The sequence below is a fragment of the Pseudomonas sp. USTB-Z genome (assembly GCF_019691255.1).
In the GTDB taxonomy this organism is placed as follows: domain Bacteria; phylum Pseudomonadota; class Gammaproteobacteria; order Pseudomonadales; family Pseudomonadaceae; genus Aquipseudomonas; species Aquipseudomonas alloputida.
On sequence record NZ_JAECZP010000001.1, the window covers coordinates 1 to 55,447 of the forward strand.

At 63.5% G+C, this 55,447-nt stretch carries 55 protein-coding genes (1 of these 55 cut by a window edge); 25 read left to right on the top strand and 30 right to left on the bottom strand.

Features of this window, described 5'->3' with window-relative positions; translation table 11 throughout:
• The first annotated feature begins 310 nt into the window (after positions 1 to 310).
• Together I8746_RS00005 and I8746_RS00010 are read left to right on the top strand one after the other, a co-directional pair.
• Complete coding sequence (locus tag I8746_RS00005) at positions 311 to 1,225, top strand: histone deacetylase (protein ID WP_041168532.1); 915 nt, start codon at positions 311 to 313, stop codon at positions 1,223 to 1,225.
• A gap of 148 nt (positions 1,226 to 1,373) precedes the next feature.
• Complete coding sequence (locus I8746_RS00010; RefSeq protein WP_012053785.1) at positions 1,374 to 2,612, top strand: TIGR03862 family flavoprotein; 1,239 nt, start codon at positions 1,374 to 1,376, stop codon at positions 2,610 to 2,612.
• Between the two features lie 432 nt (positions 2,613 to 3,044).
• Here I8746_RS00010 and I8746_RS00015 read toward each other — a convergent pair whose 3' ends face one another.
• The 5 genes from I8746_RS00015 to I8746_RS00035 all read right to left on the bottom strand — a co-directional run bounded on the left by I8746_RS00015 (position 3,045) and on the right by I8746_RS00035 (position 7,515).
• Positions 3,045 to 4,376 carry a DEAD/DEAH box helicase gene (locus tag I8746_RS00015; protein ID WP_221099781.1) on the bottom strand — a complete coding sequence of 444 codons (1,332 nt, stop codon included), beginning with the start codon at positions 4,374 to 4,376 and terminating at the stop codon, positions 3,045 to 3,047.
• Between the two features lie 55 nt (positions 4,377 to 4,431).
• The gene (yedA, locus tag I8746_RS00020) at positions 4,432 to 5,352 is read right to left on the bottom strand and encodes a drug/metabolite exporter YedA (RefSeq protein WP_012053787.1); all 921 of its coding nucleotides are present in this window, start codon (positions 5,350 to 5,352) and stop codon (positions 4,432 to 4,434) included.
• A gap of 118 nt (positions 5,353 to 5,470) precedes the next feature.
• A complete protein-coding gene (locus I8746_RS00025) occupies positions 5,471 to 6,106 on the bottom strand; it encodes a PolC-type DNA polymerase III (RefSeq protein WP_012053788.1) in 636 nt (211 codons plus the stop codon).
• A 9-nt stretch (positions 6,107 to 6,115) separates the two neighbouring features.
• Positions 6,116 to 6,595, bottom strand: a complete 480-nt coding sequence (locus I8746_RS00030) for an NYN domain-containing protein (protein WP_010955394.1) — start codon at positions 6,593 to 6,595, stop codon at positions 6,116 to 6,118.
• A 161-nt stretch (positions 6,596 to 6,756) separates the two neighbouring features.
• The gene (locus I8746_RS00035) at positions 6,757 to 7,515 is read right to left on the bottom strand and encodes a DUF2076 domain-containing protein (RefSeq protein ID WP_221099782.1); all 759 of its coding nucleotides are present in this window, start codon (positions 7,513 to 7,515) and stop codon (positions 6,757 to 6,759) included.
• 167 nt (positions 7,516 to 7,682) lie between these two features.
• On the opposite strand from I8746_RS00035, the gene I8746_RS00040 reads away from it, so the two are divergent.
• Positions 7,683 to 8,339, top strand: coding sequence for a YciC family protein (locus I8746_RS00040; RefSeq protein ID WP_221099784.1), 657 nt, complete (start codon positions 7,683 to 7,685; stop codon positions 8,337 to 8,339).
• 86 nt (positions 8,340 to 8,425) lie between these two features.
• On the top strand, positions 8,426 to 8,944 hold the full coding sequence (locus I8746_RS00045) for a hypothetical protein (RefSeq protein WP_179053268.1): 519 nt from the start codon (positions 8,426 to 8,428) through the stop codon (positions 8,942 to 8,944).
• A gap of 69 nt (positions 8,945 to 9,013) precedes the next feature.
• Here I8746_RS00045 and hrpB read toward each other — a convergent pair whose 3' ends face one another.
• Positions 9,014 to 11,542 carry an ATP-dependent helicase HrpB gene (gene hrpB, locus I8746_RS00050; RefSeq protein ID WP_221099786.1) on the bottom strand — a complete coding sequence of 843 codons (2,529 nt, stop codon included), beginning with the start codon at positions 11,540 to 11,542 and terminating at the stop codon, positions 9,014 to 9,016.
• Positions 11,543 to 11,658: 116 nt separating this feature from the next.
• Here hrpB and I8746_RS00055 point away from each other — a divergent pair, with 116 nt between their 5' ends.
• Positions 11,659 to 12,078 carry a hypothetical protein gene (locus I8746_RS00055; RefSeq protein ID WP_003249801.1) on the top strand — a complete coding sequence of 140 codons (420 nt, stop codon included), beginning with the start codon at positions 11,659 to 11,661 and terminating at the stop codon, positions 12,076 to 12,078.
• Positions 12,079 to 12,100: 22 nt separating this feature from the next.
• Positions 12,101 to 12,973 carry a cation diffusion facilitator family transporter gene (locus tag I8746_RS00060; RefSeq protein WP_012053792.1) on the top strand — a complete coding sequence of 291 codons (873 nt, stop codon included), beginning with the start codon at positions 12,101 to 12,103 and terminating at the stop codon, positions 12,971 to 12,973.
• 277 nt (positions 12,974 to 13,250) lie between these two features.
• Here I8746_RS00060 and I8746_RS00065 read toward each other — a convergent pair whose 3' ends face one another.
• Positions 13,251 to 14,087: a DUF6515 family protein gene (locus I8746_RS00065; protein ID WP_041168533.1), complete on the bottom strand. Its 837-nt coding sequence runs from the start codon at positions 14,085 to 14,087 to the stop codon at positions 13,251 to 13,253.
• 395 nt (positions 14,088 to 14,482) lie between these two features.
• Between I8746_RS00065 and I8746_RS00070 the strand changes: the two genes are divergently transcribed.
• Both I8746_RS00070 and I8746_RS00075 read left to right on the top strand, forming a co-directional pair.
• On the top strand, positions 14,483 to 14,959 hold the full coding sequence (locus I8746_RS00070) for an Lrp/AsnC family transcriptional regulator (protein ID WP_003249795.1): 477 nt from the start codon (positions 14,483 to 14,485) through the stop codon (positions 14,957 to 14,959).
• Between the two features lie 53 nt (positions 14,960 to 15,012).
• Complete coding sequence (locus I8746_RS00075; RefSeq protein ID WP_003249787.1) at positions 15,013 to 15,216, top strand: DUF2788 domain-containing protein; 204 nt, start codon at positions 15,013 to 15,015, stop codon at positions 15,214 to 15,216.
• Positions 15,217 to 15,329: 113 nt separating this feature from the next.
• On the opposite strand, the gene I8746_RS00080 is transcribed toward I8746_RS00075, so the two are convergent.
• From I8746_RS00080 to I8746_RS00095, 4 genes are all read right to left on the bottom strand, one after another.
• Positions 15,330 to 15,962: a pseudouridine synthase gene (locus I8746_RS00080; RefSeq protein ID WP_012053794.1), complete on the bottom strand. Its 633-nt coding sequence runs from the start codon at positions 15,960 to 15,962 to the stop codon at positions 15,330 to 15,332.
• A gap of 6 nt (positions 15,963 to 15,968) precedes the next feature.
• Positions 15,969 to 17,432, bottom strand: coding sequence for an AMP nucleosidase (amn, locus tag I8746_RS00085; protein ID WP_003249782.1), 1,464 nt, complete (start codon positions 17,430 to 17,432; stop codon positions 15,969 to 15,971).
• A gap of 105 nt (positions 17,433 to 17,537) precedes the next feature.
• A complete protein-coding gene (locus tag I8746_RS00090) occupies positions 17,538 to 19,190 on the bottom strand; it encodes an acyl-CoA dehydrogenase family protein (RefSeq protein ID WP_088513256.1) in 1,653 nt (550 codons plus the stop codon).
• A gap of 343 nt (positions 19,191 to 19,533) precedes the next feature.
• On the bottom strand, positions 19,534 to 21,522 hold the full coding sequence (locus I8746_RS00095; RefSeq protein WP_221099787.1) for a hybrid sensor histidine kinase/response regulator: 1,989 nt from the start codon (positions 21,520 to 21,522) through the stop codon (positions 19,534 to 19,536).
• Between the two features lie 265 nt (positions 21,523 to 21,787).
• Here I8746_RS00095 and I8746_RS00100 point away from each other — a divergent pair, with 265 nt between their 5' ends.
• The 4 genes from I8746_RS00100 (at position 21,788) to I8746_RS00115 (ending at position 25,312) form a co-directional block, all read left to right on the top strand.
• Positions 21,788 to 22,585, top strand: coding sequence for a hydroxymethylpyrimidine/phosphomethylpyrimidine kinase (locus tag I8746_RS00100; RefSeq protein ID WP_010955404.1), 798 nt, complete (start codon positions 21,788 to 21,790; stop codon positions 22,583 to 22,585).
• A 13-nt stretch (positions 22,586 to 22,598) separates the two neighbouring features.
• Complete coding sequence (gene thiE / locus I8746_RS00105; protein ID WP_004576913.1) at positions 22,599 to 23,222, top strand: thiamine phosphate synthase; 624 nt, start codon at positions 22,599 to 22,601, stop codon at positions 23,220 to 23,222.
• A 16-nt stretch (positions 23,223 to 23,238) separates the two neighbouring features.
• Complete coding sequence (hemL, locus tag I8746_RS00110; protein WP_012053798.1) at positions 23,239 to 24,522, top strand: glutamate-1-semialdehyde 2,1-aminomutase; 1,284 nt, start codon at positions 23,239 to 23,241, stop codon at positions 24,520 to 24,522.
• A gap of 244 nt (positions 24,523 to 24,766) precedes the next feature.
• Complete coding sequence (locus tag I8746_RS00115; protein WP_012053799.1) at positions 24,767 to 25,312, top strand: tetratricopeptide repeat protein; 546 nt, start codon at positions 24,767 to 24,769, stop codon at positions 25,310 to 25,312.
• A gap of 3 nt (positions 25,313 to 25,315) precedes the next feature.
• On the opposite strand, the gene I8746_RS00120 is transcribed toward I8746_RS00115, so the two are convergent.
• The gene (locus I8746_RS00120) at positions 25,316 to 25,642 is read right to left on the bottom strand and encodes a DUF1820 family protein (RefSeq protein ID WP_003249769.1); all 327 of its coding nucleotides are present in this window, start codon (positions 25,640 to 25,642) and stop codon (positions 25,316 to 25,318) included.
• Between the two features lie 232 nt (positions 25,643 to 25,874).
• On the opposite strand from I8746_RS00120, the gene I8746_RS00125 reads away from it, so the two are divergent.
• The 4 genes from I8746_RS00125 to lnt are packed head-to-tail and all read left to right on the top strand — an operon-like array spanning position 25,875 to position 29,730.
• Entirely contained in the window at positions 25,875 to 26,873 is a 999-nt protein-coding gene (locus I8746_RS00125) for a PhoH family protein (protein ID WP_004576915.1), read from the top strand.
• A complete protein-coding gene (ybeY, locus tag I8746_RS00130; protein ID WP_003249763.1) occupies positions 26,866 to 27,339 on the top strand; it encodes an rRNA maturation RNase YbeY in 474 nt (157 codons plus the stop codon). The genes I8746_RS00125 and ybeY overlap by 8 nt, the downstream gene beginning before the upstream one ends.
• A gap of 25 nt (positions 27,340 to 27,364) precedes the next feature.
• Entirely contained in the window at positions 27,365 to 28,204 is an 840-nt protein-coding gene (locus I8746_RS00135) for an HlyC/CorC family transporter (RefSeq protein WP_003249762.1), read from the top strand.
• An 8-nt stretch (positions 28,205 to 28,212) separates the two neighbouring features.
• A complete protein-coding gene (gene lnt, locus I8746_RS00140; protein ID WP_012053800.1) occupies positions 28,213 to 29,730 on the top strand; it encodes an apolipoprotein N-acyltransferase in 1,518 nt (505 codons plus the stop codon).
• A 146-nt stretch (positions 29,731 to 29,876) separates the two neighbouring features.
• On the opposite strand, the gene I8746_RS00145 is transcribed toward lnt, so the two are convergent.
• Positions 29,877 to 30,638 carry a YdcF family protein gene (locus I8746_RS00145; protein WP_012053801.1) on the bottom strand — a complete coding sequence of 254 codons (762 nt, stop codon included), beginning with the start codon at positions 30,636 to 30,638 and terminating at the stop codon, positions 29,877 to 29,879.
• Positions 30,639 to 30,772: 134 nt separating this feature from the next.
• Positions 30,773 to 31,087, bottom strand: a complete 315-nt coding sequence (locus I8746_RS00150; protein ID WP_012053802.1) for a hypothetical protein — start codon at positions 31,085 to 31,087, stop codon at positions 30,773 to 30,775.
• Between the two features lie 227 nt (positions 31,088 to 31,314).
• On the opposite strand from I8746_RS00150, the gene leuS reads away from it, so the two are divergent.
• The 5 genes from leuS (at position 31,315) to I8746_RS00175 (ending at position 37,692) form a co-directional block, all read left to right on the top strand.
• Positions 31,315 to 33,921, top strand: a complete 2,607-nt coding sequence (gene leuS / locus I8746_RS00155; RefSeq protein WP_221099790.1) for a leucine--tRNA ligase — start codon at positions 31,315 to 31,317, stop codon at positions 33,919 to 33,921.
• 61 nt (positions 33,922 to 33,982) lie between these two features.
• Positions 33,983 to 34,588 carry an LPS assembly lipoprotein LptE gene (gene lptE, locus I8746_RS00160; protein WP_012053804.1) on the top strand — a complete coding sequence of 202 codons (606 nt, stop codon included), beginning with the start codon at positions 33,983 to 33,985 and terminating at the stop codon, positions 34,586 to 34,588.
• 39 nt (positions 34,589 to 34,627) lie between these two features.
• The gene (holA, locus tag I8746_RS00165; protein WP_003249749.1) at positions 34,628 to 35,665 is read left to right on the top strand and encodes a DNA polymerase III subunit delta; all 1,038 of its coding nucleotides are present in this window, start codon (positions 34,628 to 34,630) and stop codon (positions 35,663 to 35,665) included.
• Between the two features lie 485 nt (positions 35,666 to 36,150).
• Positions 36,151 to 36,315 carry an alternative ribosome rescue factor ArfA gene (gene arfA / locus I8746_RS00170; protein WP_003249747.1) on the top strand — a complete coding sequence of 55 codons (165 nt, stop codon included), beginning with the start codon at positions 36,151 to 36,153 and terminating at the stop codon, positions 36,313 to 36,315.
• A gap of 60 nt (positions 36,316 to 36,375) precedes the next feature.
• On the top strand, positions 36,376 to 37,692 hold the full coding sequence (locus I8746_RS00175) for a lytic murein transglycosylase (RefSeq protein ID WP_221099792.1): 1,317 nt from the start codon (positions 36,376 to 36,378) through the stop codon (positions 37,690 to 37,692).
• Between the two features lie 33 nt (positions 37,693 to 37,725).
• Here the strand turns inward: I8746_RS00175 and I8746_RS00180 are convergent, their stop codons facing one another.
• The 13 genes from I8746_RS00180 to I8746_RS00240 all read right to left on the bottom strand — a co-directional run bounded on the left by I8746_RS00180 (position 37,726) and on the right by I8746_RS00240 (position 50,109).
• Positions 37,726 to 38,664 carry an LD-carboxypeptidase gene (locus I8746_RS00180; protein ID WP_088513259.1) on the bottom strand — a complete coding sequence of 313 codons (939 nt, stop codon included), beginning with the start codon at positions 38,662 to 38,664 and terminating at the stop codon, positions 37,726 to 37,728.
• Between the two features lie 98 nt (positions 38,665 to 38,762).
• Positions 38,763 to 39,779: a lipoyl synthase gene (gene lipA, locus I8746_RS00185; RefSeq protein WP_003249742.1), complete on the bottom strand. Its 1,017-nt coding sequence runs from the start codon at positions 39,777 to 39,779 to the stop codon at positions 38,763 to 38,765.
• A 2-nt stretch (positions 39,780 to 39,781) separates the two neighbouring features.
• Entirely contained in the window at positions 39,782 to 40,429 is a 648-nt protein-coding gene (gene lipB / locus I8746_RS00190) for a lipoyl(octanoyl) transferase LipB (protein ID WP_003249738.1), read from the bottom strand.
• Positions 40,429 to 40,704: a DUF493 domain-containing protein gene (locus tag I8746_RS00195; RefSeq protein ID WP_003249736.1), complete on the bottom strand. Its 276-nt coding sequence runs from the start codon at positions 40,702 to 40,704 to the stop codon at positions 40,429 to 40,431. The genes lipB and I8746_RS00195 overlap by 1 nt, the downstream gene beginning before the upstream one ends.
• Before the next feature lie 73 nt (positions 40,705 to 40,777).
• On the bottom strand, positions 40,778 to 41,938 hold the full coding sequence (locus tag I8746_RS00200) for a D-alanyl-D-alanine carboxypeptidase family protein (RefSeq protein ID WP_003249733.1): 1,161 nt from the start codon (positions 41,936 to 41,938) through the stop codon (positions 40,778 to 40,780).
• 220 nt (positions 41,939 to 42,158) lie between these two features.
• A complete protein-coding gene (locus I8746_RS00205) occupies positions 42,159 to 43,160 on the bottom strand; it encodes a septal ring lytic transglycosylase RlpA family protein (RefSeq protein ID WP_003249731.1) in 1,002 nt (333 codons plus the stop codon).
• Positions 43,160 to 44,170, bottom strand: a complete 1,011-nt coding sequence (mltB, locus tag I8746_RS00210; protein ID WP_003249729.1) for a lytic murein transglycosylase B — start codon at positions 44,168 to 44,170, stop codon at positions 43,160 to 43,162. The genes I8746_RS00205 and mltB overlap by 1 nt, the downstream gene beginning before the upstream one ends.
• Before the next feature lie 17 nt (positions 44,171 to 44,187).
• Positions 44,188 to 45,291 carry a rod shape-determining protein RodA gene (rodA, locus tag I8746_RS00215; RefSeq protein WP_003249727.1) on the bottom strand — a complete coding sequence of 368 codons (1,104 nt, stop codon included), beginning with the start codon at positions 45,289 to 45,291 and terminating at the stop codon, positions 44,188 to 44,190.
• Between the two features lie 38 nt (positions 45,292 to 45,329).
• The gene (gene mrdA, locus I8746_RS00220; protein ID WP_003249725.1) at positions 45,330 to 47,219 is read right to left on the bottom strand and encodes a penicillin-binding protein 2; all 1,890 of its coding nucleotides are present in this window, start codon (positions 47,217 to 47,219) and stop codon (positions 45,330 to 45,332) included.
• 16 nt (positions 47,220 to 47,235) lie between these two features.
• A complete protein-coding gene (gene rlmH, locus I8746_RS00225; RefSeq protein ID WP_003249722.1) occupies positions 47,236 to 47,703 on the bottom strand; it encodes a 23S rRNA (pseudouridine(1915)-N(3))-methyltransferase RlmH in 468 nt (155 codons plus the stop codon).
• A 10-nt stretch (positions 47,704 to 47,713) separates the two neighbouring features.
• Positions 47,714 to 48,133 carry a ribosome silencing factor gene (rsfS, locus tag I8746_RS00230; RefSeq protein ID WP_009685825.1) on the bottom strand — a complete coding sequence of 140 codons (420 nt, stop codon included), beginning with the start codon at positions 48,131 to 48,133 and terminating at the stop codon, positions 47,714 to 47,716.
• Positions 48,134 to 48,176: 43 nt separating this feature from the next.
• Positions 48,177 to 48,869, bottom strand: a complete 693-nt coding sequence (nadD, locus tag I8746_RS00235) for a nicotinate-nucleotide adenylyltransferase (protein ID WP_010955423.1) — start codon at positions 48,867 to 48,869, stop codon at positions 48,177 to 48,179.
• Positions 48,838 to 50,109: a glutamate-5-semialdehyde dehydrogenase gene (locus I8746_RS00240; protein WP_014754574.1), complete on the bottom strand. Its 1,272-nt coding sequence runs from the start codon at positions 50,107 to 50,109 to the stop codon at positions 48,838 to 48,840. The genes nadD and I8746_RS00240 overlap by 32 nt, the downstream gene beginning before the upstream one ends.
• Before the next feature lie 329 nt (positions 50,110 to 50,438).
• On the opposite strand from I8746_RS00240, the gene I8746_RS00245 reads away from it, so the two are divergent.
• Both I8746_RS00245 and I8746_RS00250 read left to right on the top strand, forming a co-directional pair.
• Entirely contained in the window at positions 50,439 to 51,107 is a 669-nt protein-coding gene (locus tag I8746_RS00245; RefSeq protein WP_010955424.1) for a DNA-3-methyladenine glycosylase, read from the top strand.
• 2 nt (positions 51,108 to 51,109) lie between these two features.
• A complete protein-coding gene (locus tag I8746_RS00250) occupies positions 51,110 to 52,426 on the top strand; it encodes a bifunctional DedA family/phosphatase PAP2 family protein (protein ID WP_014754576.1) in 1,317 nt (438 codons plus the stop codon).
• 111 nt (positions 52,427 to 52,537) lie between these two features.
• Here I8746_RS00250 and I8746_RS00255 read toward each other — a convergent pair whose 3' ends face one another.
• From I8746_RS00255 to I8746_RS00265, 3 genes are read right to left on the bottom strand one after another with little or no spacing between them, the layout of a single operon-like run.
• The gene (locus I8746_RS00255) at positions 52,538 to 53,128 is read right to left on the bottom strand and encodes an LON peptidase substrate-binding domain-containing protein (protein ID WP_003249708.1); all 591 of its coding nucleotides are present in this window, start codon (positions 53,126 to 53,128) and stop codon (positions 52,538 to 52,540) included.
• Between the two features lie 9 nt (positions 53,129 to 53,137).
• Entirely contained in the window at positions 53,138 to 53,854 is a 717-nt protein-coding gene (locus I8746_RS00260; RefSeq protein WP_004576852.1) for an LrgB family protein, read from the bottom strand.
• On the bottom strand, positions 53,851 to 54,213 hold the full coding sequence (locus tag I8746_RS00265) for a CidA/LrgA family protein (protein ID WP_221099794.1): 363 nt from the start codon (positions 54,211 to 54,213) through the stop codon (positions 53,851 to 53,853). The genes I8746_RS00260 and I8746_RS00265 overlap by 4 nt, the downstream gene beginning before the upstream one ends.
• 143 nt (positions 54,214 to 54,356) lie before the next feature.
• Here I8746_RS00265 and I8746_RS00270 point away from each other — a divergent pair, with 143 nt between their 5' ends.
• Together I8746_RS00270 and prmA are read left to right on the top strand one after the other, a co-directional pair.
• A complete protein-coding gene (locus I8746_RS00270) occupies positions 54,357 to 54,812 on the top strand; it encodes a MaoC family dehydratase (protein ID WP_003249703.1) in 456 nt (151 codons plus the stop codon).
• A 116-nt stretch (positions 54,813 to 54,928) separates the two neighbouring features.
• Positions 54,929 to 55,447, top strand: the 5' portion of a protein-coding gene (prmA, locus tag I8746_RS00275; RefSeq protein ID WP_003249700.1) for a 50S ribosomal protein L11 methyltransferase. It continues 360 nt past the right edge of the window; 519 of the gene's 879 nt are visible here — the first part of the coding sequence; the start codon lies at positions 54,929 to 54,931; its stop codon lies off the right edge, out of view.

The following is a 55,447-nucleotide window of genomic DNA, read 5'->3' on the forward strand; positions in this document are numbered from 1 at the left end:
CCATCAACCCTGGGTAATGGAGCTGGGTGCAGCGCTGGGCATCAAGGTCGAGCCGGCGCTGGAAGCCCTGAAAGTCGCCGTACACATCTAAAGCCTGGCGCAGTCCTTGTGTGGCCTTGTGTCGCGATTGGGCTGCGCAGCAGCCCCAAAATTTCAGCGCAGATGCACACATTGCTGGGGCTGCTGCGCAGCCCAATCGCGACACAAGGCCGCTCCCACAAAGGGCCGGTACCGGCGCAAGAAACAGGTACTCCCATTGCAGTCACCCGTCATGGCAAGATCAGCACTGGCCCTGATTGCGACCCCATCCATGCCGTTGCCGTTGATCTACCACGAAGATTACAGCCCGGAGTTCCCCGCTGAACACCGCTTCCCGATGGACAAGTTCCGCCTGCTGCACGACCACCTGGTTGGCAGCGGGCTGACCACCGACCAGGCCCTGCTGCGCCCGGACATCTGCCCCAACGACATCCTCGCCCTGGCCCACGACCGCAGCTACATTGAGCGCTACATGAACGGCGAGCTGTCGCGCGAGGACCAGCGCCGCCTCGGCCTGCCCTGGAGCGAGGCCCTGGCCCGGCGTACCGTACGCGCCGTCGGCGGCTCACTGCTGACTGCCGAGATGGCGCTGCAGCACGGCATCGCCTGCCACCTCGCCGGTGGCACCCACCACGCCCATTACGACCACCCCGCCGGCTTCTGCATTTTCAACGACCTGGCGGTCATCAGCCGCTACCTGCTGGAAGCAGGCCGGGTACACCGGGTGCTGATCTTCGACTGCGACGTGCACCAGGGTGACGGCACCGCGCGCATCCTGCACGACACGCCCGAGGCCATCACCGTGTCGCTGCACTGCGAGCAGAACTTCCCCGCCCGCAAGGCACAAAGCGACTGGGACATCCCCCTGCCCCGAGGCATGGGCGACACTGCCTACCTGAGGGTGGTGGACGACGCCCTCAACTACCTGTTGCCGCTTTATCAACCCGACCTGGTGCTGTATGACGCCGGTGTCGATGTGCACAAGGACGACGCCCTGGGCTACCTGCAGCTGACCGACGCAGGCGTTGCCGCCCGTGACGAAGCCGTGCTGCGCCACTGCCTGGGCCGCGATATCCCGGTGATGGGCGTGATCGGCGGAGGCTACAGCAAGGACCGCACAGCCTTGGCCAGACGCCACGGCATCCTTCACCACAGCGCGGCACGTGTCATAGGTTGTTCACAATGACTGTGGAACCGCTTGTGGATAACCTGCGCGAAAGGCGCTGTAGCCCTTTACTGGCAAGGCCTGCATAACACTGGCTATTTTTTGATCAGTGCTTCCATGGGCAGCGCTGCGGTAGAATGCGCCTCTTTTCCACAGCCTGCTGCCCACCATGCCCGATCTGACCCCCGCATCCCCTCCCCCCGCTGTCGTCATCGGTGGCGGCCCCGCCGGCCTGATGGCTGCCGAAGCACTGGCCAAGGCAGGCCTGGCGGTCGAGGTGTTCGATGCCATGCCTTCAGTGGGCCGCAAGTTCCTGCTGGCGGGCGTCGGCGGCATGAACATCACCCATTCCGAGCCCTACCCGGCGTTCGTGGCACGCTATGCCGAACGCCAAGGCGAAATCGAGGCCCTGCTACGCGACTTCGATGCTGACGCGTTGCGCCAGTGGATTCATGGTTTGGGCATCGAAACCTTCGTCGGCACCTCGGGCCGGGTGTTCCCCACCGACATGAAAGCCGCGCCGTTGCTGCGTGCCTGGCTCAAGCGCCTGCGCGACAACGGGGTAGTTATCCACACCCGCCATCGCTGGTTGGGCTGGAACACCGAAGGCAGCTTGCGAATTGCTTATCCACAGGGCGAACGTCAGGTGAAAGCCTCGGTCGTGGTGCTGGCGCTGGGTGGCGCCAGCTGGGCGCGCCTGGGTTCTGACGGCAGCTGGCAACCGCTGCTGGCAGAACGGGCTGTGGATATCTCGCCTTTGCAGCCGAGCAACTGCGGTTTTGAAGTAGAGGGCTGGAGCGCGCTGCTCAAGGACAAGTTCGCGGGCGCACCGCTGAAGAACATCGCCCTCAGCGTCCCGGGCAGCGCACCGCGCAAGGGCGAGTTCATCCTCACCGCCCAAGGTGTGGAAGGCAGCCTGGTGTACGCCTGGTCGGCACCGGTACGCGAGGCCATCCACCGTGAAGGCCGCGGGGTGTTGTTGCTCGACCTGCTGCCGGACAAGCCTGTGGACAAGATTGCCCAGGCATTGGCCAAACCACGCGGTTCACGCTCCATGGCCAAGCACCTGCACAGCCAGCTGGGGATTGATGGGGTCAAGGCCGCACTGCTGCGCGAACTGACCGATCAGGCGACCTTTGCCGACGTTGATGCTTTGGCCCGGGCCATCAAGGCGTTGCCTATCACCCTGGTACGCACGCGGCCGCTGGATGAAGCCATCAGCAGTGCCGGCGGGGTCCGCTTCGAGGGGCTGGATGAGGGGTTGATGGTCAAGGCCGTGCCGGGGGTGTTCTGTGCCGGCGAGATGCTGGACTGGGAGGCGCCGACCGGGGGTTATCTGCTCACGGCGTGCTTTGCCAGCGGCTTGCGCGCCGGGCGGGCAGCGGCGGATTGGGTTCGGGCTTCCTGACAGCTTGCCGGGGCGGCTTCCACAAGTACTGCGTCAATCCAGATTGCACAGCCCATGTGGGAGCAACTGTCTTGCTCAATTTCTGAAAGCTGGCGCGATCCGTGTGGGAGCGGCCTTGCGTCGCGAAAGGGCTGCACAGCAGCCCCGGGGTTTCAGCGTCGATGCAAATAATGCCGGGGCCGCTTCGCGGCCCTTTCGCGACACAAGGCCCCCACAGGCCAGTGTTCAGCCTCAGCCCAGCCCAGTGTCGAGAAACATCATCACCGCAAACCCGCCCATCAACCCTGGGTAATGGAGCTGGGTGCAGCGCTGGGCATCAAGGTCGAGCCGGCGCTGGAAGCCCTGAAGGTCGCCGTATTCATCTAAAGCCTGGCGCAGTCCTTGTGAGAGCGGCCTTGCGTCGCCAAAGGGCCGCAAAGCGGCCCCAAAACCTCAAGGCTTGCGCTTGCGCGGCCCACCATTGAAGCTCGGCACCTTGCGTACAGCCTTCACCGCCGGTTCCGCACTGCCAGCTTCACTGCTGTCCATCCAGCGCCCCAGCCCGCGCTTGGCGCTGTTTTCTTTCGGCTTCTTGGGCTTCTTCGGTTTCTTGATAACCTGCCCACTGGCATCGGTCATCGGCACCCGGTGCTCGGGGATGAAATCCGGCTCTTCATGACGCGGCAGGGTCTGCCGGGTCAGCACCTCGATAGCCGCCAGCAGTTGCACTTCATCCGCACACACCAGCGAAATCGCCTCGCCCTTGTTGCCCGCCCGCCCGGTACGCCCGATGCGGTGCACGTAGTCTTCGGCAACGATCGGCAGGTCAAGGTTGACGACCAGCGGCAAGTCATCGATATCCAGGCCGCGGGCCGCCACATCGGTCGCCACCAGCACTTGCACCTCACGGGCCTTGAAGCTGTCCAGCGCACGCTGGCGGGTCGCCTGTGGGCGATCACCGTGGATGCCGTCGGCATTCACGCCTTCGGCCAGCAAGCGCTCCACCAGCTGATCGACGCCATTGCGGGTCTTGGCGAACACCAGCACCTGCTTCCAGCGCTGCTTGCGCAGCAGGTGGCAGAACAGGTCGGCCTTGCGCTTCTTGTCCACAGGCACCAGCCACTGCTTGACGCTGGTGGCCGTGGCGTTGCGCGGGCTCACTTCGATACTGAGCGGGTCATTCAGCGCCAGCCCCGCCAGCATGCGAATCTGATCGGAGAAGGTGGCGGAAAACAGCAGCGTCTGGCGCTTGCGCGGCAGTGCCGCATACACCGACTGCAGCTCTTCGGCAAAGCCCAGGTCCAGCATGCGGTCGGCTTCATCCAGCACCAGGGTCTGCACCTGGTTGAACTTCACGGCGTTCTGCCGGAACAGGTCGAGCAAGCGGCCAGGGGTAGCCACCAGCAGGTCGACACCCCGGCGCAGGCGCATCATCTGTGGGTTGATACTGACCCCGCCATACACCGCGTAAGTACTCAGCGGCAGGTTCTCGGCGTATCCGCGCACGTTGTTGTGCACCTGCTCGGCCAGCTCGCGAGTGGGCACCAGCACCAAGGCGCGGATCGAGTTGCTGGCCACCTTCTCGCCCTCCAGCGCCAGGCGCTGCAGCACAGGCAGGGCAAAGCCTGCGGTCTTGCCGGTACCGGTCTGGGCTGCGGCCATCAGGTCGCGGCCGGCCAGCACGGCGGGGATGGCTTTGGCCTGCACCGGGGTCGGGGTGGTGTAGTCCAGTTGCTGCAGCGTGCGCAGCAGCGGTTCGATCAGGCCGAGTTTGGCGAAATTCATGGCAATACCGTCAGGGGGTTCAGCGAAGGCGGCAAGTTTACCGCATCGCCCCTGCCTACTTGCAGATTTCACCTTTCAACGGTTGCACAGGGTCAGGCGCCTTGCGCCACTGCGGCAGGCCGATCAGCACCACCGCACCGATGATCACTGCCATCGCCACACACTCTTCAGCGCCAATCTGCTCACCGGCAAAGACGATCCCCAGCAGCACCGCCACCGCCGGGTTGACGTAGGCGTAGCTGGTGGCCGCTGCCGGGCGCACGTGCTTGAGCAGGTACATGTAGGCACTGAACGCCAGGATCGAACCGAAGAACACCAGATAGGCCAGCGCCCCCCAGCCAGCGGCGGTCGGCAGCTGTGTCATGCGTTCGCCCGATAGCACACTGCCCAGCAACAGCACCGCACCCCCGGCCAGCATTTCCGCTGCGCTGGCCATCGGCCCCTGGGGCAGCGGCAAGGTCTTGCTCCACACCGAGCCAAACGCCCAGGACGCCGCCGCGAAGATGATCAGCGCTGCACCTATCGGGCTTGCCTGCAGGTTGGAGCCCAGGTTCAGCAGGCCGATGCCCACCAGCCCAAGGGCTATCCCCGCCCACTCCAGCTTCGAATTGCGGTGCCCGAACAACAGGCCGAACAGCAAGGTGAACAGCGGCACCGTCGCCACCGCCAAAGCCGCCACGCCCGAAGCCACGCCGGCATGCTCAGCCACGGTGACCCCGCCGTTGCCACAGCTGAGCAACAAGAAACCGATCGCCCCTGCCGCCCGCCATTGTGGCCAGGTAGGTGCCGGCACGCCGCGCCAACGCAGGAAGCCGTACAGCAGGCCACCGGCGATCAGGAATCGCACACCGGCCATGAGCATCGGAGGCCAGCTCTCGACGCCGATGCGAATGAACAGGTAAGTGGAACCCCAGACCAGATACAGGGCCAGGAAGGCGCCAATCAGCAGCAGCGGGAAACGACGGGAGGCAGGCATGGGGAAAACTCGAAATCCGTTTACGGGTGCCTCAGTTTAACGGCCTGCCTGGGTGAAGGGACGTTACAGAACGGGTGCAAATGAGCGGCACAATTCTGGTGCATCCGGTGTGGTTGGCTTATCGCCTGGGACGATCACCTGCCAGCCCCTGACCGTACTTGGCCAGCGCTTCGCGCACTTTCGCAGCCGGGGTCTTCTGCAGCCGGCAAAGCAGCTCGTGCGACAGTTGCTGAACCCCGTGGTCCTGGCGCAACACACCCGCCAGATGCTGCAGCAGGTTGGCGGCCATTTCGGCATCGGCCATGGCCCGGTGCGCGGTCCCCGTGTCTGGCAACCCAGCCCAGCGTGTCAAAGTGCCCAGCTTGTGGTTCGGCGCGGCGGGCAGCAGGCGCCGTGACAGCAACAGGGAACACGCGAAGGGCTGGCTGCGGCTGCGGCCAATACGGCTCAGCTCGTAGTCCCAGAACTTCTGGTCGAAAGCAGCGTTGTGCGCCAACAATGGGGTGCCGCCGACGAACTCGGCCACCTCGTTCATCACCTTGTCCACCGGCGGCGCACTGCGCAGCATGGCGGTGGTGATGCCGGTCAGCCCTGCGACGAAGGCCGGCACCGGCACGCCAGCGTTCATCAGGCTCTGGTAGCGCTCGACAATGCGCCCACCTTCAAGCATTACCACCGCCACCTCGGTGGCACGGCAGCCGGTACCGGGGGAAATGCCGGTGGTTTCAAAGTCGATGACAGCGATACGTTCCATGAAAAGACCTTAGTGTTTGAGCAACAGCGCGCCTTCGATGGGCACGTAGCGGGTGGCAGCACGGATCAGTGACAACGCCGTCAGCCCCGGCACGCCATACACCACCGCTTCGGTGCCATGGCGCTGGATTACCCGCTCCAGCAGCAGGTCGAAGTCACCGTCACCGGAGGCCAGCACCACCTGGTCGACCCGGCTGGCCGCGTCGATCACATCCAGGGTAATGCCCACATCCCAGTCACCTTTGGCCGAGCCATCGCTGCGCTGGATGAACGGTTTGAGGCGCACCTCGAAACCGAGGTTGCGCAAGATCTGCTGGAACTGCTGTTGTTTGCTGTCGCCACGGTCGATGGCATAGGCCACGGCCTCGACGATCTGACCTTCGCGGCTGACATCGGCCCACAGGGCGGTGTAGTTGAAATGGCAGCCGTGAGCCTGGCGCACGGTGTAGTAGAGGTTCTGCACATCGGCGAACAACGCGATCTTTTTCACCTGGGAACCTCATTTTTGGTCTGGAGTGCTGCGGGGGCTGCTGCGCAGCCCTTCGCGGGCACGCCCGCCCCCACAGGTATCGCGCGTACACCTGTGGGAGCGGGCGTGCCCGCGAAGGGGCGCAAAGCGCCCCCGGAAATGCCAGCAGTATGCCAGACCTGTCAGACGTAAGAATCGTCGTCCGAGAAGAACCCACCGTCATCGCTGCCAAAACCACCGTCGGCGTATCCGCCCTGGTCACTGCCCCAGCCACCGTTGTCAGCCACTTGCTGCTGCCCGCCCTGGTCGTTCCAGCCACCACTGTCGCTGGCTGGCGCCGGCTCTTCCTTGATGACCTCGACGACTTCTTCCGGTTGCGAGTTGTGGTTGAACAGGCTGCTGATACCCTGCGCCAGCAGCACACCACCGGCCACACCGGCGGCGGTCTGCATGGCCCCGCCAAGGAAGCTGCTGGCCCCGCTGCGCGCAGGCGCGGCGCCATAGCCAGGCTGCGGCGCCTGAGGTTGGCCAAAACCAGGGGCCGACGGCTCGCGCCAGCCACCACCGGACACTACAGGGGGCGCCGAAGGGCGCTGTGGCTGCACCGCCGGCGCTGCGTTGCGCCCACCCGAACCAAAGATGCTGGACAAGAAACCACCCCCGCCATTGCTCGGCGCACTGCTGGTGGCTTGTGCCGCCTGAGCCTGGGCACGGGCCTGCTGCAGCTCGGCTTCCAACTGCTTGTTCTGTTCGTCGAGGCGTTTGATTGCGGCCTCCTGCACCAAAATCGCCTGGGCCATGTAGTAAGGCGCCGCCGGTTGCTGACGCACGTGCTGCTCGATGCACGCCTGGGCTTGCGGGTCACGCGGCTGGCTGGGGTCTTCGGCTTGCTTGAGGCGGCCGAACAGGCCGTCAATCAGGGTTTGTTCTTCAGTGTTCATGGGGCGACCTCGTGGGGTAGCGGGACATCGGACAGCGTCAAAGATGGGGCGTACAGGCGCGGGATTCAATCACTGCTGCGGTGAAACTTTTTTCAGCAAGTGACAGCCCCAGGCCTGCTTTGGGCTAAAGTTAGGCCCCTGTTTTTACTGCCATGCGATGTTGACTGATGAATCCGCTGAGCGTTTTGCGCGACTCCTTGTACTTCTTCCGCCGTCACCTGCCAAACATCCTGCAGCTGTGCCTGCCGCTGGTGGTGGTGGAAGCCCTGGTCACCCAATTGCTGTACCGGCAGCTGGGCGACCAGGCATCACCGGCCTACGGCATGCTGGTCAGCCTGTTGTTCTACCCGCTGTACAGCGCAGCCCTGATCCTGTACCTGGACACGCGCAGCAACGGCCAGGAAATCGCCAAGCGCGACCTGTTCGCCCGCGCCCTGCAGCTGTGGCCGCAACTGGCCCTGCTGATCCTGATCAGCTCGCTACTGATCATGGCCGGCCTTGCGCTGTTCATCTTCCCGGGGGTGTGGATCATGATCAACCTGGTGTTCGCCGAGTACCTGCTGGTGCTGCGCGGCCGGCCGGTGGTGCAGGCGATGCGCGAAAGCGCAAGCATGACCACCGGGCATTTCATGCGCATCATGGTCTGCGTGGTAGGCGTGCTGGCGCCGATCTGGCTGATCGACGGGCTGCTGCTGATGGCCTTCCCCGAGCCATCACCTGGGATGGAACTGGCCATGGACAGCCTCAGCGGCTTCCTGCAACTGTTCAGCACCGTGGTGCTGTATCGCCTGTTCATGTTGCTGGAAGGCGAAGCCAGCACCTGAGGCCACCGGGGAATGTTTTCGGCCTGCCGGGCTGCCCAGCCTTGGCGCCAGAGTGCACATCCTCAATGCTGTTCTAGGAGTGCACCATGAACGAAACCATTCAGGCCAGGTACGCCAGGTCTTTTCGCGGCAAGCTGTACATGCGCGCCGTCGACCGGGACATCCCACTACGCCTCAGCCGCAGTTCAGACAAGTTCAGCTGGGGCATTACCCCAGAGGATGACTGGTTGCAGGCGGGGGGAAGGCAGGACTCGCCGGTGATGGACTTTCATTACCACTCGCGGACCAACGATCGCCTGCACTACCGCATCAGCATGCCTGGGCGCCCGGAGACCAAGAAACTAGGGGTCAGCCGCAATGGTTATCTGGGCTTTTACTGGCATGCAGACGTTAGCGAATACTGGAAAATCGAGCCGCTGGCGCTGACAGATGAAGGCCTTGTCTGCCATCTGCGCGACCAGCGGGGCTACAGGGTCGGCGCCCTCACGGATACGCCGCACAGGAGTGGGGAGTGGGTAGCCTTGCTCAACGTCGAGGAAGGCGAAGTGATCACTTTCCTATTGAGGCAGGCAGATCAAGCTGCACTGGCGGGTGCAATACGATGAATGGCACGACCACTGACACGTCGTGGCCAGCGCATGATTTTTTCGGCCTGCCGCACTCGGTGGTGTGCATCAGCTCCCTCTCGGCTTGGCCCTGGCGGTAGCCTCGGCCACCAGAGGGTCGTCCGGCCAGTAGTGCTTCGGATATCGCCCTTTCAGGTCTTTCTTCACCTCGGCATAGGTCGTGCGCCAGAAGCTGGCCAGGTCCTGGGTCACCTGCACCGGCCGACGTGCCGGTGACAGCAGGTGCAGCTTGACCTGCTGCCGGCCGTTGGCGATGCGCGGGGTATCGGCAAGGCCGAACAGTTCTTGCAGACGCACGGCGAGAATCGGCGGGGTTTCGCTGTAATCCAGGCGGATGTTCGAGCCGGAAGGCACGGCCAAATGCGCCGGGGCCTGTTCTTCCAGGCGTTGCGGCAGCGGCCAGGGCAGCAGGTTGCGCAGGATCGACGGCAAGTCCAGCGCGGCAAAGTGGCTGAGGCGCGATACTTTGCTCAGGTAAGGCTGCAACCAGTCTTCCAGGCTGGCCAGCAGGGCCTCGTCCCCCAGGTCAGGCCATTCGCTGTGGCCATCCTTCTGCAGGTCGAGCTGACGCAACAGCGCCACACGTGCCTGCCATTGCCGCAGTTCCGGCGTCCAGGTCAGCAGGTTCAAACCTTTGCGCCGGACCAGGCCAAGCAGCGCTCGGGCCCTGGCTTCATCATCCAGCCCGGGCAGCGGCTCACGGCTGAGGACCAGTTCGCCAACCTTCACCTGGCGCTCGGCGCGCAACACCTGCTCGCGCTCGTCCCAATCAAGGATATCGACCCGCTCGACCTGTTCGGCCAGCACACCCTCGAACAACGCCGGATCGAATTCGGCGGCCAGATAGATCCGCTCCTCACGCTGCCCCTGGCGGCTACCCAGGTCGGCGATCACCAGCCATGGGCACTTCATCAATGCATCGACTTCGCCAAACAGGGCCGCACGGCCGTTGGCGAGCCGATACTCCGCCCCGCCCGCCCGGCGCTGCTGGGCGACCCGGTCAGGGTAGGCCAGCGCCAACAGGGCGCCCAGCCAGCGTGGGTGGTCCGGGTCGGCAACCGGTGCACCGACCTTGCCACGCAACAGGCCACGGTATTGCCGGGCCAGCTGACGAGCACGCTGCACACCACCCTGGCCGCCACGCGCAGCCTTGCTCTCACCGCTGACCAGCGCAAGCCGGCTGTGCAAGTCGGCACCACCGCCACGCTGGATGTCCCGCTCCCCCAGCAGTGCAGCCACATCGCATGCCATCTGTGCCAGGCCCAGGTCCTGGCCGCGCAGCAACAAGTGCGCGATGCGTGGGTGAGCCGGCAGTTCGGCCATGGCCTGGCCATGTTCGCTGAGGGTGTCGCGGCTGCCCGGCCGGAAGGCGCTGAGTCGCGCCAACAGGTCCTGTGCCTGGGCGTACGCTGCAGCTGGCGGCTGGTCGAGCCAGCGCAACTGCTCGGGGGTTACACCCCAGCGCGCCAACTGCAGGGCCAGCCCGGCCAGGTCGGCCTGGAGAATCTCGGCACTGCCATGGGCGGCCAGCTGGTCATGCTGGGCCTCGGACCAAAGGCGGTAGCACACGCCGGGTTCCAGGCGGCCGGCACGCCCAGCGCGCTGGGTGGCACTGGCGCGGGAAATGCGCTGAGTGTCCAGGCGGGTCATGCCGCTGCCGGGGTCGAAGCGCGGCACCCGGGCCAGGCCTGCGTCGATCACCACGCGCACGCCATCGATGGTCAGGCTGGTCTCAGCGATGTTGGTGGCCAGCACCACCTTGCGCGATCCCTTGGGCGGCGGATCGATAGCGGCACGCTGGGCATTGAGGTCGAGTTCGCCATGCAGCGGGCACAGCAGAATCTCGGGGCGCGCGCCCAGTACCTCCTGAAGGCTTTGGTGAACCCGGCGGATCTCGGCTTGCCCAGGCAGGAACACCAGCACGCTGCCGGCCTGGTCAGCCAGCGCATGCAGCACGCTGTCCACCACCCGTGGCTCGATGAACTCGCCTGGCTGGAACGGCCGCCCCCAGCGGATATCCACCGGATGCATGCGGCCTTCGCTGCTGACCACCGGGGCATCGTCCAGCAACCGCGACAGGCGCTCGCCTTCCAGGGTCGCGGACATCAGCAGAATCTTCAGTGGCGGGTCGTCACGCAGCAACTCGCGGCCGTTAAGGCTCAGCGCAAGTGCGAGATCGGCATCCAGGCTGCGTTCGTGATATTCGTCGAAAATCAGCAGGCCCACCCCTTCCAGCGCCGGGTCGGCTTGCAGGCGGCGTGTGAGGATGCCTTCGGTCACCACTTCAATACGGGTTTTCGGGCCGACCTTGCTGTCCAGACGGATGCGGTAACCCACCGTTTCCCCAACCTGCTCGCCCAGCTCACTGGCCAGCCGTTCGGCCGCTGCCCGCGCAGCCAGGCGCCGTGGCTCGAGCATGAGGATGCTCTGCCCGGCCAGCCACGGTTCGTGCAGCAGCGCCAGTGGCACGCGGGTGGTCTTGCCAGCGCCAGGCGGCGCTTCAAGCACCACTTCGTCACGGTTTTCCAGAGCCTGGCGCAGGGCGGGCAAGGCAGCATCAATGGGTAATGAAATCATGGTGGTCCTCGAACAGTCTCGCGAGTATAACGGCGAACCCAGCCTGCTCTATCATGGTCTTAACATCAGGTGCAGGCGCTTCGCTTGTCCTGCTGAACACCTTTTCGGAGATTTACATGCGCATCTCGACCCGCGTCATCGGTGGCGCCCTCATCGCCACCCTGCTGACCCAACTGACGGCCTGCGGCACCATTTTCTACCCGGACCGGCGCGGCCAAATCGGCGGCAAGATCGACCCTGTGGTTGCCGCCATGGATGCCATTGGCATCCTGTTCTATGTAATCCCGGGGCTGATTGCCTTCGGTATCGACTTTGCCACCGGCGCCATCTACTACCCAGGTGGCCGTACTGCCCAGGTTGACCCGGCCAAACTGCAAGAAGCCGTCAGCCCGGATGGCAAGGTCGACAACCTGAAGCTGCAAGCCATTCTGGAAAGCGAACTGGGCCAGCGCCTGCCGCTGAACGACCCACGGCTGATCCAGCACCGCGGCAGCATCGAACAACTGGCCAGTATGGGCCTGGTACCGGCAGCCTGAGCCACACGGACACTGACCACGGATGATCACTACTCCGGCTGAACACCAGCGCCTGCTCCGCCTGGCCACGCGCGCGTCACTGGCGGTGGCCAGCATCCTGGTGCTGAGCAAGGCGCTGGCCTGGTGGCTGAGCGGTTCGGTGAGCCTGCTGGCCGGGCTGACTGACTCGGCACTGGACGCCGTGGCCTCGTTCCTCAACCTGCTGGCGGTGCACTACGCCCTGCGCCCGGCAGACGACGATCACCGGTTCGGCCATGGCAAGGCCGAGGCCTTGGCCGGTATGGCGCAGGCGCTGTTCATCGGTGGCAGTGCGGTGCTGATCGGGGTGCAGGCGGTCGAGCGCCTGTCCACCCCGCAACCGCTGGGTGATACCTCAATCGGAATCGCGGTGATGCTGCTGTCGCTGGTGCTGACGGTCGCCCTGCTGGCGCTGCAGTACAAGGTAATCCGGCTCACCGGCTCTACTGCGGTACGGGCAGATTCACTGCACTACCGTTCTGACTTGTTGCTCAACGGCAGCATTCTGCTGGCCCTGTTGCTGGCGCGCTTTGGCTGGCCGCAGCTGGATGCGCTGTTCGGCCTGGGCATCGCCTTTTACATCCTCTGGAGCGCGCTGCAAATTGCCCGCGAAAGTACGGCGATTCTGATGGACAAAGCGTTACCCGGCGACGTTGGCGAGGACATGGCTGCGCTGGTGCTGGCCGTTGCAGGCGTGAAAGGCGTGCATGACCTGCGCACGCGCGTGTCGGGCAACCAGTGGTTTGTGCAACTGCACCTGGAGCTGCCGGGGCAACTGCCGCTGCATGAGGCGCACAGCTTGTGCGTGGAGGGCTCGCGGGTGATCCGCCAGCGTTACCCACAGGCGGACGTGATGGTGCACGCCGACCCGGTATGAGGTAACCCCCCATGCCCCACCGATTACGCAATCCCTTGTAGGCGCGGGTTCATCGCGAAAGGGCCTGGGCTGCTGGCCAATTTCCACCTGCCGATCACCGTTGCCGCCGCTACCGTATTCGCGGGTAAACCCGCTCCTACACGCGCACAGGCCGTTGTAGGAGCGGGTTCACCCGCGAATGGGCCGGGCCTGCTGGCCAATTTCCACCCGCCGTTCAGCGTTGCCGCCGCTACCGTATTCTCGGGTAAACCCGCGCCTACACAGTTCCGCGCAGGGTTCAGTTGATGCTGTAACCCCGACCACTGAAGCAAGCCCCCAGCGCCCGCTGGTAGTGGCTGAGCACAGTGGCCGCCGGTGCGTACGTCGCCGTCGCCGGGTCGAAGCCTGACTGGCTCACCGCCCAGCGATGGCACTGGTAGCGGTCCTGCTCCTGCTGTTCCTGACCCTGGCCATACATCGGATAGGCCTCCACGTCATACCCGCCATTTGCCGGGGCCACCGGCACGGGCGACGGCACGCCGACCGGCGGATTGACCACCACATATTCCTGGCTGTCTGCCAGGTACTGGTAATAGGTATCGGCCACCAGAAAGAACAGCGCACCACCCAACCACACTTCCCGCGCATAAGGCGGCAGGTAATTGACCCGCACGCCGTACGGCGGGGTCACCACGATGTAACTGCCCCCGTGCGGGCGGTACCAGTAACCCCCGGAGTAGAAATAGTCAGCGCCCCGGTAGGGTACTTTCCAGTAGCGGTCAGAAAAATGGTCCACCGTGTGCCCCGGGCGATACTGCGGCCCAGGCCCCCAGCCATTGCCGTGGCCATCCGGGCGCCCGTGCCAGTCGCCACCGGGTCGTTGCCCCGGGCCACCGGCTTGCCAGTGGTGATCATCACCGTGGCGGCGGGGAATGTCCTGGTAATACCCCTGGCGCGGCGGTTGGGTCTGGCGCACTTCGTCGCGCGAGTTGAGCGAGCGCCCCGGCCCACCCTCACCTTGCACCTGCTGGCCACGTTCACCGGGCCCTTCGCCGGGCCCTTCAGCCAAGGCCCCAAGGCTGATGCTCAAACCCAGCAAACCAACACCTGCCAACTGCCAGATGCGCGACGTCATGGTGTTCCTCTCGGTAGAAAAAACTGCAACCAACGCCAGTCTACCGCGCCCACCACACAGGCAAATTAAAATTCCCGACATGAAAAAAGGGAGGCCACAGGGCCTCCCTTCAGGAATTGTCGTCCGTGCTCGGCACTTGTGGCGCCGGCTCACCTCACACCGTCTTCTGGAAGGTGTGTAGCCCGGGGGCCTGCAGATCCTGTTGGATGGCTGGCCGCAACCGCCCGCCTAGGGCGCGTCGCCGTGGACTGATGTCCGGGCAGTGATTCTGGTGATAAAGATACCGGACGGGTTGCGACAGAGGATTGCGAATATTGCTCAGATAAATAGCACTTGCGCAATTTTTCACCCTCGATTGATAATTCGCAGCAATCCGAACAGAAAAGGCAAATGCCATGAGCAAACTTGACCGCTACGACCTGAGCATCCTCGCCGAATTGCAGCGCGATGCGCGCATTTCCAACCAGGAACTGGCCGAACGCATCGGCCTGTCGCCATCGCCATGCTCGCGTCGGGTCAAGCAACTGGAGGACGATGGCTACATTTCGCGCCAGGTGGCCCTGCTCGACCGCAAGAAGCTGGGCCTGAGCCTGACCGCCTATGTATTGATAGGCATGGACCGCCACACCCCGGAACGCTTTGAAACATTCGAGGCCGCCATCCGAAACCTGCCACAGGTGCTCGAATGCAGCCTGGTCACCGGCATGGATGCCGACTATCAGTTGAAAGTGGTGGTGCCGGACATGGACCACTACCAGAAACTGCTTCTAGGCAGCCTGACCCGCATCGAAGGCGTCACCAGCGTGCGCTCGAGCTTCGTGCTCAACCAGGTGTTGGCCAGCACCGAGCTGCCATTGACCCACCTGCGTTAAATGCTTACCCAGCCGACGTATAATCGGACGCTCAACCCGCCTGGAGAACACCGATGGATCCCGCCGTATTCGAAGAATGGATGATGATCATTCTGGTCACCGTGCTGATCGGTTTCATGGGCTTCATCGTCTGGGACCTGGCAAAAAAGTCAAAGGCGGGTAAGTTCGGGACGCTGATCCTGTTCTTCGTACTGGGCCTGGGGGTGCTGGCCTTCATCATCAAAAGCGTGGTGGTGGGCTTTCTGGAAGGCGTATAAAACATTTCAGGGCCATTCGCGGGCACGCCCGCTCCCACAGGTTGGGCGCAGCCTTCAAGTACTGCACCGTCCCTGTGGGAGCGGGCGTGCCCGCCAACAGGCCCTGACCTGAACTAAAGCTTGGCAGGGACCTCCCGCCAGCAACCCTGCCCCAGCCCATCCAGCGCCCAGTCACCAATGCGCACGCGCACCAGGCGCAAGGTCGGCAAGCCCACTGCTGCCGTCATCCGCCGCACCTGACGGTTACGCCCTTCGCGAATCACCAGCTCCAGCCAGCTGGTCGGCACGCTCTTGCGAAAGCGTACCGGCGGGTTACGCGGCCACAGCTCGGGTTCTTCCAGGCGCCGCGCCTCAGCCGGCAAGGTCGGCCCATCATTCAGCGCCACACCATCGCGCAAACGCTGCAACTGCTCGTCACTCGGTTCGCCTTCCACCTGGACCCAGTAGGTCTTGGCCAGCTTGTGCTTCGGGTCGGCAATCCGCGCCTGCAACCCGCCATCGTTGGTCAGCAACAGCAAGCCTTCACTGTCACGGTCCAGCCGCCCGGCCGGGTACACGCCCGGGATGTCGATGAAGTCCTTGAGCGTCGCGCGCCCTTCACCGTCGCTGAACTGGGTCAGCACGTCGAACGGTTTGTTGAACAGGATCAGGCGAGGCTCGGCAGGTGGCGCCTTGGCCTGGCGACGTGGGCCGGCGGCAGGCCGCGCCTGGGGGCGGCGCGGCTTGTTACGGGGTGGCAGTGACATGAATCCTCAGCGGAACGGCGGCTCATCGAAGCTGCGCAGTTTACGCGAGTGCAGCGAGTTCAGCTCGGTGCGCAGCAGGTCGAGGGCGGCAATGCCGATCTTCAGGTGCTGGCTGACCGCCCGGTTGTAGAAGGCGTTGGCCGAACCTGGCAGTTTGATCTCGCTGTGCAGCGGCTTGTCGGACACACACAGCAAGGTGCCGTAAGGCACGCGCAAACGGTAGCCCTGGGCAGCAATGGTGCCGCTTTCCATGTCCACCGCCACGGCACGCGACAGGTTGATCAGCGGGCGTTCCTGGGCCCAGCGCAGCTCCCAATTGCGGTCGTCGTAGGTCAGCACCGTGCCGGTGCGCAGGCGCTTTTTCAACTGCTCGCCACGCTCGCCAGTGACCTGAGCGGCGGCCTCCTGCAAGGCCATCTGTACTTCGGCCAGGGCCGGGATCGGGATATTCGGCGGCACGACCCGGTCGAGAATGCCGTCACGGCGCATATAGGCGTGTGCCAGCACGTAGTCGCCGATGGTTTGCGACTGCCGCAGGCCGCCGCAGTGGCCGATCATCAGCCAGCAATGCGGGCGCAGCACGGCCAGGTGATCGGTGATGTTCTTGGCGTTGGACGGGCCGACACCAATGTTGACCAAGGTAACGCCATTGCCGTCGGCGGCGATCAGGTGGTAGGCCGGCATCTGGAAGCGGTGCCAGACCACGCTGGCCACCAGAGCCTGGGTTTCGCCATGGTCCATGCCCTTTTCGATCACGACATTGCCCGGCAGCACCATACGCACGAAGCGCGAGTCGTCACGCAGCTGTTCCAGGCCATGGCTGATGAACTGGTCGACATAGCGGTGGTAGTTGGTCAGCAGGATCCACGGCTGTACATGGCGCCAGTCGCTGCCGGTGTAGTGCACCAGGCGGCGCAGCGAGAAGTCGACCCGCGCGGCATCGAACAATGCCAGTGGCATGATTTCAGCATGGTCCCAGTCGTACAGGCCATCAGCGATGTTGTCGGTGGCCGCCGACAGGTCGGTGCTGGGGAACACCCGCGCCAACTGCGCAGCGGTAATGCCGCTGCCAGCCAATTCGTCGCCCTGGTCGACCACATAGGGGTAAGGGATGTTCTGCTCGCTGACGCCGACTTCTACCGTAACGGTGTAGTCATGCATCAGCGGGCGCAGTTGCTCCAGCAGGTAGCCACGGAACGCAGCGGGCTGAGTGACGGTGACGCTGTAGGTGCCGGCAACCTGGACCTTGGCATAAGCGCGGGTGGTGGCGGCGACTTCGCCATGGCTATAGTAGGTCAGGCGCAGTGCCGGGTAGCGGAACAGGTCGCGCTCATCGGTATCGGGCTCGGTACGGTCCTTCAGGTAACGCTTCAGGGCCTGACTCAGGGCACCTGTGGCCTGTTCATGCAAGGCCGCCAGACGGTCGACGGCCTGTTCGGGGGTATCAACGACTACAAAAGCGTGGCTCACACTGTGCTTCCTGTCTGGACATGCATGTGATCCATCTTGCCTGCCTTCTTGGTTAAATACACCCCCATTGATCGGTGTTGGGTGCATTCGCGGGCAAGCCCGCTGCTACAGCGGCCAGGCTGGTGTAGCCCTTGATACCAATGCCGCCACATCCACACCTCGAGGCAGCGCCCCGTACACCCGGCCACCACCGGCCAAGCGGCTGCCGATAAACGCATCACTGACCTCTGTATTCCCCGCCTCCAGCAGCAGCTTGGCCTGCAATGCCAGGGCAATATCCTCGGTCAGTTGCCGCGCGCGGTACTGCATGTCACCGGTGTCGGCAAACGCACCCTTGAGGTTGCCGATATGCGCCGCCAGGCGCGGGTCGCCATGCCCGTCACCCAGCTCGACAAACAGTGCATCGAGTACGCCCGGCTCCTTGGACAAGGCCCGCAGCACATCCAGGCACTGCACGTTGCCCGAGCCCTCCCAGGTCGAGTTGACCGGTGCTTCGCGGTACAGCCGTGGCAGAATGCTGTCTTCCACATAACCCGCGCCACCCAGGCATTCGGCGGCCTCGTTGATCATGGCCGGCGCACGTTTGCAGATCCAGTACTTGCCCACCGCCGTGACCAGCCGGGCGAAATGCGCCTGCTGCGGGTCGTCCAGTTGCTCCAGCGCCTGGCCCATGCGCAAGCTCAGGGCAAGCGCAGCCTCGCTTTCCAGGGCCAGGTCGGCCAGCACGTTCTGCATCAGAGGTTGCTCATTAAGCACCCGCCCGCCGACCTTGCGATGCGCGCAATGGTGGGCCGCCTGCGTCAACGCCTGGCGCATCAGTGCGCTGGAGCCGACCATGCAGTCGAACCGGGTCATGGCGACCATCTCGATGATGGTCGGCACGCCGCGGCCCTCTTCGCCAATCATCCACGCCAGCGCACCGCGGAACTCCACCTCGCTGGAGGCATTGGAGCTGTTGCCCAGCTTGTTCTTCAGACGCTGGATATAGAACTGGTTGCGGTTGTCATCGGGGCGATGGCGCGGCAGCAGGAAGCAGCTCAGGCCTTTTTCGGTTTGCGCCAAGGTCAGGAAAGCGTCGCACATCGGCGCCGAGCAGAACCACTTGTGGCCAACCAGTTCATAGGCCTGCCCCGGGCCCGGCGCACCGACCGGATAGGCCCGGGTAGTGTTGGCGCGCACATCGGTGCCGCCCTGCTTTTCGGTCATGGCCATGCCCAGGGTGACCCCGGCCTTGTGCCGGTCGCCAATGTTGCGCGGGTCATATTCGCAGGCAAGGACCTTCGGCAGCCAGTATTCAGCCAGCTCAGGCTGCAGGCGCAATGCCGGCACGGCGGCAAAGGTCATGGTCAGCGGGCAGCCGGTACCGGCCTCGGCCTGGCTGTGCAGGTAGGTCATCGACGCCCGTGCAACATGGGCGCCAGCACGGGGTTCGGCCCATGGTAAAGAAGGCAGGCCATGTTCGACCGCGGTACGCATCAGCTCATGGTAGGCCGGGTGGAACTCGACCAGGTCGATGCGATGGCCATAGCGGTCGTGGCTGCTGAACTCGGGTTTGTGCGCGTTGGCCAGGAAGCCTGCTTGCATCAGCGGGCCGCCGGCCAGGGCACCATAGGCGTCGATCCGCGACTCGGCCCAGCCCGCGCCAAAACGCCTTGACCATTCTTGCAATGGCAGGTCGAGGCGGTACAGGTTGGCACCGTCGAGCGGCGGCGGCTGGTTGGTGACTTCGTGGGTTTCAGCGTACTGGTGCAGGCTCATCGGGGGGCTCCTGGATCCGGGTAGGCTTGAAAGACCCAGTGAAGCACTGCTTGCGGGGTAGTCAAAGGGGTATTAATGACGAAACGTGTGGTTGCAGGCGCGCGCGCGCGTAGGAGCGGGTTTACCCGCGAATACGGTGGCGGCGGCAACGGTGAACGGCGGCTGGATATCGGCCAGCAGACCCGGCCCTTTCGCGGGTGAACCCGCTCCTACAACAACCTGTGCATGTTTAGGAGCGGGTTTACCCGCGAATACGGTGGTGGCGGCAACGGTGAACGGCGGGTGGAAACTGGCCAGCAGGCGCGGCCCTTTCGCGGGCAAGCCCGCGCCTACAGGCTGTGCGCTACAGCGAGCGCCGCACCTGCAGCAGGTTCGGGCTCATCTGCACCTGCGAAATCGCCACATTCAAACTCAACTCGAAGCGGCTGCCCAACCCGCGCGTCGATTCATGCGCCAATCTGGCCCCCAGCAACTCTCCCATCTGCCGGCAAATCGACAACCCAATCCCCAAACCGCCATACCGCCGGGTCATCGAACCGTCGACCTGGAAGAACCGCTGGTACAGGGTCGACTGCTCCAGATCATCGAAACCGATACCGCTGTCGCTGACGGTAAAGGTCAACGCCAGATCATCCGGCCCCACCCGGCGGCCGCGCACCTGGATCATCACACCGCCCTGATGGGTGAACTTCAAACCGTTGTCCACCAGGCAACCCAGGCAGTGCGCCAGTTTCTGCCCGTCACCGAGCAACCCGTCCGGCAGGTCGGCCGGAATATCCAGGCTCAGGTACAAGCCTTTGCCCAGCGCCTGCCCGGCATAACCGGCGCGCAAGCCTTGCAACAGGGCGCGCAGGCTGAACGGTGCCGGCTGCGCCCGCAGGCGGCCGGCCTGCAATTCGGACAGGGTAAGAATGGCATCGACCATATCCATCATGCCTTGGGCAGACCCTACTGCCGTGTGATGGTACTGAGCCATTTCAGCCCCCATCGGTAGGGTGTGCATCAGCTCGAGCGAGCCAATCACCCCATTCATCGGGGTGCGCAGTTCATGCGTCACGCTGGCCAGGAACTCGTCCTTCAGACGATTGCTCCTGGCCAGTTGCAGGTTCAGTTGCTCCAGCGTACGCCCAGTGTCGCGCAAGGTCTGTGCCTGCTGCTCGCGCAGGCTGTTGATGCGGTCGGCCAGCGCCAGCGACAGCAAAGCCACTTCCAAGGCCGAACCGAGCTGGCTGGCATACATGGTGATGAACACGTTCGGCAGGTAGCCCAGCACCATCAAGGTGTTGACCAGACCACCAAGCAGGAACGCCGTCCAGGCGATGATGAACCAGCGCGCCACTCGAAAGCCGCGCCACCAGGCATAAAGGCCGGCGCTGAAAACGCTTATGGTGAACAGCAGCGCCAGCAGCGTGGCCATGCGCAGCGCAATGCCGTAGGGCATGCTCACCGCCAGTACCATGACCAGCGCGCCACCCAGCATCAGCAGTTGCAACAGGCGGTCGAAACCACGGCTGATGCTGCCCAATTGCAGGAAGTGCCGGGCGAACTGGCAACCGAACAGGCCGGCTGCACCGATGAACAAAGGCGTGGAGGCATTCGCCCACCAAGGGCTGTCTGGCCAGAAATAGGCTACACCGGCGCCATTCACCGAGACCTGGTAAAGGCCGAACGAAGCGATGTAAAGGATGTAATAGAGGTAGCTGACGTCACGCACGCTGAGGTAGATGAACAGGTTGTACACCAGCATCACCAGCAACACGCCGTAGATCATCCCCAGCACATACAGGCGCGTGGGCTGCTCTTCCAGATAGGCTTCAGGGGACCATAGTGCCAGCGGCGCTTGCACCGAACCCTGGCTTTGCAGTCGCAGGTACGCGGTGGTCACCTTGCCAGGTGGCAGTTGCAGTTCGAACAAGTAGTTGTTCTGCCGGATCTGTCGGCTGTCGTAGGGCAAGGCATCGCCCGTGCGCTGCGCCAGGCGGTACAAGCCGCTGCTGTCAGGCAAATACAGTTCGAGGTGATCCAGCGGCGGGTAGGCCAGCTCCAGCAGCCATTGCCGCGGGGCTGCGCTGGGCACGGCAACGGGGCGCAGCTCGACCTTGAGCCAGAACACCGAGGTGGAGTAACCGGCGTTCAGCACATCCTCACGGTGGGGCTGAAAGTATTTGGCAAACCCGGGGGCACTGACCTGAGCGATGCTGGCATTGCCATCGGGGTCTTCATAAACCTGCATGGCCTTGCCCAGTGGGAGATGCCGGGTAGCGTCGTCGAAATCGACCGCTCCGGCCAGCACGGGCAGCAAACCCATAAGCACAATCAGCAAATAGCGCATACAGCCCCAGCATGGCCTGCCCGGTCGCGTCGCGGTAGCCTCCCATCCGTTTGAGACGACGTGATCCTGCAGCACCCGTTTGTCGAGTTATCCGAGCACTCTAGCATAGCCTCACAACCTGGCAATCGGCCACATAAAAACACAAAGAAAAGGCTCTAAATCAATGCTTTCAAAAGAAAACCAATCAGCAACCTGACCGATCGATCAGTAAAACTCGTTTGTCGGACGATCCGCCCAAACAGGTTTGGTGGTAAGCTCGCCGACCATGAATACCTACAGCTCCCGCCCCGTTGTCCTCTGTCTCTCCGGCCACGACCCCAGTGGCGGCGCCGGCTTGCAGGCAGATATCGAAGCCCTGATCGCCCAAGGCTGCCACGCTGCACCTGCAGTGACCGCCCTGACCGTGCAGGATACCGTCAACGTTTCCGACTTCCGCGTGCTCGACCGCGAGTGGGTGCTGGCCCAGGCCAACGCCGTGCTGGCCGACTCCACGGTGGCCGCCGTCAAGTTGGGCATGCTCGGCTCGATCGAGATGGTCGACACCGTCGCCGAACTGCTGGCCGCCCACCCCCACCTGCCGCTGGTCTGCGACCCGGTGCTGCGTGCCGGTGGCGGTGGCCGCCTGGGCAAGGACGAAGTGGGCTATGCCCTGCGCGAACGCCTGCTGCCGCTGGCGACCATCGCCACGCCGAACCTGCCCGAAGCACGCATCCTCGCCGAACTGCCCGAAGGCACCGCTGACGAATGTGCCGAGAAACTGTTGCCGTTCTGTAGACACCTGCTGATTACCGGCGGTCACGGCGACGAAGACGAAATCCACAACCGCCTGTACACCCAGGACGGCCAGCACTTCACCTGGACTTGCCAGCGCCTGCCAGGCAGCTACCACGGCTCGGGCTGCACCCTGGCCAGCGCCTTGGCCGGCCGCCTGGCGCTCGGCGAGCAGCTGGAAAGCGCCGTGCGCACCGCCCTGGACTACACCTGGCGCACCCTGCGTGACGCCGAGCAACTGGGCAAGGGCCAGTACGTGCCGCGCCGCCTGCCCCTGGACTTCTGCTCCTGATACGAGGCCTTCAATGAAGCTACGCGGTCTGTACGCCATCACCGACAGCCAGCTGCTCGCCGGCCGTTTCCTGTCCCATGTCGAGGCGGCCCTGGAAGGCGGCGTGTGCCTGCTGCAGTACCGCGACAAGAGCGACGATGCAGCGCGCCGCCTGCGTGAAGCCGAAGGGCTGATGAAGCTCTGCGAGCGTTACGGCACCCAGTTGCTGATCAACGATGACGCCGAACTGGCCGCCCGCCTGGGTGTCGGCGTGCACCTGGGCCAGACCGACGGCCCGCTGACCCCGGCCCGCGCACTGCTCGGCCGTCAGGCAATCATCGGCTCCACCTGCCACGCCAGCCTCGAACTGGCCGCCCAGGCTGCCAGCGAAGGCGCCAGCTACGTGGCCTTTGGCCGCTTTTTCAATTCTGTCACCAAGCCGGGCGCGCCCGCTGCCAATGTCGGCCTGCTTGAGCAGGCCCGCGCCCAGGTGAAACTGCCGATCGCCGTGATCGGTGGCATCACCCTCGACAACGCCGCCCCGCTGGTCGCCCACGGTGCCGACCTGCTGGCGGTGATCCACGGCTTGTTCGGTGCCGACAGCGCGCAGGAAGTCACCCGCCGCGCCCGCGCCTTCAACGCCTTGTTCGCATCCTGATTCGAGAGATACTTCCATGTCCCGTTCCGAAGCCCTGTTCGCCCAAGCCCAGAAGCACATCCCTGGCGGTGTCAACTCGCCAGTCCGCGCTTTCAAGAGCGTTGGCGGCACGCCGCTGTTCTTCAAGCATGCCGAAGGCGCCTATGTCGTTGACGAGGACGACAAACGCTACGTCGACTACGTCGGCTCCTGGGGCCCGATGATTCTCGGCCACGGCCACCCGGACGTGCTGGACTCGGTACGCAAGCAGCTGGAGCACGGCCTGTCCTACGGCGCGCCGACCGCCATGGAAACCGAGATGGCCGACCTGGTCTGCTCGATCGTACCGTCGATGGAAATGGTGCGCATGGTCAGCTCGGGCACTGAAGCCACCATGAGTGCCATCCGTCTGGCCCGTGGCTACACTGGCCGTGACGCCATCATCAAGTTCGAAGGCTGCTACCACGGCCACTCCGACAGCCTGCTGGTAAAAGCCGGCTCCGGCTTGCTGACCCAAGGCGTGCCAAGTTCGGCAGGCGTGCCAGCGGACTTCGCCAAGCACACCCTGACCCTGCCGTTCAACGACATCGCCGCCGTCGAGAAGACCCTGGCCGAAGTTGGCCAGACCGTGGCCTGCATCATCGTGGAGCCGGTGGCCGGCAACATGAACTGCGTACCACCGGCACCGGGTTTCCTCGAGGGCCTGCGCGAGCAATGCGACAAGCATGGCGTGGTGCTGATCTTCGACGAAGTGATGACCGGTTTCCGCGTCTCGCTCGGCGGCGCCCAGGGCCATTACGGCATCACGCCGGACCTGTCGACCTTCGGCAAGATCGTCGGTGGCGGCATGCCGGTCGGCTGTTTCGGCGGCAAGCGTGAAATCATGGGCTGCATCGCCCCGCTCGGCCCGGTCTACCAGGCCGGCACCCTGTCGGGCAATCCGCTGGCCATGGCCGCCGGCCTGACCACCCTCAAGCTGATCAGCCGCCCAGGTTTCCACGCCGAGCTGACCGACTACACCAGCCGCATGCTTGACGGCCTGCAGCAACGCGCCGATGCCGCTGGCGTGCCATTCGTCACCACCCAGGCCGGTGCCATGTTCGGCCTGTACTTCAGCGGCGCCGACGATATCGTCACCTTCGAAGACGTGATGGCCAGCGATGCCGAGCGCTTCAAGCGCTTCTTCCACCTGATGCTCGACGGTGGCGTGTACCTGGCACCGAGCGCATTCGAGGCGGGCTTCACCTCCATCGCCCATGGCGACAAGGAGCTGCAGATCACCCTGGATGCGGCTGAGAAAGCCTTTGCTGCCCTGAAGTGATGGCCAGCCTGTACCGGCCTCTTCGCGAGCAAACCCACGCCTACACTCATGAAAGCGACGCCCCCTTGTAGGCGCGGGTTCACCCGCGAAGAGGCCGGTACAGGCAATAATTACGCACGCACAATCAGCTGACTTCCCCAACCAAGCAGAAATTCGAGTAAAACTTTGTAAGGTTGGCGCTGCTTATCCCATAATGTGCCACCAGAGACATTGGCCGCAGCTTTGCAGAGGTAAGTCGATCCCCATGAACCGCACCGGCCGCGCCCTGACCCTGGGCTGCCTGTTGCTTCTTCAGCCCCTGCTGGCCCTGGCGGAGGGCGGTAACTCGTTGCTGATTCCGGCGACGGGCCGCTGCACCTTGAACGTTCAGCCTGAAGACCTGGCAAGCGCCCTCAAGGCCTGCGAGCAGACGGCGACTGCGGGGGATGCCCAGGCGCAATTCGAACTGGGCGAGTATTACTACACGCAAACGCCAAAAAACCTGGGCAAAGCCCTGGACTGGTTCCAGAAGGCATCGCTGCAAGGCCAAGCCGACGCCCAATACCGTCTGGGTGCCATGTTCTTCCATGGCGAAGGGGTCAAGGCCAACAACGTACAGGCCTACATCCTGCTGAAAATGGCTGCGGTCAACGGCGCCGAAGATGCGCTGGACATGGCCGACGAAGTAACCGAGCAAATGCCCCGTGACGAACTGGAGCATGCCACCCAGGTGCTCGGCCAGATTTTCCGCAAGTACCTGCTCGAACTGCAGAACGCCGAAGGGCGCACGCCGTTCTCGCCGCTTCCCTGAAGGTCACTTTTCCGGCATTGGCATCGGGAACGGCATCACATTGCCGCCGCCCTTGGCCTCGCTGATCTTCGCCGTGCCCAGGCGCTCCACCTCATCGATGCGCACAATCGAGTGCATCGGCACGAAACTGCGAACCACTCCGTCGAACTGGCTCTTGAGCTTCTCCTCACTCGGGTCCACTACCAGTTGCGAGCGCTCGCCGAACACAAACTCCTCGATTTCCAGAAAGCCCCACAGGTCACTCTGGTAGATCTGCTTGGCGTACATCTCGAAGACCTGACCCTGGTTCAGGAAGATCACTTTATAGATGGCGGGTTCGCGTTTGCTCATGTTCGGCCAGATAACACATGCGTAAGAAAAGGTGGGCATGATACCTGTTCTGGCCTGTTCACGGGTGAACCCGCGCCCACAGGATCCCCACCGGCCTTGCCGGAGCGGGTTGACCCGCGGGGAGGCCAGAACAGCCCGTACATACCGTTGAACGTTTCAGTGCTTTCGCCACTGCCATTCAAGGGTTATTCTTGAGTTCAACTCCATCGCCGTCGAGCGGCTAAAAACGACCTTGAACGCACCCATAGAACCCCATCGCTTCATCCTCGAACCCTTCGAGGCCCACCGTTTCGCCAACTTGTGCGGCCAGTTCGACGAGCACCTGCGCCTGATCGAACAGCGCCTGGCCATCGAGATCCGCAACCGCGGCAATCAGTTCGAACTGATCGGCGAACCCAGGACCACCTCCGCTGCCGAACAGCTGCTGCGCCGTCTCTATCGCGAGACCAAGGCCACCGACCTGTCACCGGAAACCGTGCACCTGTACCTGCAGGAATCGGCTGTCGAAAACATCGACAACCCGGCCGTCAACGAGGTCAGCGTGTCGCTGCGCACGCGCAAGGGCAATATCCGCCCGCGCGGGCTCAACCAACAGCGCTACGTCAAGGAAATCCTGGCCAACGACATCAATTTCGGCATCGGCCCGGCCGGTACCGGCAAGACCTACCTGGCCGTAGCCTGCGCCGTGGACGCGCTGGAGCGCGAACAGGTGCGCCGCATCCTGCTGGTGCGCCCGGCGGTCGAGGCGGGTGAAAAGCTCGGTTTCCTGCCCGGCGACCTGGCACAGAAAATCGACCCGTACCTGCGCCCGCTGTACGACGCCCTGTACGAAATGCTCGGCTTCGAACACGTGGCCAAGCTGATCGAACGCCAGGTGATCGAAATCGCCCCTCTGGCCTACATGCGTGGCCGCACCCTGAACAACAGTTTCATCATCCTCGACGAAAGCCAGAACACCACGCTTGAGCAGATGAAGATGTTCCTGACCCGCATCGGCTTCGGCTCTACCGCGGTGATCACCGGTGACATCACCCAGGTCGACCTGCCCCGTGGCACCAAGTCGGGCCTGGCGCACGTGATCGAGGTGCTGAAGGACGTTCCGGGGATCAGCTTTACCCATTTCCAACCCAAGGATGTGGTTCGTCACCCACTGGTTCAGCGTATCGTCGAAGCCTACGACCGCTTCGAAGCCCGCCAGTCCAAGCCCGAGGCGCCCGGCAAAGATGCTTGAACTTGATATCCAACGGGCCACGGATGCTGCCACGCCAGAAGACGCCGCCTTGCGCCGCTGGTGTGAATTGGCGTTGCGCCAGCGCAGCGCCGACTCGGAAATGACCATTCGCCTGGTCGACGAAGCCGAAGGCCGGGAGCTGAACCATACCTACCGGCACAAGGACTACGCGACCAATGTGTTGTCGTTCCCGGCCGATGTGCCCGATGAGCTGCTCGATATCCCGCTGCTGGGCGACCTGGTCATCTGTGTAGCGGTGGTCGAGCGCGAAGCGGCCGAACAAGGCAAATCGCTGGAAGCGCACTGGGCACACCTGGTCATCCACGGTTGCCTGCACTTGCTCGGCTATGACCACATCGAAGATGAGGAGGCTGAGGAAATGGAAAGCCTGGAACGGGAATTGCTGGCAGAACTGGGTCACCCTGACCCGTATGCCGATGATGAAACCGACTCAATCACACACTGATACACGAAGGATCACGAGAACCGCCATGAGCGAAGATCGATCGAGCAACGGGCAGAAGTCCTGGCTGGGTAAACTGACCCAGGCTTTTGCCCATGAGCCGAAAAACCGCCAGGAGCTGCTTGAGCTGCTGCGCGAAGCCCATCAGAACAAATTGCTGGACAGCGAAGCGCTGACCATCGTCGAAGGCGCCATTCAGGTCGCCGACCTGCAGGTTCGCGACATCATGGTGCCGCGCTCGCAGATGAACAGCATCAAGGCCGGCCAGTCGCCTCGCGAGTTCCTGCCGGCGGTGATCGACGCCGCGCACTCGCGCTACCCGGTAATCGGCGAAAGCCATGACGATGTGCTCGGGATCCTGCTCGCCAAAGACTTGCTGCCGTTGATCCTCAAGGAGAACGGCGACAGCTTCAACATCAAGGACCTGCTGCGCCCGGCCACCTTCGTACCCGAGTCCAAGCGCCTGAACGTGTTGCTGCGTGAATTCCGCGCCAACCACAACCACATGGCCATCGTCATCGACGAATATGGCGGCGTGGCGGGCCTGGTCACCATCGAGGACGTGCTGGAACAGATCGTCGGCGATATCGAAGACGAGCACGACGTCGAGGAAGACAGCTACATCAAACCACTGCCCAGCGGTGATTTCCTGGTCAAAGCGCTTACCCCGATCGAGAACTTCAACGAGTTCTTCGACAGCGAGTTCTCCGATGACGAGTTCGACACGGTCGGCGGCCTGGTGATGAGCGCCTTTGGCCACCTGCCCAAGCGCAACGAAACCACTGAGATCGGGTCTTACAAGTTCCGTATTCTCAACGCCGACAGCCGGCGGATACACTTGCTGCGCCTGACCCCGATCACCCGTTAAGGACAAACATGCGTTGGATCACCCGCCCCGGCTGGCCCGGTAACCTGCTGGCCCTGGCGGCCGGTGCTTCCACCCTCCTGGCCCTGGCGCCGTTCGACATCTGGCCGTTGGCGGTGCTGTCCATCGCAGTGCTCTACCTTGGCCTGCGCGAGCTCAGCCCGCGCCAGGCCATGTGGCGTGGCTGGTGGTTTGGGTTCGGCCTGTATGGCGCCGGCACCTGGTGGATCTACGTCAGCATGAACACCTACGGCGGCGCCTCGCCGCTGTTGGCAATCGTGTTGCTGCTGGCGTTCTTCGCCGCACTGGCCTGGTTCTTCGCCCTGCCCACCTGGCTATGGGCGCGCTGGCTACGCCGCAACGAAGCACCACTGGCCGACGCCTTGTGCTTCGCCGCCCTCTGGTTACTGCAAGAGGCCTTCCGCGGCTGGTTCCTGACCGGCTTCCCCTGGCTCTACGCCGGCTATAGCCAACTGGACGGACCGTTGGCCGGCCTTGCGCCGCTGGGCGGCGTCTGGCTGATTTCCTTCACCCTCGCCCTCACCGCCGCCCTGCTGTGCAACCTGCACCGCCTGCGCACCCGCCCCTCGTTCCTGGCCGTGGCCAGTGTGCTGTTGCTGGCCCCCTGGGGGCTGGGCCTGGCGCTCAAGGGCCATGCCTGGACCATTCCGGCAGGCGAGCCGCTGAAAGTGGCAGCGATCCAGGGCAACGTCGAGCAGGACCTGAAATGGGACCCCGCGCACATCGACGCGCAACTGGCGCTATACCGCGACCTGAGCTTCAGTTCCAGGCCGGTGGACCTGCTGGTGTGGCCGGAAACCGCCGTTCCGGTGCTCAAGGACCAGGCCCAGGGCTACATCGACGTGATGGGCCGCTTCGCTGCCGAGCGCCATTCGGCGCTGATCACGGGCGTACCAGTGCGTGAAGTAGTGCACCACCAGCGCCGCTACTACAACGGCATCACCGTCACTGGCGAAGGCGATGGCACCTACCTCAAGCAGAAGCTGGTGCCATTTGGCGAGTATGTGCCGCTGCAAGACGTGCTGCGTGGGGCCATCGAGTTCTTCAACCTGCCCATGTCCGACTTCGCCCGCGGCCCGGAAGACCAGCCGCTGCTGCAGGCCAAGGGCTACCAGATTGCCCCTTACATCTGCTACGAGGTGGTCTACCCTGAGTTCGCCGCCGGCCTGGCTGCGCGTAGCGACCTGCTGCTGACCATCAGCAACGACACCTGGTTCGGCAAATCGATCGGCCCTTTGCAGCACCTGCAGATGGCGCAGATGCGCGCGCTGGAAGCCGGCCGCTGGATGATCCGCGCCACCAACAACGGCGTGACCGCGCTGATCGACCCGTTTGGCCGCATTACCACGCAGATTCCGCAGTTCCAGCAGGCCGTGCTGTATGGCGAGGTGGTGCCGATGCAGCAGCTGACGCCTTACCTGCAATGGCGCTCATGGCCGCTGGCAATTGTCTGTGCATTGCTGCTGGGGTGGGCGTTGCTGGCAGGGCGTATTGCAAAAACCGTCTGATTGGCGATACGCGGCCACTGTAGGAGCGGGTTTACCCGCGAATACGGTAGTCGCGGCAACGGTGAACGGCGGGTGGAGATTGGCCGGCAGGGCAGGCCCTTTCGCGGGCAAGCCCGCTCCTACAGGGGATTATGTAAGCCTGTAAATCAGTAGAACACCCGATACCCCACCAACCCCACCACTTCATTGAACAACTGCCCGCTCTGCCACATCGCCCGGCTCTCTGGCAGCAGACCGCCAAACGGCCGCGCATGATCGCGCCCAAGGAACCCCACTGGCGCCGGCACCACCTCGAACCCCGCCATTTCAAAACTCCAGCGTGAGCGCTGCATGTGCCAGGCCTGGGTCACCAGCACCACCCGGCGAAATCCCAGAGGCTGCAGCACTTTGGCCGTGAGCTGAGCATTTTCCCAGGTCGTGCGGCTGGCCTCTTCGCGCCATTTCACCTCGACCGCGAAATCTTCATGCAGGCGTTCCGCCATCAGCCTCGCCTCGCTGGGCGGCGTGCCGTAATGCAACCCACCACTGGTCAACACTGGCAGGCCCGAGGCCTTGGCCAGCCGCGCGGCAAAGCGCATACGTTCCAGTGCCGTGGCCGTGGGCTGGTCACTGCCACCCCAGGCCGGGTCCCCGCGCTCGCGCCCGGCGCCCAGCACCACAATGGCATCCGCCCGGTTCGCGAGGCCGGCCCAGTCGCTCACGGCCAGCGGCGGCTCACTTTCCAGCACACGGGCGGTTTCCTGCACCACCAGCGGCAGGCTCATCAACCACAGGCCACCCAGCCCTACGCTAAAGCAAAGCGCCGCCAACCGTGGCCGCCGCGTACGCAGCCACCATGCCGCAAGCAGCAGCAAAAACAGCACGCCCGGCGGCATCAGCCATTGTTTGATGAAGAATCGGATCGGCATCGGCCACACCTCCTTGGCAGGCGTGCAGCCTAGAAGGATCGACGCCGGTCAACAAGTGCGTACCGGCGTCGATCTTGAGTTGTGTGATAGTGAAGAACCGGCGCGCGATAGCCTGCGCCTGGCGTCCTGAACGGCTAGCGATGTGGCAGCGTCCTGGATCTCGCCGTACTGGCGGGGCGTTTCTTGTCCTTGAGCCAGATGATCTTGGCCGATGTCGGCTCCGCTTGTGGGTAACTGCCGACAGCGGCATTGTGGCGCTCCGGAAGGGATTCCAGGTAGGCCTTGATCACTTCGAACTCCGCGTGGCTCAGGCCACGCAACTCAAGCTCAGCTGGCATCTCGTCGCGCAATCGCACCGAGGTCCTGGCCGTTTCCAGTGCCAGGCCAAGCCGGTCGATCAGGCGCTCGTAAAGCTCCGGTCTGATTGCGGGTAGCTGCGTCTCTCCCATCCGTTCACCTCATTGAAGGTAAGAATATCTCCCCCCACACCTGAGCTTAGCGTCGCTGCAAAAAGCAGCCGTGCGCCGCGACCAGCGGCCATTCGCAACGAAGGTTTCCCACGATGCGCGGCGCTGCTGTATGCTACGGCGTTCACTCTAAACGACACCGGAGTGCCGGACGCAGCGAGGTTCCGCTGCCTGGAACAAGGTCTCTTCTCTCTCAGCCAAAAGTAGCCATGCACGAACAATACACGCCCCGTGATATCGAAGCCGCCGCCCAGAAGTTCTGGGACGAGCAACAATCGTTCGCTGTTACCGAACAGCCAGGCAAAGACACCTACTATTGCCTATCGATGTTCCCGTACCCGAGCGGCAAGCTACACATGGGCCACGTGCGCAACTACACCATCGGTGACGTGATTGCCCGCTACCAGCGCATGCTGGGCAAGAACGTCCTGCAACCGATGGGCTGGGACGCTTTCGGCATGCCCGCGGAAAACGCGGCGATGAAAAACAACGTCGCCCCGGCCAAGTGGACGTACGAAAACATCGACTACATGAAGACCCAGCTCAAGAGCCTGGGTCTGGCCATCGACTGGGCACGTGAAGTCACCACCTGCAAACCCGACTACTACCGTTGGGAGCAGTGGCTGTTCACCCGCCTGTTCGAAAAAGGCATCATCTACCGCAAGAACGGTACCGTGAACTGGGACCCGGCGGACCAGACCGTACTGGCCAACGAACAAGTCATCGACGGCCGTGGCTGGCGTTCGGGCGCGCTGATCGAAAAGCGCGAAATCCCGATGTACTACTTCCGCATCACCGATTACGCCGACGAGCTGCTGGAGAGCCTCGACGAACTGCCGGGCTGGCCTGAGCAGGTCAAGACCATGCAGCGCAACTGGATCGGCAAATCGCGCGGCATGGAAGTCCAGTTCCCGTACGATCAGGCCAGCATCGGCCACGAAGGCACCCTCAAGGTCTTCACCACCCGTCCGGACACGCTGATGGGCGCCACCTACGTCGCCGTCGCCGCCGAGCACCCGCTGGCCACCCAGGCTGCGCAGGGCAACCCGGCGCTGCAGGCGTTCATCGATGAGTGCAAGAGCGGCAGCGTTGCCGAAGCCGACATGGCCACCCAGGAGAAGAAAGGCATGGCCACTTCCCTGCTGGTCGAGCACCCGCTGACTGGCGAGAAGCTGCCAGTATGGGTCGCCAACTACGTGCTGATGCACTACGGTGATGGCGCGGTCATGGCCGTGCCGGCCCACGACGAGCGCGACTTCGAGTTCGCCCACAAGTACAACCTGCCAGTCAAGGCTGTGGTGCGCACCAGCGCTGGCGATGAAGTCGGCAGCGAGTGGCAGGCCGCCTATGGCGAGCACGGCCAGCTGATCAACTCCGCCGAGTTCGACGGCCTGGACTTTGCTGGTGCCTTCGACGCCATCGAAGCGGCCCTGATCCGCAAGGAACTGGGCAAATCGCGTACCCAGTTCCGCCTGCGCGACTGGGGTATCAGCCGCCAGCGCTACTGGGGCTGCCCGATCCCGATCATCCACTGCCCGTCCTGCGGCGACGTCCCGGTGCCGGAAGACCAGCTGCCGGTCACCCTGCCGGAGAACGTGGTGCCGGACGGCGCTGGTTCGCCACTGGCGCGCATGCCTGAATTCTACGAATGCAGCTGCCCGAAATGCGGTGCTGCGGCCAAGCGCGAAACCGACACCATGGACACCTTCGTCGAGTCGTCCTGGTACTTCGCCCGCTACGCCTCGCCAAACTACGACAAAGGCCTGGTCGACCCCAAAGCCGCCAACCACTGGCTGCCGGTAGATCAGTACATCGGTGGTATCGAACACGCGATCCTGCACCTGCTGTACGCGCGCTTCTTCCACAAGCTGATGCGTGACGAAGGCCTGGTCACCTCGAACGAGCCATTCAAGAACCTGCTGACCCAGGGCATGGTGGTCGCCGAGACCTACTACCGCGTTGCCAGCAACGGCGGCAAGGACTGGTTCAACCCGGCCGATGTCGAAATCGAGCGTGATGCCAAAGCCAAGATCATTGGCGCCCGCCTGAAGACCGACGGCCTGCCGGTGGAAATCGGTGGCACCGAGAAGATGTCGAAGTCGAAAAACAACGGCGTAGACCCGCAGTCCATGATCGAAGCCTACGGTGCCGACACCTGCCGCCTGTTCATGATGTTCGCCTCGCCGCCCGACATGAGCCTGGAATGGTCCGACTCCGGCGTCGAAGGTGCCAGCCGCTTCCTGCGCCGTGTCTGGCGCCTGGCTCAGGCTCACGTCAGCCAGGGCCTGCCAGGCAAGCTGGATGTTGCCGCCCTGGACGACGCGCAAAAGGTCATCCGCCGCGCCATTCATGCGGCCATCAAGCAGGCCAGCACCGATGTGGGCCAGTTCCACAAGTTCAATACCGCCATCGCCCAGGTGATGACCGTGATGAACGTGCTGGAAAAGGCCCCGCAAGCCACCGAACAGGACCGCGCCCTGCTGCAGGAAGGCCTGGAAGCCGTCACACTGCTGTTGGCGCCGATCACTCCGCACATCTCTCACGCGCTGTGGCAGCACCTGGGCCACGCAGGCTCGGTGATCAATGCCGCCTGGCCAAGCGTCGACGAACAGGCGCTGGTGCAGGACTCCATTACCTTGGTGGTTCAGGTCAACGGTAAACTGCGCGGCCAGGTCGAGATGCCTGCTGCTGCCAGCCGCGAAGAAGTCGAAGCCGCTGCCCGCAGCAACGAGAATGTCCTGCGCTTCATCGATGGCCTGACCATCCGCAAGGTCATCGTGGTACCGGGCAAGCTGGTCAACATCGTCGCCAACTGATGAAAACGCCCACCCGCATTGGCTGCGGGTGGGCGGAACAGGCCCAAAAGGGAGCAACAACATGATCAAACGCAATTTGCTGGTAATCGGCCTGGCGGTCATGCTCAGCGCCTGCGGTTTCCAGCTGCGCGGCACCGGCTCCACCGAGCTGAGCGTAAAGGAAATGGACGTCAGCGCGCGCAATGCCTATGGCCCGACCGTGGTCCAGCTGCGTGAAGTGCTGGAACGTAGCGGCGTCAACGTGCACACCGGCGCACCGTATCGCCTGGTGCTGACCAACGAACAGGAGCGCGAGCGCTCGGCTACCTACAACAGCGGCAACCGTACCGCCGAGTACGAGCTGACCACCAAGCTGGATTACAGCATCCTGGGCCTGAACAACCTGGAGCTGATGAGCGACAAGCTGGAGGTGCGCAAGGTCTACGTGCGTGACGGCTCGAACATCACCGGCTCCGAGCAGGAAGCCAAACGCGCCCGCGAAGAAATGCGCCGCGACCTGGTCAACGCCATGGTCGTACGTTTGCAAATGCTGTCCCCATCCCAGCTGGATGAGTTGCAGCGTAAAGCCGACGAGCGCGCCAAAGCCGAAGCTGCCGCGCTGGAGGCTGCCCGCCGCCAGCAAGCCGAGACGCCTCAGCAATCGCCACTGGAAGTACCGGGCAACTAAGCCCGCGAGGGGCGCCCTCGGGCGCCCCACCTGTTCCCCATGAAACTTGCCCCCGCCCAACTCAACAAGCACCTGCAAGGCGCCTTGGCACCGGTCTACGTGGTCAGCGGCGACGACCCGCTGCTGTGCCAGGAAGCCGCCGACGCCATCCGCAATGCCGCGCGTCAGCAAGGTTTCGATGAACGCCAGGTATTCAGTGCCGACGCCAACTTCGACTGGGGCACCCTGCTCCAGGCCGGTGCAAGCCTGTCACTGTTCGCCCAGCGTCGCCTACTGGAACTGCGCCTGCCCTCGGGCAAGCCCGGTGACAAGGGTGCCGCCGCGCTGATGGAATACTGCGCCAACCCCGCCGAAGACACGCTGCTGCTGATCAGCCTACCCAAGCTCGACAGCAGTGCGCAGAAGACCAAGTGGGGCAAGGCATTGATCGAAGGCGCCCATTGCCAGTTCATCCAGATCTGGCCGGTGGATGTGCACCAGCTCCCGCAGTGGATCAACCAGCGCCTGCAACAGGCCGGCCTGTCAGCCCAGCGTGACGCCGTCGACCTGATTGCCGCGCGCGTGGAAGGCAACCTGCTGGCAGCCGCGCAGGAAATCGAAAAACTCAAGCTACTGGCCGAAGGCAGCCAGATCACCGTGGAAACCGTGCAGGCTGCCGTCGCCGACAGCGCCCGCTTCGATGTCTTCGGCCTGGTCGATGCTATCCTCAACGGCGAGGCTGCGCATGCCCTGCGCATGCTCGAAGGCTTGCGCGGTGAAGGTGTGGAGCCGCCAGTCATCCTCTGGGCCTTGGCCCGTGAGCTGCGCCAACTGGCGGGGCTAGCCCAGCAGTTCAGCCAAGGCGTGCCATTGGACAAGGCGTTCAGCCAGGCCCGCCCGCCCATCTGGGACAAACGCCGACCGCTGGTCAGCAAAGCCCTGCAGCGCCTCTCGGCGCAACGCTGGGCGCAATTGCTGCAGGATGCCCAGCGAATCGATGCGCAGATCAAAGGGCAGGCTGAAGGTTCGCCGTGGATTGGCCTGGCGCGGCTGTCGCTGTTGATGGCTGGCCAGCGCCTGGCCCTCCCTCCCGAGTAACTGCGGCCACTGGTAGGAGCGGGTTTACCCGCGAAAGGGCCGGACCTGCTAACCAATCTCCACCCGCCGTTCACCGTCGTCGCCACCACTGTATTCGCGGGTAAACCCGCTCCTACACACGCATCGAAGGTTGGGCGCAGGCCGTCGTAGGAGCGGGTTTACCCGCGAAAGGGCCCGGCCTGCTGGCCAATCTCCACCCGCCGTTCACCGTTGCCGCCGCCACCGTATTCGCGGGTAAACCCGCTCCTACAAACGCATCGAAGGTTGGGCGCAGGCCGTCGTAGGAGCGGGTTTACCCGCGAAAGGGCCGGACCTGCTAACCAATCTCCACCCGCCGTTCACCGTTGCCGCCGCCACCGTATTCGCGGGCAAACCCGCTCCTACACATAGGCACCAGTGCCTCGACCATATACACAATCAATTGGCCCCCACCCTTCGGGGAGCCTACAGTGCGCCCGAAACTCACCCAACCCGGGAAGCCCACCATGAGCAAAAAGCCGAAAAAGCACGGCCCCAACAAGGCCAAGTCCATCGTTGCCCAGCCACTGTTCCGCTGCCGCCAGGAACAACCGAACAAGGGCAAAGGCAGCTACCGCCGCGAAGCCTTCCAATCGAGAGATTGGGAGGCTTCCTACTTTTTGGCTGCATGAAAGCATCGCAAGCGCAGGCATGATATGGTCGTCACCTGACCTGCAACTCTGGATCTGTGCATGCTCTTCCGTCTTATCCCCCGCTGGGAAACCCGCCAGCTGATCGCGGCCTCCAGCTTCATTCTGCTCGTGGCCTGTGCGGAAAAGCCCACCGCCGCCGACGCGCTGCCGCTGGCCCCTGCCCAACCCAATCCCGTGGTGACCGTGCCCGGCGCAACGCCCGACGTCAGCACTGACATCCAGCCCCTGCAAACCTTCGCCCAATGGCAAGCAGGCTTCCGCGAGCAGGCACTGCAAGCCGGTATTTCGCCGAGCACCTTCGACCGTGCCTTCCTCGGTGTCACCCCCGACCTGGACGTGATCAAGGCAGACCGCAGCCAGCCAGAGTTCACCCGCCCGGTGTGGGAATACCTCGAAGGCGCCCTGTCGCCCCTGCGTGTGCGCAACGGCAAGAAGCTGCTGGAGCAGAACGCCGAGCTGCTGACTCGCCTTGAGCAACGCTATGGCGTGGACCGCCAGGTGCTGGTCGCGGTGTGGGGCATGGAAAGCAACTTCGGCCAGTTCCAGGGCAGCAAGTCGGTGATCCGCTCGCTGGCCACTTTGGCCTATGAGGGCCGCCGCCCCCAGTTCGCCCAGGATCAACTGATTGCCGCGCTGCAGATCATCCAGCACGGTGACATCCAGCCTGAAGCCATGCGTGGCTCGTGGGCCGGCGCCATGGGCCAGACCCAGTTCATCCCGACCACCTACAACACCCATGCCGTGGACTTCGACGGCGATGGCCGCCGCGACATCTGGAACAGCACACCAGACGCCCTGGCCTCAACAGCGCACTACCTGCAGAGTTCGGGCTGGAAACGCGGCCAACCGTGGGGCTTCGAGGTACAGGTGCCGTCCGGCTTCGACTTCTGGCAGGCCGATGGTGCACTGCGCAAACCGGTGAGTGAATGGCTGGCGATGGGCGTGAAACTGCCAGCGGGTACCCAGCTGCCGCCAGGTAGCAACCAGCTGTCTGCCGCCCTGCTGCTGCCGGCCGGTGCACGCGGCCCGGCGTTCCTGGTGCTGGACAACTTCCGCGCCATCCTCAAGTACAACAACTCGTCGTCCTATGCCCTGGCGGTGAGCCTGCTCGGGGATCGCTTCAGCGGCTGGGGCTTCATTGCCGGCAGCTGGCCGAAAGAGGACCTGCCGCTCAGCCGCAGCGAGCGCATGGAGTTGCAGAACCTGTTGAACAGCCGCGGGCATGATGCGGGTAATGCCGATGGCATTATCGGGGCCAATACCCGCAAGGCGATCCGCAATGCCCAGCAAGGGCTGGGCTGGCCGGCGGATGGCTACCCGACCCATAAGCTGCTTGAGAGCCTGCGGCAGCAGTAAGCATTTCGGGGCCGCTGCGCGGCCCCGGTAATCTCACACCCTGAACAGATCCTGCTCCAGCACCAGTGTTTGCTGAACACTGTCCAGCCTCACCCGAGCCCCCAGGGGCAAGCAGACATTCGGGTCGCAGTGCCCGCTGCGCCAACCCGCCAGCACCGGCACACCCAACGGTGCAAACGTATCCTCCAGCAACGGCGTCAGCGCCGCTGTGGTAATCCCGGCAAAGTCGCCCACCAACACGCCTTTGATCCCCTCCAGCTTGCCTGCCAGGCGTAACTGGGTCAGCAGCCGATCCACCCTGTACAACGGCTCGTTGACGTCCTCGATGAACAGGATGCAGCCCTGGGTATCCAGCTCGGCAAGGGTCCCCATGGTCGCCCCCAGCATCGACAGGTTGCCACCCAGCAGCGGTCCGCTGGCCACCCCCGGCAGCACACAGTCCAATGCGAAGCCCGCCGGGTGCGCGACCTGCTCGCCTGCCCTCACATGCCCACCCAGTTGCGCCAGCAACGACGACTCGGTCGGTGGCAACTTGGCCCCCAACAGGTCGGCATTGAGCATCCCCCCATGGAAGGTCAGCAGCCCGGCATGCCGGTAGATCGCCGTATGCAGCGCGGTGATGTCGCTGTAGCCGATCAGCGGCTTGGGGTTGCGCCGGATCAGTTCAAAGTCGAGCTGGTCAAGCAGGCGCATGCTGCCGTAGCCCCCACGCATGCACAGAATGGCGTCCATGGCCGGATCGGCAAACGCTGCATGCAAGTCCTGCAGGCGCTGCTGGTCCGGCCCCGCCAGGTAGCCCTGCGCCTGCAGGGCACCCGGGTAGATACGGCACCGGTAGCCGCGGTCAACGAACCACTGGCTAACCTTCTGCGCATCAAGCCGCGCCGCGCCCGCCGGGGCGACAATGGCAAAACATGCGTTGGCCGGCAGCGCGGCTGGCAGGGTGGGTTGGAAGGTTTTGGCGCAATACATCGCGACTCCTTGCAGCGCATGGGACACAAACAAAAATGCCGATGCCGCCCTTGGGCGCGCATCGGCATCTGTGGCTCTGCTCTAGGCTAGCGCATAGCTCAGAGCTTGATCTTGGCTTCGTGGGCCTGCTGGTCGGCGTGGTACGAAGAACGCACCAGCGGGCCAGAGGCAACGTTCTTGAAGCCCATCTTGTAACCTTCCTCGGCGAACCAGGCAAAGGTGTCCGGGTGAACGAAACGCTGCACCGGCAAGTGGCTACGCGACGGCTGCAGGTACTGGCCAAGGGTGAGCATGTCGATGTCATGCTCGCGCATGCGATGCATCACTTCGATCACTTCCTCGTCGGTTTCGCCCAGGCCGAGCATCAGGCCGGACTTGGTCGGTACGTGTGGCACCAGCTGCTTGAATTTCTGCAGCAAGTCCAGCGACCAGTCATAGTCCGAGCCCGGGCGCGCGGCCTTGTACAGGCGCGGTACGGTCTCGAGGTTGTGGTTGAACACATCTGGTGGCTCTTGCGCGGTGATTTCCAGGGCAACGTCCATACGGCCACGGTAGTCCGGCACCAAGGTCTCCAACTGCACGCCCGGCGACAGCGCGCGGATTTCCCGGATGCAGTCAGCAAAGTGCTGGGCACCGCCGTCACGCAGGTCGTCGCGGTCCACCGAGGTGATCACCACATACTTCAGGCGCAGGTCGGCAATGGCAACCGCCAGGTTTTTCGGCTCGTCCAGATCCAGCGGCTTCGGTCGGCCATGGCCAACGTCGCAGAACGGGCAACGACGGGTGCAGATGTCACCCATGATCATGAAGGTGGCGGTACCACCCGAGAAGCACTCGCCCAGGTTCGGGCAGGAGGCCTCTTCGCATACGCTGTGCAGTTTGTGCTTGCGCAGCAGTTGTTTGATGCGGTCTACCTCGGGCGACACTGGGATACGCACGCGAATCCAGTCGGGCTTCTTTGGCAGCTCATCGGTAGGGATGATCTTCACCGGGATGCGCGCGACTTTGTCGGCACCACGCAGCTTGACCCCAGCTTCCACCTTCTTCGGCGCTGGGCGCGGGGTGGCATCCTGGGTAGGTATCAGGTTCGGCACGGCTTCTTGCACAGTTGTCATATTCAGTCGATTCCGCCCGTGAGGGTCGTCTGCTCAGCGTAGTCGAGGTGCTTGACCAGCTGTCCGCGCAGCCTTGTCCTGACCTCGTCGAGTTCGATCGGACCTGCCAGATCGCGCAGCTGGGTCATCGCCAGCCCCGCATAGCCGCAGGGGTTGATTCGGCGGAATGGCGCAAGGTCCATGTCCACGTTCAGGGCAAGGCCGTGAAACGAACGGCCGTTGCGAATTCGCAGGCCGAGGGAGGCGATTTTCGCTCCGTCGACATAGACACCCGGGGCATCGGGCTTGGCAGACGCCTGAACAGCATAGCTGGCGAGCAGGTCGATGAGGGCCAGCTCGATACGGCTGACCAGCTCACGCACGCCAAAGCCCAGCCGGCGCACATCCAGCAGCAGGTAGGCCACCAGCTGCCCGGGGCCATGGTAGGTGACCTGGCCGCCGCGGTCGGTCTGCACCACCGGGATGTCGCCCGGCACCAGCAGGTGCTCGGCCTTGCCGGCCTGCCCCTGGGTGAAGACCGCAGGGTGCTCGACCAGCCAGATTTCATCCTGGCTGTCCGGGCTGCGCTGCTCGGTAAAACGACGCATGGCCTCCAGCACCGGTTCATAGGGCTGCAGGCCAAGCTCGCGAAAACCGAGGCAGGCGGACATCAAAGCACCATTTTCACGATGCCGGTAGCGCGCAGGGCGCTGTTGATATCGTGCAACTGGTTCTCGCTTTCGGCAACGATGTGCAATTGCACGGTGGTGTACTTGCCTTCCTTGCTTTGGCGTTCGGCCAGGGTGGAAAGGTCGACTTTGGCGTGCTTGCTGAGAATCTCGATGACCGTGTCCTTGAAACCGACAACGGTGTCACCGATGACCTTGATCGGGTAATCGTCGCAAGGGAATTCGATCTTGTGCGACTTGACGTCTGGTTCGCTCATGGCGGAAACGGCCTCGTAAGCCGTGGCAACAACAACACCCCCGCGGTAGGCGCGGGGGCATGCAGGTCACGTATCAGTTGAACAACCCGTAGAAGAATAGACGGATGCTATCCCACATACGGCGGAAGAAACCACCTTCCTCGACGCCATCAAGGGCAATCAGGTCGGCGCTGTGAACCACTTTCTCGTCCAGTTTGACTTCCACTTTGCCGATCACGTCACCTTTGGCGATCGGTGCGGTGAGCTGCGGGTTCATGGTCATCGAAGCCTGCAGGCGCTTCAATTGGCCTTTAGGCATAGTCATGGTCAGGTCGTCAGCCAGGCCAGCCTTGATCTGGCTGGTAGCGCCCTTCCAGACCGGGGCCTGGGTCAGCTCGGTGCCCTTCTGGTAGAAGGTCTGGGTTTCGAAGAAGCGGAAACCGTAGGTCAGCAGCTTCTGGGTTTCGGCAGCACGCGATTGTTCGCTGTTGGTACCGAACACCACGGCGATCAGGCGCTGGCCGTCACGAACGGCCGAAGCCACCATGCAGTAGCCGGCTTCGTCGGTGTGACCGGTTTTCAGGCCATCGACGGTCTTGTCGCGCCACAGCAGCAGGTTGCGGTTAGGCTGCTTGATGTTGTTCCAGAAAAACTCTTTCTGCGAGTAGATGGCGTAGTGGGCCGGGTCGACATTGATGATCGCACGGGCCAGGGTTGCCATGTCGTGCGCCGACGAGTAGTGCTCGGGGTTCGGCAGGCCGGTCGGGTTCATGAAGTGGCTGTTGGTCATGCCCAGGTCGGCAGCCGTCTTGTTCATCATGTCGGCAAAGGCGTCTTCGCTGCCGGCGATGTGCTCGGCCAAGGCGACCGAGGCGTCGTTACCGGACTGGATGATGATGCCGTGCAGCAGGTCGCTGACCGTGACCTGGCTGCCAACCTTGATGAACATGCGCGAACCGCCGGTACGCCATGCGTTTTCGCTGACAGTAACCGGGTCGCTTTCACCGATCTGGCCGCGGCGGATGTCCAGGGTGGCGATGTAGGCGGTCATCAGCTTGGTCAGGCTGGCTGGCGGCAGGCGCTCGTCACCGTTGTTCTCGACCAGCACGTTGCCGCTGGACGCGTCCATGAGTACGTAGGACTTGGCTGCCAGTTGGGGTGGCGCAGGCGTCATCTGCTCCGCCGCGAAGGCGGCAGGCGTGATCAGCAGCAGTACAGGCAGGCAAAGTCGTTTGGCAAGGTTGGTGATGTTCATCCGTCTCTCGAAAATCGCTAATGGTCTGAGATGTTCCCTGGGCAAGATCATGTGCCCAGCGCCAGTCAGTCTAGTTTTATGGCCGTTGGCCTGGCCCGCGGACGTGCGGCTTTATGTCGCTGCGGGCAAAAGCGGTCATTGTACATGGCCGCGACCGGCAATTCATGACAAAACCGATAGTTTGGTGTTGCCGTCTTCGCAGGCGCGCCCGCCCCCACAGTCAGTCTGCTGTGACCAGCTTTGCCTGCCCCAAGTTCGCCAGGCGAATGCTGTCCTGTGCTTGCTGGATCTCGCCCTGGCTGCCGATCGGCCCCAGGCGCACGCGGTGCAGGGTCTGCTGGTTACGCACGATCGAGCTGATGAACACGGGTGCATTGACCATGGTGCTGAGCTTGGCGCGCAGCAACTCGGCAGCGTCCGGGTTGGCGAACGCGCCTACCTGCAAGAAACTGCCACCGCTACCGCCAGGCACGTTATTGCCACCCACCTGCACCGGTACCACGGGCGCGGCGTGCTGCTGTGGCGGCGGGGTCCATTGCTCGACACGCCCGGTACTGGCCGGTATTGCCTGGGTCTGGGCCACTTGCGGCTCTTTCAGCACCATAGGTGGGGTCTGGCCACGCTGGGCCCACCACTGCTGCGGGTCGATGCCCTCGACGCGCACGTGCGCGGTACCGATCTCGGCATAACCGAGCTTTTTTGCCGCAGCGTAGGACAAATCGATGATGCGGTCAGAATAGAACGGGCCACGGTCGTTGACCCGCAGGATCACGCTGCGGTTATTGGCGAGGTTGGTCACCTTGACGTAGGCCGGCAGAGGCAGGGTCTTGTGAGCCGCGCTCATGCCATACAGGTCGTACAGTTCGCCATTGGCGGTGTTCTGCCCATGGAACTTGGTGCCGTACCACGACGCCGTACCCTCGGCGCGGTAGTTGCGCGAGTCCTGCATCGGGTAGTAGGTCTTGCCAAGCACCGTGTACGGGTTGGCCTTGTAGTTACCGGTGTGCACGGTCGGGGTGGCATCGGGGATCTTGTTCACATCCACGTCCCACCACGGTGCGCCGTCCTTGTGCGCCCGGTTGATGTCCAGGCCCGGCTGGCTGCGCACGACGTTACCACTGCTTTTCGGGGCCGGCCGGTTGGAAGAGCAGCTGGCCAGCGCCACACCGACGGCGAGGCAGGTGAGCAGCTTGAAAGCGTTGCCAGAGATGATTGCGCGCATTACTTGACGCCCCGTACTTGAACCAGCTGTTCCGCAAGCTGATGTACCGCCATGGCATACATCACGCTGCGGTTGTAGCGAGTGATCGCGTAGAAGTTCTTCAGGCCCATCCAGTACTCGGGGCCGCTCTCGCCCTCGAGACGGAAGGCGGTAACCGGCAGATCATCGCGCAGCGAATCATGAACCGACCAGCCAAGCGTACGCAACTCCCCTACCGTTTTCACCGGCTCGATGCCGGTGGTCAGGCCTTCGTCGGCGCGCATGCCTTCCACCCAGGCGCGGCTGACCACACCCTCGCCGGCCACCCAGCCGTGGCGCTTGAAGTAGCTGGCCACACTGCCGATGGCATCGTCAGGGTTGTTCCAGATATTGATGTGGCCGTCCCCGTCGAAGTCCACCGCGTAGTTGCGGAAGCTGCTTGGCATGAACTGCGGCAGCCCCATGGCGCCAGCGTACGAGCCCTTGAGCGTCAAGGGGTCGAGCTGCTCATCCCGGGCCAGCAGCAGGAACTCACGCAGCTCCTTGCGGAAGAACTCGGCCCGTGGCGGGTAGTCGAAGCCCAGCGTCGACAGGGCGTCGATCACCCGGTAGTTGCCGGTATTGCGGCCAAAAAAGGTTTCCACGCCGATGATTGCGACAATGTACTGCGCAGGTACGCCGTACTCCTGCTCGGCACGTGCCAACACAGCCTCGTGCTGACGCCAGAAATCCACACCGCGAGCGATACGTGCATCGGTGATGAACATCGGCCGATAGTCCTTCCACGGTTTGACCCGCTCGGCCGGGCGCGATATGGCGTCGAGGATCGACTGCTTGCGCTGTACCTCACGGAACACACCCATCAGTTGCTCAGGCGCAAAACCATAGTCGCGGCTCATTTCGCCAACGAACGCGGCTACCTGGGGCGAGCCGTCGTATTCGCCGGCATGGGCCAGCTGTACAGCGCCGAACAGGCCCACCGCACCGATCCAAGGCGCACAACGGGCAGCCCAGTTACGCACTGCTTGCATGAAATTGTTCACCTTATTCAAACCTGCGCGATCCATTTGCGGTGCGTATGGATCGACATCAAAACGCCAAACGCTGACAGCAGCGTCACCAACGATGTTCCGCCATAGCTGATAAAAGGTAGCGGCACGCCCACCACGGGCAGAAGGCCACTTACCATTCCGATATTGACGAACACGTATACAAAAAAAGTCATGGTCAGGCTGCCCGCAAGCAGCTTGCCGAACAGGGTCTGCGCCTGGGCGGTGATCACCAGACCACGGCCGATCAGCAGCAGGTAGACAATCAGCAGCAGGCAGATGCCAACCAGGCCGAACTCCTCGCCGAGCACGGCGATGATGAAGTCGGTGTGGCTTTCCGGCAAAAAGTCCAGGTGCGACTGCGTGCCAAGCAGCCAGCCTTTGCCAAACACCCCGCCCGAGCCGATCGCCGCCTTGGACTGGATGATGTTCCAACCGGTGCCCAACGGGTCGCTTTCAGGGTCGAGGAAGGTCAATACCCGCTGCTTCTGGTAGTCGTGCATGACGAAGAACCACATGGCCACCGCGACGGGCACGGCTGCCGCCAGCACGCTGAGGATCCAGCGCCAGCGCAAGCCGCCCATGAACAGCACGAAGGCACCGGAGGCCAGGATCAGCAGCGCAGTCCCCAGGTCGGGCTGACGTACGATCAGCATGAACGGCACGCCGATCAGCACCAGGCTGATCGCCACGTGCTTCAAATGGGGCGGCAAGGTGCGCTTGGACAGGTACCAGGCGATGGTCGCCGGCATGATGATCTTCATGAATTCCGAGGGCTGGAAGCGGATCACCCCCGGAATGTTGATCCAGCGCGTGGCACCCATGGCGTTGTGGCCCATCACGTCCACCACTACCAGCAACAGCACCCCGGCCAGGTAGGCCAGCGGCACCCAACGCGCCATGAAGCGCGGCTCCAGCTGGGCGATGACGAACATCGACACCAGACCGATGCCAAACGAGGTGGCTTGCTTGAGCAGCAGGTCCCAGTTCTTGCCACTGGCCGAATACAGTACGAACAGGCTGCCGGCCGCAAGGGTCAGCAGAATGATCAGCAAGGGGCCGTCGATATGAATGCGTTGCAGAAAGCTCGCACGCCGACGCATCACATCCTCGCTGGAGAGCATGCGATCGAAATTGTTCATCACAGGGCCGATTCCTGGGTAACGGTGGCGGGCGCGAACTCGGGTTTGAGCCGGCCGTTTTCGTCGAGCAGCCAGGCGTCCATGATCTGGCGAACCACCGGAGCGGCGACACCCGAGCCGGACTCACCGTTCTCGACCATCACCGAAACCACGATTTTCGGGGCTTCGGCTGGGGCAAACGCGACGAACAAGGCATGGTCGCGGTGGCGCTCCTGGAGTTTGTTGCGGTCATACTTCTCGCCCTGCTTGATCGCCACCACCTGGGCGGTGCCGCTCTTGCCGGCAATGCGGTACTGGGCACCGGCAGCTGCCTTGCGCGCGGTACCGCGGGCGTTGTGCATCACCTGTTCCATGCCATGGGTGACCTTGGCCCAGTCGGACTTGTCACGCAGCACGATGTCTTCCATGGGGTTGTCGTCCACCGGCGGCAGGCCTTCGATGGTCTTGGCCAGGTGTGGGCGGTTCCACACACCTTTGTTGGCGATCAATGCAGTGGCCTGGGCCAGCTGCAGCGGCGTGGCCTGCATGTAACCCTGGCCGATGCCGAGAATCAGGGTTTCGCCGGGGAACCAGGCCTGGCGGCGAGTGGCGCGCTTCCATTCGCGCGACGGCATCAACCCGGCAGATTCCTCGAACATATCGAGGGATACCCGCTGGCCGATACCGAACTTGTTCATGTAGCTGGACAACCGATCGATGCCCATCTTGTGCGCAAGGTCATAGAAGTAGGTGTCGTTCGAGCGCATGATGGCGGTGTCCAGGTCGACCCAGCCATCACCGGAGCGGTTCCAGTTACGGTATTTATGGTCGTAGTTGGGCAACTGGTAGTAGCCAGGGTCGAACACCCTGCTGCTGGCATTCACGACGCCACTGTCCAGACCGGCAATAGCCACCGCCGGCTTGATGGTCGACCCCGGCGGGTACAGGCCACGCAGCACGCGGTTGAACAGCGGCCGATCGATCGAATCGCGCAATTCGGCATAGGCCTTGAAGCTGATGCCGGTGACGAACAGGTTGGGGTCGAAACTAGGCTGACTCACCATCGCCAGTACCTCGCCGGTGCGCGGGTCGAGCGCAACCACTGCACCACGCCGGCCTCCCAGGGCGGCTTCAGCGGCCTCCTGCAGCTTGATGTCCAGGCTCAGCACAATGTCCTTGCCCGGCTTCGGGTCGGTGCGCTTGAGCACCCGCAGCACACGGCCACGGGCGTTGGTCTCGACTTCCTCGTAACCCACCTGACCGTGTAGGGCGGCCTCGTAGAAGCGCTCGATGCCGGTCTTGCCGATATGGTGGGTACCGCTGTAGTTCACCGGGTCGAGCGTTTTCAGCTCTTTCTCGTTGATCCGCCCTACATAACCCACCGAATGGGCGAAATGCGCACCCTGCGGGTAATGCCGCACCAGCTGGGCCACCACCTCGACACCCGGCAGGCGGAACTGGTTTACCGCCACGCGGGCGATCTGCTCTTCGTTGAGCTCGAACAGGATCGGCACCGGCTCGAATGGCCGGCGGCCTTGGCGCATGCGCTTCTCGAACAGGGCACGGTCGTCAGCGGTGAGCTCAAGCACTTCGACGATGGTATCCAGCACTTCCTGCCAGTTACCCGCACGTTCGCGGGTCATCGACAGGCTGAAGCTGGGCCGGTTGTCGGCAACGATCACCCCGTTGCGGTCGAAAATCAACCCGCGGGTCGGCGGGATCGGCTGCACATGCACCCGGTTGTTCTCCGACAGCGTGGAGTGGTAGTCGTACTGGATGATCTGCAGGTAGTACAGCCGTGCGATCAACACGCACACAAGCAGCATGATCGCGACTGCGCCGACCACGACGCGGTTGCGCACCAGGCGGGCGTCTTTCTCGTGGTCCTTGAGACGGATCGGCTGCGACATCGGACTGCTTACAGGCTCATTTGTGGTAAGGGTGCCCGGACAACACGGTCCAGGCGCGGTAGATCTGCTCGCCGATGAGTATCCTTACCAACGGGTGCGGCAAAGTCAGCGGCGACAGCGACCAACGTTGCTCGGCGCGTGCGCAAACCTCAGGCGCCAGGCCCTCCGGGCCACCCACCATCAAATTCACCGTGCGCGCATCCAGGCGCCAGCGGTCCAGCTCGGTGGCCAGCTGTTCGGTACTCCAGGGCTTGCCATGGACCTCGAGGGTGACAATGCGTTCCCCAGGCTGCACCTTGCTCAGCATGGCTTCGCCCTCCTGACGGATCAGGCGGGCGACGTCGGCATTCTTGCCACGGGTATTCAGCGGGATTTCCACCAGCTCCAGCGACAGCTCGGCGGGCAGGCGCTTGGCATATTCATGCCAGCCTTCCTCGACCCACTTCGGCATGCGCGAGCCGACCGCAATCAGGCGCAGACGCACAGCGCTTTCCTTATTCGCGGTCTTTGAGCTTGTCGGAGTACTCGTGGGCATGGTCCGGGCTGTGGTGCTTGCCATCGGCGGCACGGCTTTGCTCGGCACCCTGCCACAGGCGCTCAAGGTCGTAGAACTGGCGGGCAGCGGCGGTCATCATGTGCACGATGACGTCGTTCAGGTCCAGCAGCACCCAGTCGCTGTCGCCCTTGCCTTCTTCACCCAGTGGCTGGGCGCCTTTGGCCTTGACGGCTTCACGGACCTTTTCGGCCATCGCGTTGATCTGGCGGTTGGAGGTACCGGTGGCAATGATCATGTAGTCGGTCAGGCTGTGCTTCTCGCGCACGTCGATGACCTGGATGTCCTGGGCCTTGACGTCTTCCAGCGCTGCCTTGGTCACTGCGACCAGTTCTTCGCCGTAAATTTTCTGCTTGGTCATATAAAACTCGTTCAACTCGTTGGATGAGGCGCCAGAGGCACCGTCAGTTGGGCGCACGATACAGTTCGTGCGCCTCGATATAGGCCAGTACGGCGTCCGGCACCAGGAACCTCACCGATTTGCCGCTGGCCAGCAGCTGTCGGATCTGTGTAGCCGACACCGCAAGCGGCGTCTGCCAGACGAACGAAATATTTCCCGCCGGGCCGGACATGGCGGTGGGATCGCTCTCCGAGCGCGCAGCCAACAGGTTGCGCAACTCGTCAGGGGGTTCTACGTCGGCATCCGGACGTTGCAGTACCAGGATGTGACAGTGTTGCAGCAATTCTTCCCAGCGATGCCAGGCGGGCAGGCCACAGAAGGCATCCCAACCCAGCACCAGGAACAGCTGGTCGTGGCCGGACAGCTCGGCGCGGATCGATTCCAGCGTATCGATGGTGTACGACGGCTTGTCACGTTCCAGCTCGCGGGCATCGACACTCAGGCAAGCGACGCCCTGCACCGCTTCACGGACCATGGCCAGGCGATCCTGCGCGGCCACCTGTGGCGTGTCGCGGTGCGGCGGCCGGGCATTGGGCAACAGGCGTAGCTCATCCAGCCCCATGAACTCGGCAACTTCCAGCGCGCTGCGCAAGTGGCCGATATGCACGGGGTCGAAGGTACCACCTAGAATGCCGATACGCCGGACTGCCTGGGCCTTGCTCAACTCAGCAGGACCCCTGGCCGCGCAACTGGCCATCGCCGATCACCACATACTTCTCGCAGGTCAGGCCTTCCAGGCCGACTGGGCCGCGGGCATGCAGCTTGTCGGTGGAAATACCGATTTCCGCACCCAGGCCGTACTCGAAGCCATCGGCAAAGCAGGTCGGGGTGTTGAGCATGACCGACGCCGAATCGACCTCAGCCATGAACTGACGGGCTTCACCCTGGTGTTCGCTGATGATCGAGTCGGTGTGGTGCGAGCCATAGTGGTTGATGTGCTCGATGGCCTGGTTCAGGCCGTCGACCACGCGAATCGACAGGATCGCATCGAGGTATTCCGTGTGCCAGTCGGCTTCGGTGGCCGGTTTGGCGCTGATGATAGCCTGGGTACGCTCGCAACCGCGCAGCTCCACGCCCTTCTCCACGAAGCGGCGGGCCATTTCTGGCAGGAAGCGCTCAGCCACTTGCTGGTCGACCAGCAGCGTTTCCATGGCACCGCAGATGCCGTAGCGGTAGGTCTTGGCGTTGAAAGCCACATTCCAGGCCTTGTCCAGGTCGGCATGCTGGCTGACATAGATGTGGCAGATGCCGTCCAGGTGCTTGATCACCGGCACGCGGGCATCGCGGCTGATGCGCTCGATCAGGCCACGGCCTCCGCGCGGTACGATGACATCGACGAATTCCGGCATGCTGATCAGCGCGCCCACGGCTTCGCGGTCGGTGGTTTCGACCACCTGCACCACCGCCGCCGGCAGGCCGGCTTCGGCCAGGCCACGCTGAATGCAGGTGGCAATGGCGCGGTTGGAGTGTATGGCTTCGGAACCGCCCCGCAGGATGGTTGCATTGCCCGACTTGAGGCACAGGCTGGCGGCATCAATGGTCACGTTCGGACGCGATTCATAGATGATCCCGATCACCCCCAGCGGGGTACGCATCTTGCCTACCTGAATGCCCGATGGACGGTAGCTCATGTCGCGAATGGCACCGACCGGGTCCGGCAGGCTGGCCACCTGGCGCAAGCCGGTGATCATGCCGTCGATACGCGCCGGGGTCAGCGCCAGACGGTCGAGCAGTGCGGGCTCCAGGCCACTGGCGCGGCCGGCGGCCAGGTCCAGTTCGTTGGCAGCGGCGAGTTCGGCACGGGCAGCGTCCAGCGCGTCGGCGGCGGCTTGCAGGGCGCGGTTCTTCTGCGCGGTGCTGGCACGGCCGATCACCCGGGAAGCCTCACGGGCAGCGCGACCCAGGCGGGTCATATAGTCAAGAACGGACTCAGTCATGGGTTCGGTGTCTTGGCGAAGGGGAAATCGGCTAATTATAACTGCCGCGCAGGTGTACGCCCAGCGGCGGGTGGCGGATGGTAGAAAATGGATGGGGCAATGTGTAGGAAAGATGTAACCGGGGTTATCGAGATTTCCATCGCCTGTTGCGGCCCTTTCGCGGGCGCGCCCGCTCCCACAGGGATTTTACAAGGCCTGGACCTATGCACCACCAGCGGGAGCGGGCATGCCCGCGAAAGGGCCGGCATTGCCAACATCACCCTCCAATTCAGCCTCGATTAAGCCATTCATTGCTATCATCCCCGCCTCTCCAGCCACGAACTGCCCGCATGCCAGCCCTGCCCGACAGCTTTTTCGACCGCGACGCCCAGACCCTGGCCAAGGCCCTGCTGGGCAAGGTCATCCGTCACCGCCACGGCGACCTGTGGCTGGCCGCGCGGATCATCGAGACCGAGGCCTACTACCTTTCCGACAAAGGTAGCCACGCTTCGCTCGGCTACACCGAAAAACGCAAGGCGCTATTCCTGGATGGGGGGCATATCTACATGTACTACGCCCGCGGCGGCGACTCGCTGAACTTCAGCGCCCACGGGCCGGGCAACGCGGTGCTGATCAAGTCTGCCTATCCTTGGCAGGACACCCTCTCGGGGCCCGACAGCCTGGCGCAGATGCAACTGAACAACCCCGATGCAAGCGGCAATATCCGCCCGCAAGAGCGCCTGTGCGCCGGCCAGACCCTGCTATGCCGGGCCCTGGGCCTGAAAGTGCCGCATTGGGACGCCCAGCGTTTCGACGCCGAACGCCTGTACGTCGAGGACTGCGGCAACGCCGTGCCCCGGGTGATCCAGGCCGCTCGCCTGGGCATTCCGCACGGGCGCGACGAGCACCTGCCGTACCGCTTCGTCGATGCCGAGTACGCCCGTTTCTGCACACGGAACCCGTTACGCCGCGGCCAAGTCGAAGGCCGTGATTTCTTCATTCTCGAACAAGGAAGCTGAACATGGGCCAATGGCTCGACAGCCTGACCGGCTGGCTCAGCGCCAACCCGCAGTGGCTTGGCCTGGCGATTTTCCTGGTGGCCTGCATCGAATGCCTGGCCATCGCCGGCATTATCGTGCCGGGCACCGTACTGCTGTTCGCCGTTGCGGTACTGGCCGGCAGTGGCACGTTCAGCCTGGGCGAAACGCTGCTCCTCGGCTTTCTCGGCGGCCTGCTGGGCGACGCCTTGTCTTACGCAGTGGGCAAGTACTTCCACCAGAACATTCGCCGGCTGCCGCTGCTACGTCACCATCCGGAATGGATCGGCAGCGCCGAAAGCTACTTCCAGCGTTATGGCATCGCCAGCCTGCTGGTAGGCCGTTTCATCGGCCCGCTGCGGCCGATGCTGCCAATGGTCGCCGGCATGTTCGACATGCCCCTGCCGCGCTTCATCGCCGTCAGCCTGCTGGCGGGTGCCGGCTGGTCGGTCGCCTACCTACTGCCCGGCTGGGCCACCGGCGCCGCCATGCGCCTGCCCCTGCCGGAAGGCTTCTGGCTGGACGCCGGGATCATCGCCGGCGCCCTCGCGGTGCTGATCGGCCTGAGCCTGAATACCAGCCTGCGTGACCAGCGCCACGGCACCCGGCTGGTTGCCGCGCTCAGCTTCATCACCCTGGCCGGTGTATTCCTCGGCTGGCCCTACCTCCATGAGTTCGACCAAGGCGTGATGACACTGGTCCAGGAGCATCGCAGCCAGGCCATCGACAGCACCGTGGTGCTGGTGACACGGCTAGGCGATTTCCGCACCCAGTTGTTCCTCGGCGGCCTGCTGACCGGCCTGCTGCTGCTTGCCCGTCAGTGGCGACACGCATTTTTCGCGGCGGGCGCGTTGATGGGCACGGCGATCGCCAACGGCACACTGAAATGGCTATTTGCCCGGGCCAGGCCGGAAGTACTGACCGACCCACTGACCAGCTACAGCATGCCCAGCGGGCACAGCTCGGCATCGTTCGCGTTCTTCCTGGTCATGGCCGTGCTGGCAGGGCGTGGCCAGCCACCACGGATGCGCCTGACCTGGGTGATGCTGGGGTGCATTCCGGCACTGGCGATTGCCCTGTCGCGGGTGTACCTGGGGGCGCACTGGCCAACCGATATCCTGGCTGGGGCCCTGCTGGCCTGTTGCGTATGCGCACTCAGCCTGACACTGGTGCAACGCCAGCAGACCCTGCCAGCCCTGCCGCTGCGGGTGTGGTGGCTGGTGTTGCCGGCATGTGTGGCGCTGCTGACGTTCTTCGCCATGCATGCGCTGCCGCAGGCGTTGGTCAGGTATCAATATTGATGTTGCCTGTGCCGGCCTATTCGCGGGTGAACCCGCTCCTACACTGGGTATCGCGCTTGTCGTAGGAGCGGGTTTACCCGCGAATAGGCCGGCACAGGCAATGCAGAACCATCAGGCGAACAACTCACCCTGAATCCGCTCCAGCAGCTTCTGGATTTCCCCCAGCCGCTGCTGCGGCGAATCGAGGGTCAGCAGGTCCAGCTTGTCCTCTTCCATGAACGGCAACAGATACGCCAGCTGATTGGCCAGCGCCTGACGCCCGTCCACCGGGCGCGGCATGCCCAGCGCTTCGACCATGGGGTGCTCACCCAGGGCCACCAGCAGCGCCAATAGGTCGTCATCGGCTTCCAGCAATGGGCTGTCTGCCTGCTCCGGCAGCCATTGCACCTGGCCCACCAGCAGCTGGTCCTTCTGCACCTCGGAGCTTTCCAGATTGAAGCGCCGCACGCCCTCGACGCGAATACCCAGCAAGCCGTTATCCTGCTGCACGAAGTCGCGGATCACCGCTTCACAGCCGATCGAGGCGACCACCGGCGGCGCCTTGCCGACTTGTTCGCCCTCAAGGATGCACACCACCCCAAATCCTTCGCCCTGCTTCATGCAGCGCCCGATCATGTCCAGGTAGCGCGCCTCGAAAATCTGCAAATCGAGAAAGCAGCCAGGAAACAGCACGGTATTGAGCGGAAACAGCGGTAGCGTCATCACAATTCCTCAAGCCACCAGGCTGACTGCCAGCGGCAGGAACACCGCTGTAGCCACTCCCATCAGGCTCATCGCCAGCGCGGCAAAGGCGCCGCATTCGTCACTTTCCTGCAGGGCCACCGAAGTGCCGACTGCGTGTGCGGTCACGCCCAGCGACATGCCGCGCGCCTCAGGGCTGTGCACGCCGAAGCGGCTCAGCAATGCCGGGCCGAAGATCGCCCCAATCACCCCGGTAATCAACACGAACACTGCCGCCAGGGCCGCCACGCCGCCAATCTGCTCAGCCACCAGCATGGCGATCGGCGAGGTGACGGACTTCGGCGCCATGGTCATCAGGATCATGTGCTCGGCACCGAACCACCAGCCCAGCACCAGGCAGCAGAGCGTGGCGAACAGGCCTCCGACTACCAGCGTAGTAAATGTAGGCCAGAACAGCTGACGGATACGCCGCAGGTTGAGGTAGAGCGGCACAGCCAGGGCCACCGTAGCGGGCCCCAGCAGGATGTTCATGATTTCGGTGCTTTTGCGGTATTCGCTGTAATCGATACCGCACAGCAGCAACACACCGATCACCAGCAGCATCGACACCAGTACAGGTTGCAGGAAGATCCAGCGGGTTTTCTCGTAGGCTGCCAGCACTACCTGATAGGCCCCCAGCGTGATGCCAATACCGAACAATGGGTGATGAATGACCGCATCGAGTGCGCCCTGCCAGTCGAGCATCATGGCTGCTCCTCACGCTTGCCCTGGCGCTGAATGAGCTTTTGCATCAGCACACCGACGAACACAAGGGTCACCAGGCAGGAGATCAGCAAGGCCCCGACAATCGCCCAGAAGTCGGCGGCAATGTCCTTGGCATATACCATCACCCCGACTGCCGGCGGTACCAGCAGCAGCGGGAGATAGCGCAGCAAGCTGCTGGCGGCCTCGTTCAGCGGCTTGCCGACCTCACCGCGAGCCATGAGAAAGAGCAGCAGCAACAACAGGCCGATGATCGGCCCGGGCAAAAACGGCATAAACAGGTGATTGATCGCCGTCCCCAGCAGCTGGAACAGTACCAGCCAGGTCAAACCACGCAACAGCATAAGCATCTCCCTCGGGCATGGCCGCCATTATAAGCACGCACAGCTTCAGACCGATATTCGCCGAAAAGCGGGCAACTTGACTGAAACGGTTCGCCGTGCTGATCTTGTACTTTCGTACCAACTGACAACCCGGAGAGTCCGCGATGCCCCATGTACCGGTTACAGAGCTTTCGCAGTACGTTGGCAAGGAGCTGGGCCACTCGGAGTGGGTGAAGATCGACCAGCAGCGCATCAACCTGTTCGCCGAGGCGACCGGCGACTTCCAGTTCATCCATGTCGACCCTGAGAAGGCAGCAAAAACCCCGTTTGGCGGCACGATTGCCCATGGTTTCCTGACCTTGTCGCTGATCCCCAAGCTGATCGAGGACATCCTCGTTCTGCCGCAAGGGCTGAAGATGGTGGTGAACTACGGGCTGGACAGCGTGCGCTTCATTCAGCCGGTAAAGGTCGACAGCCGGGTTCGGCTGAAGGTAAAGCTGGGCGAGGTGACCGAGAAAAAACCGGGGCAGTGGCTACTCAAGGCGATTGCCACGCTGGAGATCGAGGGTGAAGAGAAGCCTGCTTATATAGCCGAGTCGCTGTCGCTCTGTTTTGTCTGATACATGCCCGGGGGCTGCAGTGCAGCCCCCGATCCACAAATCCCCCGCACTCGCGTAAACTGCCAGCCTTCGCGCAGCCTAGGGCTGCCCCTGTCGATTTATCAAAGGTGCCCGCCATGCCCTGGCTGCAAGTACGCCTGGCCATCAGCCCGGAACAAGCCGAAACCTATGAAGATGCGCTGCTTGAAGTAGGCGCCGTCTCGGTCACGTTCATGGATGCCGAAGATCAACCGATCTTCGAACCAGACCTCAACACCACTCCGCTGTGGTCGCACACTCACCTGCTGGCGCTGTTCGAGGCCGATGCCGACCCTGAACAGGTGTTCGCCCACCTGCGCCTGCTGACCGGCGCCGAGCTGCCCGAGCACCAGGCCGAGGTGATCGAGGACCAGGACTGGGAGCGCAGCTGGATGGACAACTTCCAGCCGATGCGCTTCGGCCGACGCCTGTGGATCGTGCCCAGCTGGCACGATGCCCCGGAAAAGGACGCCGTGAACCTGCTGCTCGACCCGGGCCTGGCCTTTGGCACCGGCACCCACCCCACCACGGCCCTGTGCCTGGAATGGCTCGACGGCCAGCAGCTTGAAGGCACCCAGGTGCTGGACTTTGGCTGCGGTTCGGGCATCCTGGCCATC

Excerpts from the sequence above, each read along its gene's own strand:
- I8746_RS00270 (WP_003249703.1), top strand. The coding sequence starts at position 54,357 with ATGCCCCATGTACCGGTTACAGAGCTTTCGCAGTACGTTGGCAAGGAG.
- I8746_RS00065 (WP_041168533.1), bottom strand. The coding sequence starts at position 14,087 with ATGACGTCGCGCATCTGGCAGTTGGCAGGTGTTGGTTTGCTGGGTTTG.
- lipA (WP_003249742.1), bottom strand. The coding sequence starts at position 39,779 with ATGACAACTGTGCAAGAAGCCGTGCCGAACCTGATACCTACCCAGGAT.
- lipB (WP_003249738.1), bottom strand. The coding sequence starts at position 40,429 with ATGTCCGCCTGCCTCGGTTTTCGCGAGCTTGGCCTGCAGCCCTATGAA.
- I8746_RS00200 (WP_003249733.1), bottom strand. The coding sequence starts at position 41,938 with ATGAACATCACCAACCTTGCCAAACGACTTTGCCTGCCTGTACTGCTG.
- arfA (WP_003249747.1), top strand. The coding sequence starts at position 36,151 with ATGAGCAAAAAGCCGAAAAAGCACGGCCCCAACAAGGCCAAGTCCATC.
- I8746_RS00195 (WP_003249736.1), bottom strand. The coding sequence starts at position 40,704 with ATGAGCGAACCAGACGTCAAGTCGCACAAGATCGAATTCCCTTGCGAC.
- I8746_RS00115 (WP_012053799.1), top strand. The coding sequence starts at position 24,767 with ATGAACCGCACCGGCCGCGCCCTGACCCTGGGCTGCCTGTTGCTTCTT.
- I8746_RS00055 (WP_003249801.1), top strand. The coding sequence starts at position 11,659 with ATGCGCATCTCGACCCGCGTCATCGGTGGCGCCCTCATCGCCACCCTG.
- I8746_RS00080 (WP_012053794.1), bottom strand. The coding sequence starts at position 15,962 with ATGTCACTGCCACCCCGTAACAAGCCGCGCCGCCCCCAGGCGCGGCCT.
- hrpB (WP_221099786.1), bottom strand. The coding sequence starts at position 11,542 with ATGATTTCATTACCCATTGATGCTGCCTTGCCCGCCCTGCGCCAGGCT.
- I8746_RS00150 (WP_012053802.1), bottom strand. The coding sequence starts at position 31,087 with ATGGGAGAGACGCAGCTACCCGCAATCAGACCGGAGCTTTACGAGCGC.
- yedA (WP_012053787.1), bottom strand. The coding sequence starts at position 5,352 with ATGCCTGCCTCCCGTCGTTTCCCGCTGCTGCTGATTGGCGCCTTCCTG.
- holA (WP_003249749.1), top strand. The coding sequence starts at position 34,628 with ATGAAACTTGCCCCCGCCCAACTCAACAAGCACCTGCAAGGCGCCTTG.
- I8746_RS00175 (WP_221099792.1), top strand. The coding sequence starts at position 36,376 with ATGCTCTTCCGTCTTATCCCCCGCTGGGAAACCCGCCAGCTGATCGCG.
- lnt (WP_012053800.1), top strand. The coding sequence starts at position 28,213 with ATGCGTTGGATCACCCGCCCCGGCTGGCCCGGTAACCTGCTGGCCCTG.
- I8746_RS00250 (WP_014754576.1), top strand. The coding sequence starts at position 51,110 with ATGGGCCAATGGCTCGACAGCCTGACCGGCTGGCTCAGCGCCAACCCG.
- I8746_RS00095 (WP_221099787.1), bottom strand. The coding sequence starts at position 21,522 with ATGCGCTATTTGCTGATTGTGCTTATGGGTTTGCTGCCCGTGCTGGCC.
- I8746_RS00135 (WP_003249762.1), top strand. The coding sequence starts at position 27,365 with ATGAGCGAAGATCGATCGAGCAACGGGCAGAAGTCCTGGCTGGGTAAA.
- I8746_RS00025 (WP_012053788.1), bottom strand. The coding sequence starts at position 6,106 with ATGGAACGTATCGCTGTCATCGACTTTGAAACCACCGGCATTTCCCCC.
- I8746_RS00205 (WP_003249731.1), bottom strand. The coding sequence starts at position 43,160 with ATGCGCGCAATCATCTCTGGCAACGCTTTCAAGCTGCTCACCTGCCTC.
- I8746_RS00075 (WP_003249787.1), top strand. The coding sequence starts at position 15,013 with ATGGATCCCGCCGTATTCGAAGAATGGATGATGATCATTCTGGTCACC.
- I8746_RS00040 (WP_221099784.1), top strand. The coding sequence starts at position 7,683 with ATGAATCCGCTGAGCGTTTTGCGCGACTCCTTGTACTTCTTCCGCCGT.
- I8746_RS00010 (WP_012053785.1), top strand. The coding sequence starts at position 1,374 with ATGCCCGATCTGACCCCCGCATCCCCTCCCCCCGCTGTCGTCATCGGT.
- I8746_RS00265 (WP_221099794.1), bottom strand. The coding sequence starts at position 54,213 with ATGCTGTTGCGTGGTTTGACCTGGCTGGTACTGTTCCAGCTGCTGGGG.
- I8746_RS00120 (WP_003249769.1), bottom strand. The coding sequence starts at position 25,642 with ATGAGCAAACGCGAACCCGCCATCTATAAAGTGATCTTCCTGAACCAG.
- I8746_RS00255 (WP_003249708.1), bottom strand. The coding sequence starts at position 53,128 with ATGACGCTACCGCTGTTTCCGCTCAATACCGTGCTGTTTCCTGGCTGC.
- rsfS (WP_009685825.1), bottom strand. The coding sequence starts at position 48,133 with ATGACCAAGCAGAAAATTTACGGCGAAGAACTGGTCGCAGTGACCAAG.
- ybeY (WP_003249763.1), top strand. The coding sequence starts at position 26,866 with ATGCTTGAACTTGATATCCAACGGGCCACGGATGCTGCCACGCCAGAA.
- lptE (WP_012053804.1), top strand. The coding sequence starts at position 33,983 with ATGATCAAACGCAATTTGCTGGTAATCGGCCTGGCGGTCATGCTCAGC.
- mltB (WP_003249729.1), bottom strand. The coding sequence starts at position 44,170 with ATGCAAGCAGTGCGTAACTGGGCTGCCCGTTGTGCGCCTTGGATCGGT.
- I8746_RS00090 (WP_088513256.1), bottom strand. The coding sequence starts at position 19,190 with ATGAGCCTGCACCAGTACGCTGAAACCCACGAAGTCACCAACCAGCCG.
- I8746_RS00260 (WP_004576852.1), bottom strand. The coding sequence starts at position 53,854 with ATGATGCTCGACTGGCAGGGCGCACTCGATGCGGTCATTCATCACCCA.
- I8746_RS00240 (WP_014754574.1), bottom strand. The coding sequence starts at position 50,109 with ATGACTGAGTCCGTTCTTGACTATATGACCCGCCTGGGTCGCGCTGCC.
- leuS (WP_221099790.1), top strand. The coding sequence starts at position 31,315 with ATGCACGAACAATACACGCCCCGTGATATCGAAGCCGCCGCCCAGAAG.
- I8746_RS00070 (WP_003249795.1), top strand. The coding sequence starts at position 14,483 with ATGAGCAAACTTGACCGCTACGACCTGAGCATCCTCGCCGAATTGCAG.
- I8746_RS00100 (WP_010955404.1), top strand. The coding sequence starts at position 21,788 with ATGAATACCTACAGCTCCCGCCCCGTTGTCCTCTGTCTCTCCGGCCAC.
- I8746_RS00180 (WP_088513259.1), bottom strand. The coding sequence starts at position 38,664 with ATGTATTGCGCCAAAACCTTCCAACCCACCCTGCCAGCCGCGCTGCCG.
- mrdA (WP_003249725.1), bottom strand. The coding sequence starts at position 47,219 with ATGTCGCAGCCGATCCGTCTCAAGGACCACGAGAAAGACGCCCGCCTG.
- I8746_RS00035 (WP_221099782.1), bottom strand. The coding sequence starts at position 7,515 with ATGAACACTGAAGAACAAACCCTGATTGACGGCCTGTTCGGCCGCCTC.
- hemL (WP_012053798.1), top strand. The coding sequence starts at position 23,239 with ATGTCCCGTTCCGAAGCCCTGTTCGCCCAAGCCCAGAAGCACATCCCT.
- I8746_RS00015 (WP_221099781.1), bottom strand. The coding sequence starts at position 4,376 with ATGAATTTCGCCAAACTCGGCCTGATCGAACCGCTGCTGCGCACGCTG.
- I8746_RS00045 (WP_179053268.1), top strand. The coding sequence starts at position 8,426 with ATGAACGAAACCATTCAGGCCAGGTACGCCAGGTCTTTTCGCGGCAAG.
- rodA (WP_003249727.1), bottom strand. The coding sequence starts at position 45,291 with ATGCGTCGGCGTGCGAGCTTTCTGCAACGCATTCATATCGACGGCCCC.
- nadD (WP_010955423.1), bottom strand. The coding sequence starts at position 48,869 with ATGGCCAGTTGCGCGGCCAGGGGTCCTGCTGAGTTGAGCAAGGCCCAG.
- I8746_RS00060 (WP_012053792.1), top strand. The coding sequence starts at position 12,101 with ATGATCACTACTCCGGCTGAACACCAGCGCCTGCTCCGCCTGGCCACG.
- I8746_RS00245 (WP_010955424.1), top strand. The coding sequence starts at position 50,439 with ATGCCAGCCCTGCCCGACAGCTTTTTCGACCGCGACGCCCAGACCCTG.
- I8746_RS00145 (WP_012053801.1), bottom strand. The coding sequence starts at position 30,638 with ATGCCGATCCGATTCTTCATCAAACAATGGCTGATGCCGCCGGGCGTG.
- I8746_RS00005 (WP_041168532.1), top strand. The coding sequence starts at position 311 with ATGCCGTTGCCGTTGATCTACCACGAAGATTACAGCCCGGAGTTCCCC.
- thiE (WP_004576913.1), top strand. The coding sequence starts at position 22,599 with ATGAAGCTACGCGGTCTGTACGCCATCACCGACAGCCAGCTGCTCGCC.